The 55,618-nt window shown below is 66.3% G+C and carries 52 protein-coding genes and 1 pseudogene (2 of these 53 running past the window's edge); 29 read left to right on the top strand and 24 right to left on the bottom strand.

The window, feature by feature from the left end; all coding sequences use genetic code 11:
• From ACSYS9_RS15850 to asnS, 10 genes and pseudogenes are all read right to left on the bottom strand, one after another.
• Window positions 1-435: the 5' portion of a DUF2461 domain-containing protein gene (locus ACSYS9_RS15850; protein WP_032127674.1), read on the bottom strand. It extends 252 nt beyond the left edge of the window; 435 of the gene's 687 nt are visible here — the first part of the coding sequence; its start codon is at window positions 433-435; the stop codon falls past the left edge of the window.
• Entirely contained in the window at window positions 432-1,871 is a 1,440-nt protein-coding gene (gene sbcB, locus ACSYS9_RS15845) for an exodeoxyribonuclease I (protein WP_071227461.1), read from the bottom strand. The genes ACSYS9_RS15850 and sbcB overlap by 4 nt, the downstream gene beginning before the upstream one ends.
• Window positions 1,871-3,238, bottom strand: coding sequence for an FAD-dependent oxidoreductase (locus ACSYS9_RS15840; protein WP_071227462.1), 1,368 nt, complete (start codon window positions 3,236-3,238; stop codon window positions 1,871-1,873). Before ACSYS9_RS15840 ends, sbcB begins: the two co-directional genes overlap by 1 nt.
• A 31-nt stretch (window positions 3,239-3,269) precedes the next feature.
• Window positions 3,270-4,544 (bottom strand): kynureninase, encoded by a 1,275-nt coding sequence (gene kynU, locus ACSYS9_RS15835; RefSeq protein WP_071227463.1) that lies wholly within the window; start codon window positions 4,542-4,544, stop codon window positions 3,270-3,272.
• A 204-nt stretch (window positions 4,545-4,748) separates the two neighbouring features.
• On the bottom strand, window positions 4,749-5,270 hold the full coding sequence (locus tag ACSYS9_RS15830; RefSeq protein WP_049422134.1) for a 3-hydroxyanthranilate 3,4-dioxygenase: 522 nt from the start codon (window positions 5,268-5,270) through the stop codon (window positions 4,749-4,751).
• A gap of 19 nt (window positions 5,271-5,289) precedes the next feature.
• On the bottom strand, window positions 5,290-5,952 hold the full coding sequence (gene can / locus ACSYS9_RS15825) for a carbonate dehydratase (protein ID WP_014037740.1): 663 nt from the start codon (window positions 5,950-5,952) through the stop codon (window positions 5,290-5,292).
• A 72-nt stretch (window positions 5,953-6,024) separates the two neighbouring features.
• Window positions 6,025-6,655, bottom strand: a pseudogene (locus tag ACSYS9_RS15820) (FMN-binding negative transcriptional regulator).
• 7 nt (window positions 6,656-6,662) lie between these two features.
• Entirely contained in the window at window positions 6,663-6,977 is a 315-nt protein-coding gene (locus ACSYS9_RS15815) for a hypothetical protein (protein ID WP_006453002.1), read from the bottom strand.
• Window positions 6,978-6,984: 7 nt separating this feature from the next.
• Window positions 6,985-7,284 (bottom strand): hypothetical protein, encoded by a 300-nt coding sequence (locus ACSYS9_RS15810; protein ID WP_005417403.1) that lies wholly within the window; start codon window positions 7,282-7,284, stop codon window positions 6,985-6,987.
• Window positions 7,285-7,314: 30 nt separating this feature from the next.
• Window positions 7,315-8,709, bottom strand: coding sequence for an asparagine--tRNA ligase (gene asnS, locus ACSYS9_RS15805; protein WP_071227465.1), 1,395 nt, complete (start codon window positions 8,707-8,709; stop codon window positions 7,315-7,317).
• A 128-nt stretch (window positions 8,710-8,837) separates the two neighbouring features.
• On the opposite strand from asnS, the gene ACSYS9_RS15800 reads away from it, so the two are divergent.
• The 7 genes from ACSYS9_RS15800 (at window position 8,838) to zipA (ending at window position 15,741) form a co-directional block, all read left to right on the top strand.
• Window positions 8,838-9,176: a HesB/IscA family protein gene (locus ACSYS9_RS15800; protein WP_006376495.1), complete on the top strand. Its 339-nt coding sequence runs from the start codon at window positions 8,838-8,840 to the stop codon at window positions 9,174-9,176.
• A gap of 79 nt (window positions 9,177-9,255) precedes the next feature.
• Window positions 9,256-9,798: a CbrC family protein gene (locus ACSYS9_RS15795; protein WP_071227466.1), complete on the top strand. Its 543-nt coding sequence runs from the start codon at window positions 9,256-9,258 to the stop codon at window positions 9,796-9,798.
• 162 nt (window positions 9,799-9,960) lie between these two features.
• Complete coding sequence (rpsF, locus tag ACSYS9_RS15790) at window positions 9,961-10,398, top strand: 30S ribosomal protein S6 (protein WP_005410228.1); 438 nt, start codon at window positions 9,961-9,963, stop codon at window positions 10,396-10,398.
• An 11-nt stretch (window positions 10,399-10,409) separates the two neighbouring features.
• Window positions 10,410-10,640 (top strand): 30S ribosomal protein S18, encoded by a 231-nt coding sequence (rpsR, locus tag ACSYS9_RS15785; RefSeq protein WP_002804494.1) that lies wholly within the window; start codon window positions 10,410-10,412, stop codon window positions 10,638-10,640.
• A 104-nt stretch (window positions 10,641-10,744) separates the two neighbouring features.
• Window positions 10,745-11,194, top strand: coding sequence for a 50S ribosomal protein L9 (gene rplI, locus ACSYS9_RS15780; RefSeq protein WP_005410227.1), 450 nt, complete (start codon window positions 10,745-10,747; stop codon window positions 11,192-11,194).
• A 259-nt stretch (window positions 11,195-11,453) separates the two neighbouring features.
• Entirely contained in the window at window positions 11,454-14,957 is a 3,504-nt protein-coding gene (smc, locus tag ACSYS9_RS15775; protein ID WP_071227467.1) for a chromosome segregation protein SMC, read from the top strand.
• 46 nt (window positions 14,958-15,003) lie between these two features.
• Window positions 15,004-15,741 carry a cell division protein ZipA gene (gene zipA, locus ACSYS9_RS15770; protein WP_071227468.1) on the top strand — a complete coding sequence of 246 codons (738 nt, stop codon included), beginning with the start codon at window positions 15,004-15,006 and terminating at the stop codon, window positions 15,739-15,741.
• Window positions 15,742-15,859: 118 nt separating this feature from the next.
• Here the strand turns inward: zipA and ACSYS9_RS15765 are convergent, their stop codons facing one another.
• Complete coding sequence (locus tag ACSYS9_RS15765; protein ID WP_071227470.1) at window positions 15,860-16,984, bottom strand: pyridoxal phosphate-dependent aminotransferase; 1,125 nt, start codon at window positions 16,982-16,984, stop codon at window positions 15,860-15,862.
• Between the two features lie 290 nt (window positions 16,985-17,274).
• Here ACSYS9_RS15765 and ligA point away from each other — a divergent pair, with 290 nt between their 5' ends.
• The 7 genes from ligA to ACSYS9_RS15730 all read left to right on the top strand — a co-directional run bounded on the left by ligA (window position 17,275) and on the right by ACSYS9_RS15730 (window position 28,804).
• Window positions 17,275-19,740, top strand: a complete 2,466-nt coding sequence (ligA, locus tag ACSYS9_RS15760; protein ID WP_071227471.1) for an NAD-dependent DNA ligase LigA — start codon at window positions 17,275-17,277, stop codon at window positions 19,738-19,740.
• A gap of 49 nt (window positions 19,741-19,789) precedes the next feature.
• The gene (locus ACSYS9_RS15755; protein WP_032127684.1) at window positions 19,790-20,275 is read left to right on the top strand and encodes a GNAT family N-acetyltransferase; all 486 of its coding nucleotides are present in this window, start codon (window positions 19,790-19,792) and stop codon (window positions 20,273-20,275) included.
• Window positions 20,272-21,228, top strand: coding sequence for an EF-P lysine aminoacylase EpmA (epmA, locus tag ACSYS9_RS15750; protein ID WP_032127685.1), 957 nt, complete (start codon window positions 20,272-20,274; stop codon window positions 21,226-21,228). The genes ACSYS9_RS15755 and epmA overlap by 4 nt, the downstream gene beginning before the upstream one ends.
• 142 nt (window positions 21,229-21,370) lie before the next feature.
• Window positions 21,371-22,099 (top strand): DUF3011 domain-containing protein, encoded by a 729-nt coding sequence (locus ACSYS9_RS15745; protein ID WP_071227473.1) that lies wholly within the window; start codon window positions 21,371-21,373, stop codon window positions 22,097-22,099.
• A 47-nt stretch (window positions 22,100-22,146) separates the two neighbouring features.
• Window positions 22,147-23,211 carry an S-methyl-5-thioribose-1-phosphate isomerase gene (gene mtnA, locus ACSYS9_RS15740; protein WP_440568167.1) on the top strand — a complete coding sequence of 355 codons (1,065 nt, stop codon included), beginning with the start codon at window positions 22,147-22,149 and terminating at the stop codon, window positions 23,209-23,211.
• A gap of 218 nt (window positions 23,212-23,429) precedes the next feature.
• Window positions 23,430-26,144 carry a DNA gyrase subunit A gene (gyrA, locus tag ACSYS9_RS15735; RefSeq protein ID WP_049400193.1) on the top strand — a complete coding sequence of 905 codons (2,715 nt, stop codon included), beginning with the start codon at window positions 23,430-23,432 and terminating at the stop codon, window positions 26,142-26,144.
• 131 nt (window positions 26,145-26,275) lie between these two features.
• Window positions 26,276-28,804: a membrane-bound PQQ-dependent dehydrogenase, glucose/quinate/shikimate family gene (locus tag ACSYS9_RS15730; protein ID WP_071227475.1), complete on the top strand. Its 2,529-nt coding sequence runs from the start codon at window positions 26,276-26,278 to the stop codon at window positions 28,802-28,804.
• 43 nt (window positions 28,805-28,847) lie between these two features.
• Here ACSYS9_RS15730 and ACSYS9_RS15725 read toward each other — a convergent pair whose 3' ends face one another.
• A complete protein-coding gene (locus tag ACSYS9_RS15725; RefSeq protein WP_071227476.1) occupies window positions 28,848-29,837 on the bottom strand; it encodes a zinc-dependent alcohol dehydrogenase family protein in 990 nt (329 codons plus the stop codon).
• Between the two features lie 119 nt (window positions 29,838-29,956).
• On the opposite strand from ACSYS9_RS15725, the gene ACSYS9_RS15720 reads away from it, so the two are divergent.
• The 3 genes from ACSYS9_RS15720 to ACSYS9_RS15710 all read left to right on the top strand — a co-directional run bounded on the left by ACSYS9_RS15720 (window position 29,957) and on the right by ACSYS9_RS15710 (window position 32,799).
• A complete protein-coding gene (locus tag ACSYS9_RS15720) occupies window positions 29,957-30,862 on the top strand; it encodes a LysR family transcriptional regulator (RefSeq protein WP_071227477.1) in 906 nt (301 codons plus the stop codon).
• A gap of 219 nt (window positions 30,863-31,081) precedes the next feature.
• Window positions 31,082-32,512 (top strand): serine hydrolase domain-containing protein, encoded by a 1,431-nt coding sequence (locus ACSYS9_RS15715; RefSeq protein WP_071227478.1) that lies wholly within the window; start codon window positions 31,082-31,084, stop codon window positions 32,510-32,512.
• Between the two features lie 62 nt (window positions 32,513-32,574).
• The gene (locus ACSYS9_RS15710) at window positions 32,575-32,799 is read left to right on the top strand and encodes a hypothetical protein (protein ID WP_125892069.1); all 225 of its coding nucleotides are present in this window, start codon (window positions 32,575-32,577) and stop codon (window positions 32,797-32,799) included.
• Window positions 32,800-32,811: 12 nt separating this feature from the next.
• Here the strand turns inward: ACSYS9_RS15710 and ACSYS9_RS15705 are convergent, their stop codons facing one another.
• The 5 genes from ACSYS9_RS15705 to ACSYS9_RS15685 form a co-directional block, all read right to left on the bottom strand.
• The gene (locus tag ACSYS9_RS15705) at window positions 32,812-33,204 is read right to left on the bottom strand and encodes a DUF3037 domain-containing protein (RefSeq protein WP_049400180.1); all 393 of its coding nucleotides are present in this window, start codon (window positions 33,202-33,204) and stop codon (window positions 32,812-32,814) included.
• Window positions 33,182-33,958, bottom strand: coding sequence for a HipA family kinase (locus tag ACSYS9_RS15700; protein WP_071227479.1), 777 nt, complete (start codon window positions 33,956-33,958; stop codon window positions 33,182-33,184). The genes ACSYS9_RS15705 and ACSYS9_RS15700 overlap by 23 nt, the downstream gene beginning before the upstream one ends.
• A 70-nt stretch (window positions 33,959-34,028) precedes the next feature.
• Complete coding sequence (locus tag ACSYS9_RS15695) at window positions 34,029-35,450, bottom strand: XVIPCD domain-containing protein (RefSeq protein WP_440568163.1); 1,422 nt, start codon at window positions 35,448-35,450, stop codon at window positions 34,029-34,031.
• 12 nt (window positions 35,451-35,462) lie between these two features.
• Window positions 35,463-35,969 carry a hypothetical protein gene (locus ACSYS9_RS15690; RefSeq protein WP_256200881.1) on the bottom strand — a complete coding sequence of 169 codons (507 nt, stop codon included), beginning with the start codon at window positions 35,967-35,969 and terminating at the stop codon, window positions 35,463-35,465.
• 324 nt (window positions 35,970-36,293) lie between these two features.
• Window positions 36,294-36,509: a hypothetical protein gene (locus ACSYS9_RS15685; RefSeq protein WP_071227482.1), complete on the bottom strand. Its 216-nt coding sequence runs from the start codon at window positions 36,507-36,509 to the stop codon at window positions 36,294-36,296.
• Between the two features lie 30 nt (window positions 36,510-36,539).
• Here ACSYS9_RS15685 and ACSYS9_RS15680 point away from each other — a divergent pair, with 30 nt between their 5' ends.
• The 3 genes from ACSYS9_RS15680 to ACSYS9_RS15670 all read left to right on the top strand — a co-directional run bounded on the left by ACSYS9_RS15680 (window position 36,540) and on the right by ACSYS9_RS15670 (window position 40,018).
• Window positions 36,540-36,869: a hypothetical protein gene (locus tag ACSYS9_RS15680; RefSeq protein ID WP_006376346.1), complete on the top strand. Its 330-nt coding sequence runs from the start codon at window positions 36,540-36,542 to the stop codon at window positions 36,867-36,869.
• Between the two features lie 166 nt (window positions 36,870-37,035).
• A complete protein-coding gene (locus tag ACSYS9_RS15675) occupies window positions 37,036-39,498 on the top strand; it encodes a S9 family peptidase (RefSeq protein ID WP_071227483.1) in 2,463 nt (820 codons plus the stop codon).
• 199 nt (window positions 39,499-39,697) lie between these two features.
• Window positions 39,698-40,018: a hypothetical protein gene (locus ACSYS9_RS15670; protein ID WP_071227484.1), complete on the top strand. Its 321-nt coding sequence runs from the start codon at window positions 39,698-39,700 to the stop codon at window positions 40,016-40,018.
• Between the two features lie 10 nt (window positions 40,019-40,028).
• On the opposite strand, the gene ACSYS9_RS15665 is transcribed toward ACSYS9_RS15670, so the two are convergent.
• Window positions 40,029-41,012: a hypothetical protein gene (locus ACSYS9_RS15665; protein WP_049400168.1), complete on the bottom strand. Its 984-nt coding sequence runs from the start codon at window positions 41,010-41,012 to the stop codon at window positions 40,029-40,031.
• A 138-nt stretch (window positions 41,013-41,150) separates the two neighbouring features.
• Here ACSYS9_RS15665 and ACSYS9_RS15660 point away from each other — a divergent pair, with 138 nt between their 5' ends.
• Complete coding sequence (locus ACSYS9_RS15660) at window positions 41,151-42,116, top strand: DUF2268 domain-containing putative Zn-dependent protease (protein WP_032127700.1); 966 nt, start codon at window positions 41,151-41,153, stop codon at window positions 42,114-42,116.
• Between the two features lie 49 nt (window positions 42,117-42,165).
• On the top strand, window positions 42,166-42,954 hold the full coding sequence (locus tag ACSYS9_RS15655) for an SGNH/GDSL hydrolase family protein (protein ID WP_071227486.1): 789 nt from the start codon (window positions 42,166-42,168) through the stop codon (window positions 42,952-42,954).
• Here ACSYS9_RS15655 and ACSYS9_RS15650 read toward each other — a convergent pair.
• Window positions 42,929-43,813: a LysR family transcriptional regulator gene (locus ACSYS9_RS15650; protein ID WP_071227487.1), complete on the bottom strand. Its 885-nt coding sequence runs from the start codon at window positions 43,811-43,813 to the stop codon at window positions 42,929-42,931. The genes ACSYS9_RS15655 and ACSYS9_RS15650 overlap by 26 nt on opposite strands.
• A gap of 105 nt (window positions 43,814-43,918) precedes the next feature.
• Between ACSYS9_RS15650 and ACSYS9_RS15645 the strand changes: the two genes are divergently transcribed.
• A complete protein-coding gene (locus tag ACSYS9_RS15645; RefSeq protein ID WP_071227488.1) occupies window positions 43,919-45,052 on the top strand; it encodes an agmatine deiminase family protein in 1,134 nt (377 codons plus the stop codon).
• Window positions 45,053-45,058: 6 nt separating this feature from the next.
• Here ACSYS9_RS15645 and ACSYS9_RS15640 read toward each other — a convergent pair whose 3' ends face one another.
• A complete protein-coding gene (locus ACSYS9_RS15640) occupies window positions 45,059-45,604 on the bottom strand; it encodes a thioesterase family protein (protein WP_032127705.1) in 546 nt (181 codons plus the stop codon).
• A 69-nt stretch (window positions 45,605-45,673) separates the two neighbouring features.
• Between ACSYS9_RS15640 and ACSYS9_RS15635 the strand changes: the two genes are divergently transcribed.
• The 6 genes from ACSYS9_RS15635 to ACSYS9_RS15610 all read left to right on the top strand — a co-directional run bounded on the left by ACSYS9_RS15635 (window position 45,674) and on the right by ACSYS9_RS15610 (window position 49,920).
• On the top strand, window positions 45,674-46,249 hold the full coding sequence (locus tag ACSYS9_RS15635; RefSeq protein ID WP_049422101.1) for a TetR/AcrR family transcriptional regulator: 576 nt from the start codon (window positions 45,674-45,676) through the stop codon (window positions 46,247-46,249).
• Window positions 46,250-46,301: 52 nt separating this feature from the next.
• Window positions 46,302-46,685, top strand: a complete 384-nt coding sequence (locus ACSYS9_RS15630) for a nuclear transport factor 2 family protein (protein ID WP_032127707.1) — start codon at window positions 46,302-46,304, stop codon at window positions 46,683-46,685.
• Window positions 46,686-46,838: 153 nt separating this feature from the next.
• On the top strand, window positions 46,839-47,618 hold the full coding sequence (locus ACSYS9_RS15625; protein WP_071227489.1) for a hypothetical protein: 780 nt from the start codon (window positions 46,839-46,841) through the stop codon (window positions 47,616-47,618).
• 52 nt (window positions 47,619-47,670) lie between these two features.
• Entirely contained in the window at window positions 47,671-48,516 is an 846-nt protein-coding gene (locus tag ACSYS9_RS15620) for an energy transducer TonB (RefSeq protein WP_071227490.1), read from the top strand.
• Window positions 48,516-49,388 (top strand): hypothetical protein, encoded by an 873-nt coding sequence (locus ACSYS9_RS15615; RefSeq protein WP_071227491.1) that lies wholly within the window; start codon window positions 48,516-48,518, stop codon window positions 49,386-49,388. The genes ACSYS9_RS15620 and ACSYS9_RS15615 overlap by 1 nt, the downstream gene beginning before the upstream one ends.
• Before the next feature lie 13 nt (window positions 49,389-49,401).
• The gene (locus tag ACSYS9_RS15610; RefSeq protein WP_071227492.1) at window positions 49,402-49,920 is read left to right on the top strand and encodes a hypothetical protein; all 519 of its coding nucleotides are present in this window, start codon (window positions 49,402-49,404) and stop codon (window positions 49,918-49,920) included.
• Window positions 49,921-49,966: 46 nt separating this feature from the next.
• Here the strand turns inward: ACSYS9_RS15610 and ACSYS9_RS15605 are convergent, their stop codons facing one another.
• The 4 genes from ACSYS9_RS15605 to hutG form a co-directional block, all read right to left on the bottom strand.
• Window positions 49,967-52,078 (bottom strand): TonB-dependent receptor family protein, encoded by a 2,112-nt coding sequence (locus ACSYS9_RS15605; RefSeq protein WP_071227493.1) that lies wholly within the window; start codon window positions 52,076-52,078, stop codon window positions 49,967-49,969.
• Window positions 52,079-52,265: 187 nt separating this feature from the next.
• Window positions 52,266-53,702 (bottom strand): serine hydrolase domain-containing protein, encoded by a 1,437-nt coding sequence (locus tag ACSYS9_RS15600; protein ID WP_071227494.1) that lies wholly within the window; start codon window positions 53,700-53,702, stop codon window positions 52,266-52,268.
• Window positions 53,703-53,852: 150 nt separating this feature from the next.
• Window positions 53,853-55,520 carry a urocanate hydratase gene (hutU, locus tag ACSYS9_RS15595; RefSeq protein WP_071227495.1) on the bottom strand — a complete coding sequence of 556 codons (1,668 nt, stop codon included), beginning with the start codon at window positions 55,518-55,520 and terminating at the stop codon, window positions 53,853-53,855.
• A protein-coding gene (gene hutG, locus ACSYS9_RS15590; RefSeq protein WP_071227496.1) for an N-formylglutamate deformylase crosses the window boundary here: on the bottom strand, window positions 55,517-55,618 show its 3' portion. The gene runs 753 nt beyond the window's last position; only the last 102 of its 855 coding nucleotides appear in the window; its start codon lies off the right edge, out of view; the stop codon is at window positions 55,517-55,519. The genes hutU and hutG overlap by 4 nt, the downstream gene beginning before the upstream one ends.

Raw genomic sequence — 55,618 nt, 5'->3', positions numbered from 1 at the left:
GGCCTTCCAGCTGCCCGGGTTGTCGAGGATGAAGTGGCGCACGCGGCGCTGGGTCTCCGGTTCCGGATGCCACAGGCCGGCACCGACGAAGCTCTCGCCCGGCTGCAGGTGCACGTAGAACGAGGGCGCGGCCACCTCGCGGCGGCGCTCATGGAACAGGCGTGCACCCTGCCAGGTCTTGTACGGGGATTTGTCGTTGGAGAAGCGGGCGTCGCGATGGATGCGGAACAGCGAGCCGCCGACGCCACGGGTATCGGCGCGGAAGTGGTCGCTGACCTCGGCCAGCGCCGGCTGCAGGTCACCCAGCAGGCGCAGGAATGGCTGCCGCACGTGGTCTTCATACTGCTGGCGGTGGTCGTTGAACCATGCCTTGTCGTTATGCCGCGCCAGGCTGCGCAGGAACTTGAAGCTGGCGTCCGAGAAATAGGTACTCACAAGGTCTCCTGCAGGTGCTGGCCCCAGTCGCGCAGCGATTGCAGCAGGGCCTGGCGCCGCGTGTCGTCGGGCGCTTCGGCGGCCAGTGCATCGAGCTGCTGCTGGTACTGGGGCAGGTTGAGTTCGCCCAGCCCGCCGTCTCCGAGCAGGCGCTGGCGGCGGTAATCCTGCCAGCGCTGGCGTTCAGCCGGTGCGAGGCTGTCGGGATGATTGCGCGCGCGGTAACGGAACAGCAGCTCCGGCAGGCGCGGGTCGCGGAAGCGGCCTTCCAGCGCGGCCAGCTGCTCCGGCGCGGTGGTGCGTGCCAGCGCAAGCAGCGGCTTGTCGCCATTGCCGAGGAAGCCGTCGTAGAGCGAGGCATCGACATCGGCCACGGTGGCGGTGCGGGGCTGGTTGTAGACCTGCCGGGCCTTCTCGGCCAGCTGCGGGGCGAACGCGCGCAGGCGTTCCACCTTGGCCTCGATCGCGGCCACGTCCAGGCCGAGGCGCGCGTGGTCATCGGCGCGCAGGTGGTTCCAGGCGATCAGCGCGGGCACCTTGTTCAGGTGCACTTCCTTCAGCGGCACCCGCGCCACGCCTTCGGGCAGCTCGCTGGCGCGCATGTACAGGCGCTGTGCGATCACCTCGGCCGGCAGTTCCAGCAGATCGTCGATCTCGCCTTCCAGGTCGAACACGATCACCCGGTTGTTGATGGTCGGGTGCGCGGCCAGCGGCAGCACCGGGGCCGCGCACAGGCGACTGGCCGGGTAGCGCATGGAAATGTGCAGTACCGGCTTCATCGCGGCCACGTCCAGCAGGCTGCCGACGAAGCGTTTGTCGCGCAGCTTCAGCGCGTACTCCCACAGCCGTGGCTGCGACTGCTTGAACAGGCGTGCCATGCCGATGGTGGCGCGTACGTCGGACAGCGCTTCGTGCGCATCGCCTTCGCGCACGTTGTTGGCCTCGGCCAGGTGCTCGAGCTTGAACGAGGTGGCGCCATCCTCGCGCAGCGGCCACTGGATGCCGTCCGGGCGCATCGCGCGCATCAGCCGCAGCATGTCCAGCAGGTCCCAGCGCGAATTGCCGTTGCGCCACTCGCGTTTGTACGGGTCGTGGAAGTTGCGGAACAGGCCGTAGCGGACGAACTCATCGTCGAAGCGCAGCGTGTTGTAGCCCAGCGCACAGGTGCCGGGGCGCGACAGCTGCTCGTTGATGCGATCGAAGGCCTCGGCCTCGCTGATGCCCTCGGCCAGTGCCTGCTGCGGGGTGATGCCGGTGACCAGCGTGGCCATCGGCGAGGGCAGCAGGTCATCGGCCGGGCGCACGAAGAAACTGACCGGCGTGTCGATTTCGTTGAGATCGGCGTCGGTACGGATCGCGGCGTACTGCGAGATGCGCGTGCGCCGCGGGTCCTGGCCGAAGGTTTCCAGGTCGTAGAACAGGAAGCTGTCAGCCATCAGTGCGCCCCCTCCAGGACCGGCAGCTGCGCGTGGATCTGTGCTTCCAGTGCGGTCCAGTCGATGTTGTCCAGTGAATCGTGACCGGCGGTGGCGGCCACCAGCATGTCGCGCTGCAGTTCGGTGCGGCGCAGCGCCTCGGCGTACGGCGTGTGCAGGAAAGTGACCATCGTGTAGTGCGGTACGAAGCGGGTCGGCCAGCGCCGCTGCAGTTCCTGTTCCAGCTCGCGCTGCAGCAGGAAGGCGGGATCGGCCACGCGGTCGCGCATCTCCAGGTAGTTCTCCAGCGCCATCTGCTGGATTGCGCGCGCATTTGGCTTGCGCTCGGCTTCGAACGCGGCGAACGCGCCTTCCAGATCATCGGCCTCCATCAGGTGACGGGCCAGCGCAACGCAGTCCTCGAACGCGCAGTTCATACCCTGGCCATGGAACGGCACCATCGCATGCGCGGCGTCGCCGATCAGCACGGCGCGGCCCTGCTGGTGCCAGCGTTCCAGAGTGAGCGTGCCAAGCAGGCCCGGCGGATGCTGCTCCCAGTCCGCGCGCAGGTTCGGGATCAACGGCAGGGTGTCGACGAACTCGCGCGCGAACAGCGCCTCGGCCTGCGCGCCGGTGTTGACCGTGGCGAAGCTGGGATCGCCCTGGTTGGGCAGGAACAGGGTGACGGTGAAGGTGCCTTCGTGGTTGGGCAGGGCGATGCACATGTAGTGGCCGCGCGGCCAGATGTGCAGTGCATTGCGCTCGATGCGGAAGCTGCCATCGGCAGCCGGCGGGATCTCCAGCTCCTTGTAGGAGTGGTCGAGGAAGGCGATGTCCTCACCCAGCGGCGCGCGCCGGTTCATCGCCGCACGCAGTGCCGAACCGGCACCGTCGGCACCGATCAGGGTGTCGAAACGGATGTCGTGCGGGCTGTCGTCACGGTCATCGATGAAGCGTGCGTAACCCGCATCGAAATCGACGGTGTGCAGGCGGCGATGGAAGTGCACGGTGGCGCCGGCCTGTTCGGCCAGCTCCAGCAGCGTGGTATTCAGATCACTGCGGTGGATCGACCAGATCACTTCGCTGTCATCACGGCCATAGCGCTGCAGCTGCGGTTCGCCCTCGCGTGGGTGCACCATGCGTCCGCGCATCATCACCGCGCGCGCCATCACTTCGTCCTCCACGCCCGCCTGGCGCAGCGCATTGCGCCCGCGCTCGGCCAACGCCAGGTTGATCGAGCGGCCGCTCTCGTAATCGGCCACGCGCGGATCACCGCGGCGTTCGTACAGGGTGATGCGCCAGCCCTGGCGTGACAGCAGGATGGCCAGCAGGGACCCGGCGAGGCCGGCACCGATAATGCTCAACGAGCGGGAAGCGTGTGCGATCAACGAACTGTCCAGCAGTAGGGGAGGGGCCGGCTTAGAGGCCGGCCCAGGCTTCCACTTCCTCGACGAAGTGGTGCACGTCCAGGTAGCGGTTGTAGAGCGGGGTGGGCGAAATACGGATCACGTCGGGCTCGCGCCAGTCGCCGAGCACGCCGATGCCGCGCAGGTGTTCGAACAGCGCACGGCCGCGCTCGCGGCCACCGATCACGCGCAGCGACAGCTGGCAGCCGCGGCGCTGCGGGTCAGCCGGCGTGATGATGTCCAGCACGCTGGACAGGCGCGCGCGCACCAGCGCTTCGAGCATGCCGGTCAGCGCCAGCGACTTGCTGCGCAGCGCTTCCATGCCGGCACGCTCGAACAGGTCCAGCGATGCACGCAGCGGGGCCAGGCCGAGGATCGGTGGGTTGCTCAGCTGCCAGCCCTCGGCGCCGATGGCCGGGGTGAACTGCGGCGCCATCTGGAAACGGGTGGCTTCCTCATGGCCCCACCAGCCGGCAAAGCGCGGCAGGGTGGTGTCGCGGTGATGGCGCTCGTGGACGAAGGCGCCGGCAACCGCGCCCGGGCCGCTGTTGAGGTACTTGTAGTGGCACCACACGGCGAAATCAGGGGCCACGTCATGCAGGCGCAGCGGCAGGTTGCCGACCGAGTGTGCCAGGTCGAAGCCGACACGCGCGCTCTGCAGACGTGCGGCGCGGGTGATCGCATCGAGGTCGAAGGCCTGGCCGGTGCGGTACTGCACGCCAGGCCACAGCACCAGCGCCAGGCGTGAACCGTGCTCGGCGATGGCATGCTCGATCGCGGTCAGTGAAATCGTGCCGTTGGCCTCGTCCGGCTGCACTTCCACCAGGCACTCGGCCGGGTCGAAGCCATGGAAGCGGATCTGTGCTTCCACTGCGTGGCGGTCGGTCGGGAATGCGCCGGCTTCCATCAGGATCACCGGGCGCTCGGCCGTGGGCCGGTAGAAGCTGACCATCATCAGGTGCAGGTTCACGCTCAGCGTGTTCATTGCAACTACCTCGCTGGGCAGCGCACCGACCACGCGGGCCAGCTGCGCGCTCACCAGACGGTGGTAGGACAGCCACTGCGTCGGGCCGGTGAAGTGGCCTTCCACCGCCAGCTCGCCCCACTGCTTCATCACTTCCTGCACGGCCGCCTGCGCGCCACGCGGCTGCAGGCCCAGCGAGTTGCCGACGAAGTAGGTCTGCTCGCCGCCGCCATGGCGCGGAATCAGGAATTCATTGCGCAGCGGGCGCAGCGGATCGGCGGCGTCCAGGGCAATGGCGTGGGTGCGGCTGAGCAGGTCGGACATGGTCGGGCAACAGGCTGCAACGGGACCGCCAGTGTAGCGCTTGGGGCATGGCCCGGTAGCTGCCAACCCAACGCCAGCGCCGCTTGACCCGGTAGTCGCCCACCTTGGTTGGCGCACGTACAAGCAAGCGCCCACCAAGGTGGGCATCTACCAGAGCGGGGGCGAGCATGCGCCCACCGAGGTGGGGAACTACCGTTCGATGGCTCAGCCCGCCGCTGGCGCCGGCAGCGGGTCCACGTGCCCGCACTCGCTGCAGGTACGCAGTTCCAGGCTGGCGTGATAGCGCGCAAACACCTTGGGCAGGTCGGTTTCGATGTTCTGCAGCGGGAAATACTCTTCGTGCAGCTTGTGGTTGCAGCGCTCGCAGTGCCAGATCACGCCGTCCATCTCGTGCGGCAGGCGCTTGCGCTCGACCACCAGACCGATACCACCGGGCGGGCGCCGCGGCGAGTGCGGCACCTTTGCCGGCAGCAGGAAGATCTCGCCGGCGCGGATCGGAATGTCGCGCACCGCGCCGTCTTCCTGCACCTTCAGCACCATCTCGCCTTCGAGCTGGTAGAACCACTCCGGGCCTTCGTCGTAGTGGAAGTCGGTACGCGAGTTCGGCCCGCCCACCACCATCACGATGAAGTCGCCGTTGTCGATCATCTTGTTGCCCACCGGCGGCTTCAGCAGGTGGCGGTTTTCTTCGATCCAGGCGTGCAGGTTGATCGGCGAAGCGAGCATGGTGGTCATCCGTAAGGGATCAGTCGCGCTTGCCCTTGCGCGGGACGTAGGACAGGGCCTTTTCATAGGCGGGCTGCAGCTCTTCCTGCGAACCGACGTCGATGCCCATCTCGCGCACGCGTCCGTCCTTCAGGCTGTAGACCCAGCCGTGCACCATCAGCTTCTGGCCGCGGGCCCAGGCGTCCTGCACGATGGTCGAGCGGCACAGGTTGGCCACCTGCTCGATCACGTTCAGTTCGCACAGGCGTGCGTGCTTGAGCTCGTCGGTCTCGATCGCATCAAGGATGCCGGTGTGCTTCTGCATCACGTCGCCAACGTGGCGCAGCCAGTTGTCGGCCAGGCCGACGCGGGTGTTGTGCAGGCAGGCATGCACGCCGCCGCAGCCGTAGTGGCCGACGATCAGGATGTGCTTCACCTTCAGCTGGTCCACCGCGTACTGCACCACGCTCAGGCAGTTCAGGTCGGTGTGGGCGACCACGTTGGCGACGTTGCGGTGCACGAACACTTCGCCCGGGGCCATGCCGATGATCTGGTTGGCCGGCACGCGCGAATCGGAACAGCCGATCCACAGGTATTCGGGGTGCTGCTGCTTGGCCAGCTGGTGGAAGAACTCGGGGTCTTCCTTCTCGATGCGGTCGGCCCAGTCGCGGTTGTTCTGCAGCAGTTTGTGGATGTCTTTCATGTATGGGTCCCTGGCGTCGGGTGGGGGCTCGCCGCAGCCGTCCGGCTGCGTCGTCGCGGGAATCTGGGGCGTTCAGTCGCTGCGGGCGGCCTGTTCGCGGTGCCAGCGCATCCACTGCGCCAACTCGGTGGAAGCGGGGGTGCCCAACTGTTCCAGTTCGGCGATCACCGCGCGCTGGTTCGCATCGGGATGGTTCTGGCTCAGCTTGAGCTTCAGCTGCACCTGTTCGACCTGGAAGCGGAAGCCGACGATGGCGCGCAGCTCCGGGCCATGTTCGGCACGCGTGGCATCGAACTGCCAGGCCTGGCCGACACTCGCTTCGAAGCGGTCGCTGATCGCGCCGACCAGTTCGGCCAGCGCCTCGGTATCGTCGAGGGTCTGCAGCTGGCCACGCAGCTCGGCAGCGGCGTAGTTCCAGGTGGGTACCCGCGCAGCGGGCTCCTTGTCCGGATACCAGCTGGCCGAGACGTAGCCATGCGGACCATCGATCAGTACCTTGGCCGCGCCGCGGTGGCGCGACTGCGGGTTGGCGCGCGCCCAGTGGCCGCGCAGTTCGATCTGGTCGCCGGTACAGCACCGGCATCCGGGTCAGCTCCGGCAGGCCATCGCTGCCGGGCGTGAGCACGGTAACGAACGGGTCGCGCGCCAGCAGGCGGTCCAGCCAGAGCAGGTCGGTCTCGGCGAAGGCGCGCGGGGTGAACATGCAGGGGTCAGGCGCGCCCGCCCAGCGACTGGATCATGCGGCCGCGCAGGCCCTCATCGCTGTCGGCCTGCGGCGGCTGCACTTCGTGCAGGCTGAAGCCGCGCACCAGCGCGTCTTCCTCGTCCAGGCCGTCGTACTCGACGAATTCGGCGTCGAACAGCTGCGAACGCGCGGTGTCTTCGCTGTCATAGCTCAGCGTGTTGCCATCGCTGTCGAGCACTTCGGCGGTGCCGGCCGGGCGCACGCGCAGGCGCGCCCAGATCAGGGTGTTGCCGAGGCTGGCCAGCCACCAGCTGTCGCGCGAGGCGGTGATGTCATTCATGGATGTGTTACCAGAGCGAGGCCAGCCAGAGCAGGGCGGCCATGCCCAGTCCGGCCAGCAGGGTCAGCAGCGATACCCAGGCCGGCGTCGCCAGCCCGGACAGCGAGCGGTCCGGCTGCTGGCGATAGTCACGGCGCAGCAGCCAGGCCAGGGCATCGGGCTTGAGGAAGGCACCGCTGCCGAAGCGCTCGGCGAGCGCCGGATGGCGATCGCGTACGTGCACCAGGGTCAGCGGCCAGAAGATCACGAAGGCACTGAACCCGGCCACTGCAACGCCGACGAAACAGAGGGCGAAGAACAGGGTCATGGGAGCGGTACCTCCGTGGTCGTGTGGGGCTTAGAAGTCCGCGCTGCCCGGGGCGCGCGGGTAGGGGATCGCATCGCGGATGTTGGACAGCCCGCAGACGTACACCACCAGGCGTTCGAAGCCCAGGCCGAAGCCGGCGTGCGGCACCGAACCATAGCGGCGGAAATCGCGATACCAGCTGTAGTGCTCACGATCCAGGCCGAACTGGGCCATGCGCGCGTCCAGCACTTCCAGGCGCTCTTCGCGCTGGCTGCCGCCGATGATCTCGCCGATGCCCGGGGCCAGCACGTCCATCGCGGCAACGGTCTTGCCGTCGTCGTTCAGGCGCATGTAGAAGGCCTTGATGTGCTCCGGATAGTTGGTCACCACCACCGGGCGGCCGACGTGTTCTTCGGTCAGCCAGCGCTCGTGCTCGGTCTGCAGGTCCAGGCCCCATTCGACCGGGAAGTCGAACTTCTTGCCGGACTTCTGCAGCAGGCTGACCGCATCGGTGTAGTCGATGCGCTCGAACGGTGCGTTGATGAATTCTTCCAGCTTGGTGATCGCGTTCTTGTCCACGCGCTCGGCGATGAAGGCCAGGTCGTCGCTGCGCTCGTTCAGCACCGCACGGAACAGGTACTTCAGGAACTCTTCGGCCAGGCGTGCGTCTTCGGCCAGGTCGGCGAAGGCGATTTCCGGCTCGATCATCCAGAACTCCGCCAGGTGGCGGGTGGTGTGGCTGTTCTCGGCGCGGAAGGTCGGGCCGAAGGTGTAGACCTTGCTCAGCGCCAGGCAGTAGGCCTCGACGTTCAGCTGGCCGGACACGGTCAGGAAGGTTTCCTTGCCGAAGAAGTCGCGGCTGAAATCGATCGCGCCCTTCTCATCGCGCGGCAGGTTCACCATGTCCAGGGTGGACACGCGGAACATCTGGCCGGCGCCTTCGGCGTCGGAGGTGGTGATGATCGGGGTGCTGATCCAGTTGAAGCCGTTCTCGTGGAAGAAACGGTGCACGGCCTGGGCCAGGCAGTTGCGGATGCGGGTGACCGCGCCGAACAGGTTGGTGCGCGGGCGCAGGTGCGCCACTTCGCGCAGGAACTCCGGCGACATCGGCTTGGGCTGGATCGGGTAGGTGAGCGGGTCTTCGACCCAGCCGACCACTTCCAGCGCGCTGGCCTGGATCTCGAACGACTGGCCCTTGCCCTGCGACTTCACCAGAGTGCCGGTGGCGATGACCGAGCAGCCGCTGGTCAGGCGCTTGATCTCATCGAAGTTGGCCAGGCTGTCGCCGGCCACGACCTGGATCGGGGCGAAGCAGGAGCCGTCGCTCACATTCACGAAAGCCAGATTCGCTGAACCGCGCACCGTGCGCACCCATCCGCGTACCGTGACTTCGCCGCCTTCCGGGATCTTCCCGGCAAGCGCATGTTCAACGCTGACCACCGTCATGACTTGAATCCTCTGCTGATCGACTCGATCTGTGAACACGGGAGTTTACCGGTTGCAGCGTTCTGCTTGCGAGGCATTTTTCGTGGCAACGGCTCCTTATAATGTCCCCGTACCTCTGGAGTAGCCCCATGGCCGTCAGCCTGACCCCCATTGCCTTCGAGCGCGTGCAGCGCTTTGTCGCCCAGACCCCCGGCGCGCTGGGCCTGCGTTTCGGCGTGACCAAGACCGGTTGCTCGGGCTGGGGTCACATCACCGACCTGGCCCGCGACGAGCGCGAGGGCGATACCGTGTTCGACCAGGACGGCGTGAAGATCTATGTCGATGCCAAGAGCCTGGCGCTGGTGGACGGCACCGTGATCGACTTCGGCAAGCACGGCCTGAGCGAAACGTTCACGTTCAGCAACCCGAACGCCACCGCCGAGTGTGGCTGCGGTGAAAGCTTCACCACCGACGCCGACAAGGCCTGAGGGCTGGTTCTGGCGTCCGCCGGGCATGGCCGGGCGGTGGTAGATGCCGACCTTGGTCGGCAGGGGAAGGGATCCACGGATGGAACGACCGCTTTTCATTTATCACCCCAACGCCTACGCCCTCTCCTTCGAAGAGGTCGACGGGGTCTGCGACTGCTGTGGTCAGCCGCGCACACTGCGCTACCGGGGGCCGTTCTACTCCGTTCTGAGCCCCGATTACCTGTGCCCCTGGTGTATCGCCGATGGCAGGGCGGCGGCCAGTTACGAGGGTGAATTCACCGGCTGGAGCGATATCGAGGGGGTATCCCCGGATCCGGCCGATCCGCCGCCGACCATCGCCCGCGAGCTGCTGCTGGAGATCTGCGAGCGCACCCCGGGCTACCCGTCCTGGCAGCAGTCGGTCTGGCTCAGCCATTGTGAGCGGCCCTGCGCCTTCCTCGGTTACGCCGGTAGCGAGGACCTCCAGCCCATCCTCGACGAGGTCCGGCCCGACGTGGTTGAGGTCAACCCGCGCGACGCCGACTGGGTGCTGGAACACCTGAGCCGGGACGGGGAGATGATTGGCTGCCTGTTCCAGTGCCTGGAATGCGGCCAGCACCGCCTTCATGTGGATCTGGGGTAGCCCGGTTCAGGTTGCCCTGTGGCCCGCCGGTTGCCCGGCACCCCCATCTGCGCCATAATGCGCGGCTTCCTGCCTCCCCGGCGGGAATCCTTGCCCCACCGCGGTATCAACGGCGGGGGGCTGTCCGGCCGCAAGGCCACATCCGAAAGGTAGAAAAAAAACATGAGTCGTCATTACGAAATCGTGTTCATGGTCCACCCGGACCAGAGCGAGCAGGTCCCGGCCATGATCGAGCGCTACAAGTCGCTGGTCGAGAACGGCAACGGCACCATCCACCGTCTGGAAGACTGGGGCCGCCGCCAGCTGGCGTACCCGATCCAGAACCTGGTGAAGGCCCACTACGTGCTGATGAACATCGAAGCCGACCAGGCCGTTCTGAACGAACTGACCGAAAGCTTCCGCTTCAACGACGCCGTGCTGCGCAACCTGGTCATCAAGCGTGACGAGGCTGACACCGAGCAGTCGCTGATCATGAAGAGCAAGGACGAGAAGGGTGACAAGCCGGAGCGCGGTGAGCGCCGTCGTCGTGACGACGAAGAAGGCGAGTCCAACAACACCGCTGACAACGAAGCCGGCGACGACGCCGCTTCCGCCGCCTAAGGAGCCTTCCCATGTCCAAGTTCTTCCGTCGCCGCAAGTTCTGCAAGTTCACTGCTGAAGGTGTGAAGGAGATCGACTACAAGGATCTCAACACCCTGCGCCAGTACCTGACCGAGAACGGCAAGATCGTGCCGAGCCGCGTCACCGGTACCAAGTCGAAGTACCAGCGCCAGCTGGCGACCGCCGTCAAGCGCGCTCGCTTCCTGGCCCTGATCCCGTACACCGACAACCACGACGTCTGATGCCAGCGGGGCGGCCCGGCGCCGCCCCCGCTGTGCCAGCTATTCGGACAGCCTTTGTTGCGGGGCATCGCCTCGCTAACGAATAACTTATCTGGAGCAATACCATGCAGCTGATCCTCCTGCAGAAAGTCACCAACCTCGGCAACCTGGGCGACCTGGTCGACGTGAAGCCGGGCTACGGCCGTAACTTCCTCGTGCCGCAGGGCAAGGCCGTGCCGGCCACCGAGAGCAACAAGGCCGAGTTCGAAGCCAAGCGCGCCGAATACGAAGCCAAGGCCCAGGCCATCCACGCCGACGCTGAAGGCCGCAAGGCCAAGCTGGAAGGCGCGAGCGTGACCATCGCCGCCAACGCTTCGACCGAAGGCAAGCTGTACGGCTCGGTTGGCCCGCGCGACATCGCCGAGGCCTTCACCGCCGCCGGCCTGCCGCTGGAAAAGAGCGAAGTCATCCTGGGCGAAGGCGCCTTCCGCAACATCGGCGAATACGACGTACTGGTCCACCTGCACGCCGACGTCGAGACCACCGTCAAGGTCGTCGTCGTCGCCGAAGCCTGATCCCACGCCGCAAGGCCTGGAATCACCGCAGAACGGGCGCCCGCAAGGGTGCCCGTTTTGTTTTATGGCTCCGGTTCGGGGTGTCGAGCGACGTCCGGCCGACGAGGCAGGGCTGGACAATGTTTCACGCCCATTCGTAGAACACGTCCACATCGGTATACTCAGGGCGTCACACCCGTTCCACGGGCATCGATCCCAACAGGATCAATGGCTTGGAGGGTAAACGCAGGCCGCTTGCCGGCCCCAGTCCGGAACCCCTATGCGTCTTTCCACGATCAAGCTGTCCGGCTTCAAGTCGTTCGTCGATCCGACCACCCTGCACCTGCCGACCAACATGACCGGCGTGGTGGGGCCCAATGGCTGCGGCAAGTCGAACATCATCGACGCCGTGCGCTGGGTCATGGGCGAGAGCTCGGCCAGCCGCCTGCGCGGCGACTCGCTGACCGACGTGATCTTCTCCGGTTCCAATGCCCGCAAGCCGGTCTCGCAGGCCACCGTCGAGCTGATCTTCGATAATTCGGACCACACGATCTCCGGCGAGTACGCCTCGTTCAACGAAATCTCGGTCAAGCGCACGGTCAGCCGCGACGGCACCAGCAACTATTACCTCAACGGCACCAAGTGCCGTCGCCGCGACATCACCGACCTGTTCCTCGGCACCGGCCTGGGCCCGCGCAGCTACTCGATCATCGAGCAGGGCATGATCAGCCAGATCATCGAGGCGCGCCCGGAAGACCTGCGCGTGTACCTGGAAGAGGCGGCCGGCATCTCCAAGTACAAGGAGCGCCGCAAGGAGACCGAGACCCGCATCCGCCACACCCGCGAGAACCTGGACCGGCTGGGCGACCTGCGCGACGAGATCAGCAAGCAGCTCGAGCACCTCAAGCGCCAGGCCAAGCAGGCCGAGCAGTACCAGGCCCTGCAGGAAGAGCGCCGGGTCAAGGATGCCGAGTGGAAGGCCCTGGAGTTCCGCGGGTTGGACGGTCGCCTGTCCAAGCTGCGCGAAGGGCTGTCGCAGGAAGAGACGAAGCTGCAGCAGCTGATCGCCGACCAGCGTGACGCCGAGGCCCGCATCGAGACCTCGCGCGTTCGACGCGAAGAGGCCGCCGATGCGCTGAACACCGCGCAGGCTGCGGTCTACCAGGTCGGCAGCACGCTGGCGCGCCTGGAACAGCAGATCCAGCACCAGCGCGAGCTGTCGCAGCGCCTGCACAAGGCGCGCGACGAGACCCGCCAGGCACTGGCCGAACTGGGCCAGCACATCAGCGGCGACGAGGCCAAGCTGATGGTGCTGCGCGAAGCGGTCGAGGCCGCCAACCCGCAGCTGGAGGAGCTGCAGGAAGAAAACGAGATAAAGCAGGAAAGCCTGCGCGAGGCCGAAGACCGGCTGGCCAGCTGGCAGCAGCGCTGGGAACAGCACACTTCGCAGAGTTCGGAGGCCTCGCGCGCCGGAGATGTCGAGCGCACGCGCGTGGACTACCTGGACAAGCAGATCCTCGATGCCGACCGCCGTCGCGAGGCCCTGGCCGCTGAGCGCGCCGGGCTGGACGTGGACGCGCTGGAAGAAGCTTTCGAGCAGCTGCACCTGCAGCACGACACGCAGAAGACCGCGCTGGATGAATTGAGCGAAGACGTCGAGCTGCGCAAGCAGGGCGTGGCGGAAGTGCAGGAACAGCAGCGCAATGGCCAGAACGAACTGGCCGAACTGCGCAAGCAGGCCAACGGCCTGCGCGGTCGCCTGGCTTCGCTGGAAACCCTGCAGCAGGCTGCGCTGGGCCAGGAGCAGGGCGCTGCCGTGGCGTGGCTGAAGGCGCGCGGGCTGGATTCGGCGGCGCGTGTCGGCGAACGTCTGGACGTCGATGCCGGCTGGGAAAATGCGGTGGAAAGCGCGCTTGGCCAGTTAATCGAAGGCGTGCTGGTCGATGACCCGGGCAGCCTGGTTGATGCCCTCGGCGAACTCGGCGATGGCCACATTGCGCTGGTTGCCAGCGCGGGTGCCGACGTCAAGGCTGCACCGACTTCGCTGGCGGCCCGCGTGCGTGGCCCGGCCGCGATCCGTCGCCTGCTTGCGCACCTGCATGGTGCCAAGGACCTGTCCGAGGCGAAGGCCCTGCAGGCCAACCTTCCGGAAGGCGATTCGATCATCACCCAGAGCGGCGAACGCCTGGGCCAGGGTTGGCTGCGTGTATCGCGCTCTGGTGCGGCCCAGCAGGGCGCGCTGCTGCGCGAACGTGAGATCAACGAGCTGCGCGAGCAGATCGAGCAACTGCAGGATCGCGAAGCCGAGCTGGAAGAACAGCTGAGTGGTTTCCGTGAGCAACTGCAGGCCGCCGAGCAGCACCGCGAAGACGCACAGCGTGCGCTGTACCAGGCCCATCGTGCGGTCTCTGAACTGGCTGGCCAATTGCAGGGGCAGCAGGGCAAGGTGGAGGCGGCGCGCACGCGCATCGACCGCATCGAAGGCGAACTGAAGCAGCTGCAGGAAACGCTGGAAGCCAATAACGAGCAGGCGCGTGAAGCGCGCTCGCGGTTGGAAAACGCGGTCAGCAGCATGGGCGACCTGGAATCGACCCGGCAGCGGCTGGAGGGCGAGCGCCGCCAGCTGACCGAGGCCCGCGACCTGGCACGCGATGCTGCACGTGCGGTGCGTGAGCGCTCGCATTCGCTGGCCCTGACCCTGGAATCGCAGCGTGCGCAGCTGGCTTCACTGAGCCAGGCGTTGGAACGCATGGGCACCCAGCGCGGGCAGCTGGATTCGCGACTGGGCGAACTGCATTCGCAGCTGGACGAAGGTGATTCGCCGGTCGAGTCGCTGCAGGCCGAGCACCAGAACGCACTGGAAGAGCGTGTGCGGGCCGATCGCGTGCTGACCGAGGCGCGCACGCTGCTGGACGGCATCGACGCCGAGCTGCGCAATTACGAGCAGACCCGTCACCAGCGTGACGAACAGGCGCTGGCCCAGCGCGAGCGTATTTCGCAGCGCAAGCTGGACCAGCAGGCGCTGGTGCTCAGTGCGGATACCCTGCAGGGCGCGGTGGAGAAGGCCGGGTTCGTGCTGCAGGACGTGCTCAACGCACTGCCCGAGGACGCCCGCCTGGGTGACTGGGAGCAGGCCGTGCACCAGATCGATGGCCGCATGCGCCGGCTGGAGCCGGTCAACCTGGCCGCCATCCACGAGTACGGCGAGGCGTCGCAGCGTTCGGACTACCTGGATTCGCAGCACACCGACCTGACCACCGCGCTGGAAACCCTGGAAGATGCGATCCGCAAGATCGACCGCGAGACCCGCGGTCGTTTCAAGGACACCTTCGATCGTGTCAACGCTGGCGTGCAGGCGCTGTACCCGCGCCTGTTCGGTGGCGGCCATGCCTACCTGGAACTGACCGGTGAAGACCTGCTCGACACCGGTGTGACCATCATGGCGCGTCCGCCGGGCAAGCGCGTGTCCAGCATCTCGCTGCTGTCCGGCGGCGAGAAGGCGATGACCGCGGTGGCGCTGGTGTTCGCCATCTTCCAGCTCAACCCCGCGCCGTTCTGCCTGCTGGACGAGGTGGACGCGCCGCTGGACGAAGCCAACGTCGGCCGCCTGGCCAACATGGTCAAGGAGATGAGCGAAAAGGTGCAGTTCCTGTTCGTCAGCCACAACAAAGCGACGATGGAGGCCGCGCACCAGCTGTCGGGCGTGACCATGCGCGAGCCGGGCGTCAGCCGCCTGGTCAGCGTGGACCTGGAAGAAGCCGCGCGATTGGCGGGCGCGGCCTGACGTGCCATCCTAGTTACCTGAATGAACTAGCCGGAGAACCTATCGAATGTCCGACACGGCACTGTTGCGCATCGGCATCCTGGCCGCCGGCCTGCTGTTGATCGCCGCGATCTTCCTGTTTGGCCGTCCGAAAAAGAAGCCCCAGGGGCGCCGCGTGGAAGGCGCGGAACCGACCAGCGGCGAGCGCCGCGAACCGGTACTGGGCGAAGACGGCGTCGCCCTGGCCGATGGCCGCGTCGAACCGGGCATGGGCACGGAAGGCGAGCAGGCCGAACTTGGTCTGGGCGAAACCGACCCGGGCGCCAGTGATCTCGGCAAGCGCGCCACCCAGGATTTCGACAAGATCGTCTCCTTGTTCGTGGCTGCCCGGGCCGGCGAGCAGCTGCGTGGCGAAGACATCGTGGTGGCGGCCGAGAAGACCGGCCTGGTGTTCGGCCACATGAACGTGTTCCACCGCCTGGTGGAAGGTCACCCCGAGCGCGGCCCGATTTTCTCGATGGCCAGCATCATGAAGCCGGGCAGCTTCGACATGGCCAACATCCGCGCCATGGAGACCCCGGCCATCGCCTTCTTCCTGACCCTGCCGGCACCGCTGACCGCGCTGGATGCCTGGGAGAAGATGCTGCCCACCGTACAGCGCATGGCCGAGCTGCTCGACGGCGTGGTGCTGGACGACAGCCGCAACGCTCTCGGCCGGCAGCGCATCGCGCACATCCGTGACGAACTGCGTGCCTATGATCGCCAGCACCAGGCGCCGCCGCTGACCAAGACCCCGCGCTGGTAAGCGCCATGGTGTGCCGACCAATGGTCGGCACACACCAACCTCAACGGTCGGCACCCACAACAGTAGATCCACGCCATGCGTGGATGGGGCGAACCAAGGTTCGCCCCCACCAACAGGGTCAGGCCGGTACGCCGGCCACCTTCGCGAACGCATGGCGGAACGCGGCCATCTCGTCCTCGGTGCCGACGGTCACGCGCACGCGCTGTGGCCAGATCGGCCAGCTGCGGCCGATGATCACGCCGTTGTCTGCCATCGCCTTGGCAAAGGCGGCACCGTCGCGCTGCACATCCACCACGAAGCAGTTCGCTTCCGACGGCACGCAGCTGAAACCACGCTTGCCCAGCCACGCGACGGTGGCCTGCCGCACCTTGGCATTCTGCAGGCGCCGCTGCGCGATCAACTGAGGATCCTGCAGGCTGGCCAGTGCCGCGGCCAGTGCTGGCACGGGTAGCGGGTTGTCGCCCAGGCTGGCCAGTTCGCGCAGGCGGTCGGGATGCGCGGCCGCTACGCCCAGGCGCAGGCCGGCCATGCCATATAGCTTGGAGAACGTGCGCAACACGATCAGGTCATCGCGCTGCGCCACCTGCGCGATCAGGCTCGGCTGTTCGCTGTACTGCAGATACGCCTCGTCCAACAGCACGCGGGTGGAAGCGGGTTTGTGGGCCAGCAGCCAGGCGAGCTCATCCTGCGGGCTGATCGAACCGGTCGGGTTGTTGGGGTTGCACACGTACAGCAGCCCGGTCGGGCGTGCGTGTGCGGCGGCGACCATCGCACGCAGGTCGTGTGCACCGTCCTCGCGCAGCGGCACTTTCTGCACGTGTGCACCGTGTGCGGCGGCGACCTCGCCCAGCGTCTCGAAGGTCGGGTCGGCTACTACCAGCCCCGCCTGCGGGCCGGTCCACAGCGTGGCGGCGCGGTTCAGTGGTTCGCTGGAGCCCGGATAGAGGCGCATATGGTCGGCCGGAATGCCGGCCTGCTCGATGAACGCATCGCGCACCTGGCCCGCCAGTTCGAAGCGGTAGCGGCCGCAGCTGGCGATGCTGTCGCGCGCCGCCTGCTGGGCGGCGGGCGAGGGGCCGTACGGGCATTCGTTGAAGTTCAGTAGTACGGCGCCTTCGGCAGGGGCTGGGGCGGCGGCTGTCGCGGGTTGGGCATGGCCGAGCTGCGGCAGCCCGGTGCCGGCGACGGCGAGGCCAGCACCGGCCAGTTGCAGGAAGCGTCGACGGGAGGCAGGCAGGGTCACGGGTGGGATTCCGAAGGGAAGACCGTCGCACGCTAGCGCCGGTGGTGGTGGGCGGCAAGCTGCTCTTTGTGGAGTCGAACCATGTTCGACTGCAGATGTGCCAACCAAGGTTGGCACCTACCAGAGCGGGGGGAGTGGTTGGCGCGTACCAGAGCGGGGGAGTGGTTGGCACGTACCAGGGCGGGGGAGGGCCAGTCGAGCAAGCTCGACGCTACGAAGGCGGGGCCGTTACCGGGCCTGACAGCCGGGCGCGGTAGAATCCCCGGCCATCCCAGAACCACCGGATTCCGATGAGCCCCAGCCCCGCCGAACGCGCCGAAGACCTTCGCCGGCAGATCGCCCAGGCCAACCGCGCCTACCACGAGCTGGACGCGCCGGAGATCCCCGACGTCGACTACGACTGGATGGTGCGCGAGCTGGAAGCGCTGGAGCGCGAGCATCCGGAGCTGGCCCGTGCCGACAGCCCGACCCAGCAGGTCGGTGCGCGCCCGTCCGGTCGCTTCCCGGAAGTGCGCCACGCGGTGCCGATGCTGTCGCTGTCCAATGCCTTCAGCGATGAGGAAGTGGCCGACTTCGTGCGCCGCATCGACGAGCGCCTGGGCCGACGCAGCCTGCGGTTCTCGGCCGAGCCGAAGATGGACGGCCTGGCGATCAGCCTGCGCTACGAGGACGGTCATTTCGTACTCGGCGCGACCCGCGGCGATGGCAGTACCGGCGAGGACGTTACCGCCAACCTGCGCGAGATCGGTGATATTCCCAAGCGGCTGCACGGCAAGGACTGGCCGGATGTGCTGGAGGTGCGTGGCGAGGTCTACATGGCCCGCGCCGACTTCGAGTCCTACAACGAACGTGCGCGCCTGCAGGGCGGCAAGGTGCTGGCCAACCCGCGCAACGCCGCCGCCGGTTCGCTGCGCCAGCTCGACCCGAAGATCAGTGCGCAGCGCCGGCTGAGTTTCTTCGCCTACGGCACCGGCGAAGTGCAGGGCGGCGAGCTGCCGGACACCCATTCGGGCACGCTGGCCCAGCTCGGTGCCTGGGGCTTCCCGGTCAGTGAGCTGTGCAAGGTGGTGGAAGGCACCGACGGCCTGCTCGGCTACTACCGCGATATCGGTGAGCGCCGCGATGGCCTGCCGTTCGATATCGATGGCGTGGTCTACAAGCTGGATGACCGCGCCGGCCAGCAGGCCATGGGCTTCGTTTCGCGTGCGCCGCGCTGGGCCATCGCGCACAAGTTCCCGGCACAGGAACAGAGCACTACGGTAGAGGCGATCGAGATCCAGATCGGCCGCACCGGTGCAGCCACACCGGTCGCGCGGCTGGCACCGGTGGCGGTGGCCGGCGTGATCGTGTCCAACGCCACGTTGCACAACGCCGACCAGATCGCACGCCTGGATGTGCGCGTGGGTGACAGCGTGATCGTGCGCCGCGCCGGTGATGTGATTCCGGAAGTGGTCAGCGTCATCCTTGATCGCCGCCCGCCGGGCACCACGCCGTGGCAGATGCCGACGCGCTGCCCGGTGTGCGGCTCGGAAATCGTGCGCGAGGAAGGTGCTGCCGCATGGCGCTGCTCGGGCGAACTGTCCTGCCCGGCGCAGCGCAAGGAAGCCATCGCCCATTTCGCCTCGCGTCGCGCGATGGATATCGATGGCCTGGGTGACAAGTACATCGAAACTCTGGTCGACGCCGGCATCGTCAGAAGCGTGGCCGATCTGTACCGGCTCAACCGTGACCAGCTGCTGCATCTGAAGCTGGTGCTGGATGCCGAGGACCCTTCCGCACTGGCGGCTGCGCTGAAGCTGCACCTGCCCGCCGAAGGCAGTGGTGCGGTGCTCAATGCGGTGCTCAAGCTGGATGGCAACGATCCGGGCTGGCGAGCACAGGCGCTGGTACAGCCGGCCAGCTTCGAATGGAACACGAAGAAGATCGCCACCAAGTGGGCCGACAACCTGATCGCGGCGATCGACGCCAGCCGTGCGGCCACGCTGGAGCGCCTGCTGTTCGCGCTTGGCATCGAGCACGTGGGTGAGAGCACGGCCAAGGCGCTGGCGCAGTGGTTCGGTGACCTGGAGCTGATCCGCCACCTGCCATGGCCGCTGTTCAAGCGTGTGCCGGACATCGGCGGCGAAGTGGCGCGTTCGCTGGGTCATTTCTTCGAGCAGCAGGGCAACCAGCAGGCCATCGATGACCTGCTGCAGGTCGGTCAGGTGCGCATCAGCGATGTGCATGCGCCCAGTGCCAAGCTGCGCGAAGGGCTGGATCTGGCGCAGCTGCTGGTCGAATCGGAGATCCCTGGCATCACCCGCCTGCGCGCCGAAAAACTGGTCGCTGCGCTTTCCGGCGCGCAAGCAGTGCTCGACGCCGAGCATGGCCAGTTCGTCAACGCCGGCCTGCCCGATGACACTGCACGCGGCCTGGCTGCGTGGCTCGATGCAGATGGCCATGGCGCGATGTTGCTGGCGGCCGAGAAGGCGATGCAGCAGATCCTGGCCAAGGCACCGGCGCTGGCCGAGATCGTGGCCGGCCCGCTGGATGGGCAGACCGTGGTGCTGACCGGCACCCTGGCCCAGCTCACCCGCGATGCCGCCAAGGAACGCCTGGAAGCGCTGGGTGCCAAGGTCTCCGGCAGCGTGTCGAAGAAGACCAGCTTCGTGGTGGCCGGTACCGAGGCCGGCTCCAAGCTGGACAAGGCGCAGTCGCTGGGCGTGCCGGTATGGGACGAAGACCGCCTGCTGGCCTACCTCGCCGAACACGAATGATGACCCCGCCGGGTGCCTGGCGCCCGGCATGAAACACAAAGGAACACCGATGCAGACCGCTCCGCTGGATTTCCGCCTGGCCACCCGTGCCGACGAAGAACTGTTGATCGCGTTGATGCGCGAGTTCTATGCCGAAGACAAGATCGACTTCGACGACGCGCGCGTGCGTCGCGGCGTGGACGCGCTGCTGGCCGATCCGCGCAATGGCGAGGTGCTGCTGTGGCTGGACGAGGCCGCCGAGGTGGTGGGCTACGCAGTGATCGCGATGGGTTTCAGCCTGGAGCAGGGCGGCCACTTCATGTTGCTGGACGAGCTGTACCTGAGTCACCGCGCGCGCGGCCGCGGCCGCGGCAAGCAGGCGCTGGCCATCTGCGAACAGCGCGCTCGCGGGCGTGGCGTCAGCCGCCTGCGGCTGGAAGTGAACCACCACAACGAACTGGCCCGGCGCCTGTACCTGGCCAGTGGCTACATCGATGACACCCGCGATCTGCTGACCCTGCCGCTGGATCATCCGCGCCCGGAGGGCATCCTGTGAGCGAGGCCCTGCTGCGCGCGCTGCAGCAGCGTGCCGCGCTCAACGCGCTGGTGCGCCGCTTCTTCGCCGATCGCGATGTGCTGGAGGTGGAGACGCCGATCCTGTCGGTGGCCGGCAACACCGAGCCGAACATCGACAGCTTCCACACCGATTTCACCGGCCATGTCGATGCCGGTGGCCGCCGCCGCTGGCTGCGCACCTCGCCGGAGTATCCGCTCAAGCGCCTGCTGGCGGCGGGCGTGGGTGACTGTTACGAACTGGGCCGGGTGTTCCGCAACGGCGAGGCGGGCGGCCGCCACAATCCGGAATTCACCATGCTGGAGTGGTACCGGGTCGGTTGGGACCACCATCGTCTGGTGCAGGAAACCGCCGAGCTGGTCGGCCAGGCGCTGGCCCTGGTCGGGCGCAGTGCGACGCTGCGTGTGCTCAGTTACCGCGAGCTGTTCCAGCAGTACGTGGGTGTGGATCCGTTCGATGCCGACGAGGCCGCGCTGCGTGCCGCGCTGGGCGAGGTACATATCGACCCGGTCGGGCTGACCCGCGATGACTGGCTGGATCTGCTGATGACCCATCATATCCAGCCGCATTTCGATGACGCGGTGATGACCGTGGTCCATGATTGGCCTGCCAGCCAGGCCGCACTGGCGCGCATTCGAGCCGGCACGCCGCCGCTGGCCGAGCGTTTCGAGCTTTATCTGGGGGCCGTGGAACTGGCCAACGGCTATCACGAACTGAACGACGCGCACGAACAGCGTGCGCGATTCCAGCGTGACCTGCAGCGACGCCATGAGCGGGGCCAGGTGCAACCGTCCGTGGATGAGGCGCTACTGTCGGCGTTGCCATCGATGCCTGCCTGCGCTGGCGTGGCGGTGGGTGTCGATCGGTTGTTGATGGCGATGAACCGCACGCCGCGTATCGCCGATGTGCTGGCTTACGACTTCGCCCACGCGTGAGCGCGGTGCGCACGTTCCTGAACATCGAAGGCTGAACGGAATTCCGCGTTTCCGCGCTTGCTTCGGTAAGCAGGATGATGCTCTTATCACGGCAGATGCCGGACACTGGCACGCAGTTCATCCATTCCTGCTGGGGAAGGCTTTGGTCAAGTGGTTTGCGGTTGTCGCTGCACCGGTGTACTCCATCGCGCTCTGGGGTGCCTGGCTGCCGTCATCGGCGTCGGCCCAGCAGGCGGGCTATGACGGCGAAGTGGTGACCTGCGAATCGCGCGACATGGGCTGGGTGCATTGCGATATCGACGTCAGCAATGGCATCGACCTTGTGCGCCAGTTGTCCAGCAACAGTTGCATCCGTGGCAGCGAGTGGGGCACCGACCGCAGTGGCGTGTGGGTCACCCTTGGCTGCCGCGCAGAGTTCCGTGCGCGTCGTGCGGAAGGTGCAGCGCCTGCGGCAACGGAAGGCAAGCGCCTGGTCCGCCGCGTGGTGCGCTGCGAATCCAATGGTCGTCCGCAGAGCTGCCCGGTGCGCCTCGACGGTGCCCCCGTGCGTCTGTTGCGGCAGCTGTCGGCACTGCCATGCCGGGAAGGGCAGGGCTGGGGCTACAAGCGCAACGAAGTCTGGACCAGCCGCGGCTGCCAGGGAGATTTCGAGGTGGCCGACGATGACGGCCGCTTCGTCGATGTGCCACGCCGGCTGACCTGCGAATCGAAGTCGAAGAAGCGCCGGTTCTGCGGGGCCAGCATCTCGGTCGGTGCCGTCGTCTCCGAGCAGCTGTCCAGCACGCCGTGCGAGGAAGGCAGCACCTGGGGCTGGAACCGCAACGGGATCTGGGTGGATGGCGGTTGCCGCGCCGAATTCTCGGTGAATTGAGTCCGGGCGGGCTCCAACCACGTGGGGCGTGGCCCTACAATGGGCCCATGAACACTGCCTCTGACATCGACTACGCCCGTTACGACCACATCCGCCCGATCCTGTGGACCGGCGATGCCCTGCAACTGCTGGACCAGCGCAAGCTGCCGTTCGTGGTCGAGCGTGTGGTCTGCCATGACAGTGACGAGGTTGCCGCCGCCATCCACGCACTGACCGTGCGCGGTGCGCCGGCGATTGGCATTGCCGCGGCCTGGGGCGTGGTGCTGGCCGCACGTGACGTGCAGGCCGCCGATGGGGCGCATGCATTGCAGCAGCTGGAACCGGCGCTGCAGCGCCTCAACGCATCGCGCCCGACCGCGGTCAATCTGGCCTGGGCGCTGGCACGCATGCGCCGCTGCCTGAACGCCGCCGGCGCCGACTGGAAGACGTTGCTGGAAGCGGAAGCGCAGGCCATCGCCGAGGAAGACCTGGCCGCCAACCGCCACATGGGCGCGCTGGGCGCGGGCCTGATCGAGGCCGGCAGTGGCGTGCTGACCCACTGCAACACCGGCTCGCTGGCCACCGCCGGCTTCGGCACCGCACTGGGCGTGATCCGTGCCGGCATGGCCCAGCACCGCATCGCCCGCGTGTTCGCCGGCGAGACCCGTCCGTGGCTGCAGGGCGCACGTCTGACCGTATGGGAACTGCAGCAGGATGGCATCGACGCCACCCTGATCGCCGATTCCGCCGCCTCGCACCTGATGAAGACCGGTGCGGTGCAATGGGTGATCGTCGGTGCAGACCGCATCTGCGCCAACGGCGATACCGCCAACAAGATCGGTACCTACCAGCTGGCCATCGCCGCCCGCCACCACTGTGTCAAATTCATGGTGGTGGCGCCGTCCTCGACCGTGGACATGGAGACCGTGGATGGCAGCCAGATCGAGATCGAGCAGCGAGATCCGGGCGAACTCTACGGCGTGGGCGGTACCCGCACCGTGGCCGAGGGCATTGCCGCCTGGAACCCGGTGTTCGACGTCACCCCGGGCGAGCTGATCGACGCCATCGTGACCGAGCGCGGGGTGATCCTGAACCCGACCACCGAGAACATGCGCGCCGCCTTCGGCGGTTGAGGCACAGGGGAAGGGGCAGCGTGACCTCCGCCCCCGGTAGTGCCGGCCGCTGGCCGGCAACCCCCTAAGTTCCTGATTTGTGCCGGTAAAATCTCCGTAAAGGGAGGCGGGAAACGGCCTGTTGTGGTAGTATCCACAGGTTGAATCGAGGTTCCGGCACGACCCCCTCCCGCAGAGGGCTGCGCCGGACTGGACCGCTACCAGACAACGGAACCCGAATGGCAGAAAACGCCAAGGAAATCATCCAGGTCAACCTGGAAGACGAGATGCGCAAGAGCTACCTCGATTACGCGATGAGCGTGATCGTGGGCCGCGCGCTCCCGGATGCGCGCGATGGCCTCAAGCCGGTGCATCGCCGCGTGCTGTTCGCGATGAACGAACTCAACGCGCACAGCAACAAGCCCTACTTCAAGTCGGCGCGTATCGTCGGTGACGTCATCGGTAAGTACCACCCGCATGGCGATCAGTCGGTGTACGACACGCTGGTGCGCCTGGCACAGCCGTTCTCGCTGCGTTACATGCTGGTCGATGGCCAGGGTAACTTCGGCTCGATCGATGGCGACTCCGCCGCGGCGATGCGATACACCGAAGCGCGCATGTCGCGCCTCGCGCATGAGCTGATGGCCGACATCGACAAGGAAACCGTCGATTTCCAGCCCAACTACGACGAGAAGGAACTGGAGCCGACGGTCATGCCGACCCGGTTCCCGAACCTGCTGGTCAATGGTTCGGCTGGTATCGCGGTGGGCATGGCCACCAACATCCCGCCGCACAACCTGAGCGAATCGATCAACGCCTGCATCGCGCTGATCGATAACCCGGAAATCGATGTCGACGGCCTGATGGAGTACATCCCGGGCCCGGATTTCCCGACCGCCGGCATCATCAATGGTACCGCCGGCATCGTCGCCGGCTACCGCACCGGCCGTGGCCGCGTGCGCATCCGTGCCAAGGCCGATATCGAAGTGGCCGACAACGGTCGCGAATCGATCATCGTCACTGAAATTCCTTACCAGGTGAACAAGGCGCGTCTGATCGAAAAGATCGCCGAGCTGGTCAAGGAAAAGAAGATCGAAGGCATCAGCGAGCTGCGCGATGAGTCCGACAAGGACGGCATGCGCATCTACATCGAGATCAAGCGCGGTGAATCTGCCGAGGTTGTGCTGAACAACCTGTACCAGCAGACGCAGATGGAATCGGTGTTCGGCATCAACATGGTGGCGCTGGTCGATGGCCGCCCGCAGTTGATGAACCTCAAGCAGATGCTGGAGGCGTTCGTCCGCCACCGTCGCGAAGTGGTCACCCGTCGCACCGTGTTCGAGCTGCGCAAGGCGCGCGCCCGTGCCCACGTGCTGGAAGGCCTGACCGTTGCGCTGGCCAACATCGACGAGATGATCGAGCTGATCAAGACCTCGCCGAACCCGAATGAAGCACGCGAGCGCATGCTGGCGCGCGTGTGGGAGCCGGGCCTGGTCGGTGCGATGCTGGGTGCCGCCGGTGCCGAAGCCTCGCGTCCGGAAGACCTGCCCAAGGGCGTGGGCCTGATCGAGGGCGGCTACCAGCTGACCGAGATCCAGGCCACCCAGATCCTGGAAATGCGCCTGCACCGCCTGACCGGGCTGGAGCAGGACCGCCTGACCGACGAGTACAAGCAGCTGCTGGAAGTGATCGCCGGGCTGATCCACATCCTGGAAGATCCCGACCGCCTGCTGCAGGTGATCCGCGAGGAGCTGGTCAACGTCAAGGCCGAGTTCGGCGACGAGCGTCGTACCGAAATCCGCCACAGCGAAGAAGACCTGGACATCCTCGACCTGATCGCGCCGGAAGACGTGGTGGTCACCGTGTCGCATGCCGGTTACGTGAAGCGGCAGCCGGTGAGCGTGTACCGCGCACAGCGCCGTGGTGGCCGTGGCCGCAGTGCGGCAGCGACCAAGGAAGAGGATTTCATCGAACAGCTGTGGCTGGTCAACACGCACGATACGCTGCTGACCTTCACCAGCTCGGGCAAGGTGTTCTGGCTGCCGGTGTACCAGCTGCCCGAAGCCGGTTCGAATGCCCGCGGCCGTCCGATCATCAACTGGATCCCGCTGGAGCCGGGCGAACGCGTTCAGGCCGTGCTGCCGGTACGTGAATACGCCGATGGCCAGTTCGTGTTCTTCGCCACCAAGAACGGTACGGTCAAGAAGACCCCGCTGGGCGAGTTCGCCTTCCGTCTGGCCCGCGGCAAGATCGCGATCAACCTGGACGAGGGCGATGCCCTGGTCGGCGTCGGCCTGACCGATGGCGAGCGTGACATCCTGCTGTTCGCCTCCAACGGCAAGACCGTGCGCTTCGGTGAAGACAAGGTCCGCTCGATGGGCCGTACCGCCACCGGCGTGCGCGGCATCAAGATGCCGGCCGGCGAGGAAGTGGTCAGCCTGATCGTGGCCGAGAGTGCCGGTGGCAGCGAGGACGAGAACGAGGACGACAACGGTGTCGAGGAAACCGCAGCCAATGGCGATGCGGTGATCGACGGCGCCGATGACGCCAGCGTGCAGTACATCCTCACCGCCACCGAGAACGGCTACGGCAAGCGCACCCCGCTGCCCGACTACCCGCGCAAGGGCCGTGGCACGCAGGGCGTGATCGGCATCCAGACCACCGAGCGCAACGGCAAGCTGGTCGCCGCAGTGCTGATGGGCTCCAGCGACGAAGTGCTGCTGATCTCCGATGGCGGCACCCTGGTGCGTACGCGTGGCTCGGAAATCAGCCGCGTTGGCCGCAACACCCAGGGCGTGACCCTGATCCGCCTGTCCAAGGACGAGAAGCTGCAGGCGGTGGAGCGCATGGATGCCTCGATCGACGAGGACGAGGACGAGGTGGCCGTCGCTGCCCCGGCCGCGACCGACGGCGCACCGGCTGCTGCCAGCAGCGAGGACGCCGCGCAGGAGTGATCCTGCCACGAGCCTGAGGTACCCGACGACGCCGGCCCTGTGCCGGCGTCGTCGTATCCGGATGCCGCACATACGCGCGCGCTTCACGCAGGCGGTGGGATAACGGCGCATGCTGCCCCCGGAGATCGACGATGTCCGCCACGCCGCAGTCTGCTCCTGCCCCTGTTCGCGCCTCCCGGCATCCCCTTGTCACCGTGCTGTCGCTGCTGCTGGTCGTGCTCGGCCTGGTCATCGGCGGGCTCGGTGCGTGGCTGCTCAGCCTTGGCGGCTCGGCGTACTACGCCATCGCCGGGCTCGGCCTGCTGGCCAGCGGCATCCTGTTGTTCGGCAACCGCCGCAGCGGTGCATTGCTGTACGCGCTGGTGTTCATCGGCACGCTGCTGTGGACCTGGTGGGAGTCAGGCAGCGACTACTGGCGCTGGGTGCCACGGCTGGGCCTGGTGACCGCACTCGGCATCGTGCTGGCCTTGCTGGCGCCCACCTTGCACGAGCCGGTCTCCAAACGCCTGTCGCGCAGCGTGGCGGGTGTGCTGATGCTGGTGTTCGTAGCCGCCTTCGGCCTGGCTTTTGCGCCGCATGGTGAAGTGGATGGGCATCAGCCGTTCCCGGAAGGCGCGGTCAGCGCCGGACTGGAACCTACGCGTGATACCACGGGCCTGCAGCCGGCTGACCAGCCCGCCGAGGGCGACTGGCCGGCGTGGGGCCGCAGCAATGCAGCCACCCGCTATTCGCCGCTGCAGCAGATCACCCCGGCCAATGTGGCCACGTTGCAGCCCGCCTGGCAGTTCCGTACCGGCGATATGCCCAAGAAGCGCTGGGGCGCGGAAACCACGCCGCTGAAGATCGGCGATCGCCTTTACCTGTGCACCGCGCGCAACCGCCTGATCGCACTCGATGCCGCCAGCGGCAAGGAACTGTGGCGGTTCGACCCCAAGGTGAAGGACGCCTCGATTCCGTACACCGCCGCCTGCCGTGGGGTGAGCTACTACGAGCAGCCCCGCACGCCGACCATTGCCGATGCGGCATTGGCCGATGTCGCCGCCGATCTGGCGCTGCCGGAGCCGCCGCCCAGCGTCACCCGCAGTGCTGCACCGGGCAGTCGACCGGCGTGCTGGGCACGCATCATCGAAGGCACGCTGGACGGCCGCATCATCGCGGTGGACGCGGACAGCGGCCGTCCCTGCGCCAACTTCGGCAACAACGGCCAGGTCGACATCACCCTGGGCATGGGGGAGGTGCCACCGGGTTACGTGTCGATCACCTCGCCACCGACCATCGTGCGTGGCGTGATCGTGACCGGTCACCAGGTGCTGGACGGGCAGCGCCGCGATGCGCCGTCGGGTGTGATCCAGGCCTACGATGCCATCACGGGCAAGCTGCGCTGGGCGTGGGACATGGACCAGCCCGAGCGCAGCGGTCTGCCGCCGCGCGAGCAGACCTATACGCGCGGCACGCCCAACATGTGGACCACCGCCACCGGTGATGAGGCGCTGGGCCTGGTCTACCTGCCGCTGGGCAATTCCGCGGGTGACTACTGGAGCGGCTCACGCACGGAAAACCAGAACCGCTATGCGACGTCACTGGTGGCGATCGACGTGGCCACCGGCAAGCCGGTCTGGCATTTCCAGGCGGTGCGCAAGGATGTGTGGGACTACGACCTGGGTTCGCAGGCCAGCCTGATCGATTACCCGACCGCTGCCGGCAAAGTGCCGGCGATCCTGTTGCCGACCAAGCAGGGCGACATCTACATCCTCGACCGCCGCAACGGCCAGCTTCTGACCGCGGCCGAAGAGCGCAAGGTGCCCATCGGTGGTGTTGAACCCGAGCAGCGCTCGCCCACGCAACTGTTCTCGCTGTACCACACGCTGCGTCGCGAGCATGAGCTGACCGAACGTGACATGTGGGGCATCACCCCGATCGACCAGCTGGTCTGCCGCATCCAGTTCCGCAAGGCCTACTACGAAGGGTTCTACACGCCGCCGAGCAGCGAGCGCCATTCCATCGAGTACCCCGGCTACAACGGCGGCTCGGACTGGGGCAGTGTGTCCATCGATACGCGCCGCGGCGTGATCGTGGCCAACTACAACGACATGCCGAACTACAACCGGCTGGTGCCACGCGCGGAGGCCGACCGGTTGGGCTGGCTGCCGCGCGAAAAGATCCGGTTCGACAAGGGCGGAGCAGAAGGCGCGGGTGACCCGCAGGTGGGCACGCCCTACGCCATCCAGGTCAATGCCGGTTGGCGCCTGCCGTTCACCGGTCTGCTGTGCAAGCAGCCGCCCTATGGCGGCATCCGTGCCATCGACCTGCGCACCGGCAAGCTGCTGTGGGACCGTCCATTCGGCAGTGCGCGCGGCAACGGACCCTTCGGCATCCGCTCCGGCCTGCCGATCGAGATCGGCACACCGAACAATGGCGGTTCGGTGGTGACCGCCAGCGGCCTGATCTTCATCGCCGCCGCCACCGATGACCTGCTGCGCGCCATCGACCTGAAGACCGGCAAGGAGTTGTGGCATGCCACGCTGCCCGCGGGAGGTCAGGCCAACCCGATGGTGTACGAGCAGGGCGGGCGCCAGTACGTGGTGATCATGGCCGGCGGCCATCATTTCATGGAAACCCCGAACGGCGATTACGTGATGGCGTTTGCGTTGCCCAGGTAACCGCAACGGGGGCGGTGGGCCGCCCCCGTTGCATGACGCTGGATCACACCGTCACCACCACCTTGCCGATCTGCTCGTTCGATTCCAGGTAACGGTGTGCGTCCTGGATCTGCGCGAACGGGAACACCCTGGCGATCTTCGGTGCCAGCGTGCCCTTGTCCAGGCCATCCACGATGAATGCCTTCGCGCGGGCCAGCGCGGTATCGTCGGAAACGATCTCCGAGTACAGGTAGCCTTTCAACGTCAGCGACTTGCCCAGCACGTTGAACAACGGGAACGGCGTGGGTTCGCTGCTCAGCGCGCCGTATTCCAGCAGGATGCCGCCACGCGCCATCGCTTCGGTCAGCGGCACGAACTGCGGGCCACCGATCGGATCGAACACCACGCGGGCACCTGCGCCGCCGGTGATGCGCGCCACTTCGGCCACCAGATCCTGCTCCTGGGTGGCGATGACGTGGGCGGCGCCTGCATCGAGCAGGGCCTGGCGCTTGCCCGGCCCACGGGTCACAGCGATCGGCGTGGCGCCGACTGCATTGGCGATCTGGATGGCGGCCAGGCCGACGCTGCTGCTGGCGGCGGTGATGATGACGAAATCCCCGGCGGACAAGTGCGCCTGCTCCAACAGCGCCCCCCAGGCGGTGACGTACTGCATCCACACCGCGGCGGCCGTTTCAAAGTCCAGTGCCTGCGGATGCTTGACCACCAGTCGTGCCGGCACGTTGGCCAGTTCGCCGTAGGTGCCCCAGCGCGCGATATCCAGCGGCGGCACCACGCTGACCGCATCGCCCGCGGTGAATCCGCTCACTGCACTGCCGACGGCTTCAACCACGCCGGCCGCTTCGTAGCCCAGGCGGCTGGGGAACTGCGCTTCCTGCAGGTAGGCGCCGTTACGGAACATCACCTCGGCGCGGTTCAGGCCGATCGCCTTCACCCGGATCTGGACTTCGTCAGGGGCGGGGGCGGGAACGTCGATATCGTCGATGCGCAGTACATCGGCAGTGCCATATTCGTGGATGCGGACAACCTGGCTCATGGGGGGCTCCGAGGAAGGGCCGGCGAGGGCGCCGGCGAAAGGGTGAGCGCTACTGTGCGCGTAGTCTGCATCCAGAATAAGGGGTAATCTGGCGTTTCATTGAAAAACAATTGTTTGCAATGGACCTGATCGTTCCCCTGCGGACCTTCGCCAAGGTGGCCGAGGTCGGCTCCTTCGCCGCCGCTGCCGAGGCACTGGACCTGTCGCCGCAGCTGGTCGGCAAGCACATCCAGGCGCTGGAGCAGCATCTGGGTGTGCGCCTGCTCAACCGCACCACGCGCAAGCAGAGCCTGACCGACTTCGGCCAGGCCTACCTCGCGCGGGCGCGGGTGATCCTGGAGGAAGTGGAGGGGGCCGAGCAGCTGGCCGAAGTGGCGCGCGGGCGGCCGATGGGGCGCCTGCGCATCAGTGCGCCGGTCACCTTCGGCGTGCACGCGCTGGGCCCCGCGGTGGTGGCCTACTTGCAGCAGTACCCGGACGTGCAGGTCGATCTGAACCTGTCCAACAATCTGGTGGACATCGTTGAAGACGGCTACGACCTGGTGTTCCGCACTGGCGATCTGGCCGACAGTGGGCTGGTGGCGCGGCGGTTGGGGCCGTATCCGCTGGTCCTGTGTGCCTCGCCGGACTATCTGGCTTCGCGCCCGGCCATTGCCCATCCCAATGACCTGAGCCGCCACGAGTGCCTGGGCTTCGCGCATTCGATCATCCGCACCCGCTGGAGCTTTCGCGATACCGATGGCGGCGTGCTGACCGTGCCGGTGTCCAGCCGCTTCATGGTCAACCAGGCCGAGCCGCTGCTGACCGCCGCCATCGGAGGGCTGGGGCTGATCCTGCAACCGCACGAAATGCTGGCCGGAGCATTGGCGCGTGGTGAGCTGGTGGAAGTGCTGCCGGACTACGTACCGGTGTCGACCTGGATCAACCTGGTGTATCCGCGCGATCGCCAGCTGACGCCCAAGCTGCGCAGCTTCCTGGACTTCTGCGTGGCGAGATTCAGCGAACAGACGATGGCAAGGCGATAGCGGGGCCATCGGGTAGCAGGGTTTCCATCAACTGCGAAGGATCTCGCACTCACGTTGCATCCGGGGCTGTGCGCATTCCACCACGCACGCGGAGTGGATGGCAGCGCATCGAAGCATTCAGCGTCACTGTTGAGGTGTTGCGGCAGAGTCCCTGGTGTCGATGCGGCGGCCGCATCCTTGGTCTAGGATGCGTCCAGGAATCCCCGCAAAGGAACTGCCATGAGGGTTGTTGGACGCCTGTTTCTCTGCAATGCACTGGCCTGTTCGGTTCTACTGGTTACCCCGGTTTTTCCAACAATCGGCGCTACATCTTCCGAGCGTGCACATCCACGTGCGCAGGACGCCATCGATGACTGGCTGGCGGCCTTCAACGCTGGCAGCCTCGAGCAACTGCAGGCGTTCGCCGATACCTACGCGAAGAAGGAAGGCAGCAGCCCCAAGGACTATCTCGAGTTCCGCGAGAGCACCGGCCCGCTGAGTGTGCTGGAAACACGCCAGAGCGCGCCCGGTCACGCGAAGGTGCTGGTGATGGGCCAGCTGAACGAGCGCGCGATGTGGGTGACGGCCAGCATGGACCCGGACAATCCGGCGCACCTGAAGCAGTTCCAGATCGAAGGCACTGAAACGCCGGACAAGTTCAAGCCGGAGAGGGTTGCTTTGCCTGCCCTGATGGCCGATGCCACAGCAAGGCTGGAGGCGCTGCGGGCCCAGGACGCGCTGTCGGGTGCGTTGCAGGTGGCACGGAACGGCAAGGTGCTGCTGGACTGGCGCGGTGGCAATGCCGATCGCACCGCTGGCATTCCAGTGGGCGTGGATACGCAGTTCCGCCTTGCGTCCTCCAACAAGATGTTCACCGCAGTGGCCATACTGCAGCGGGTGCAGGAGGGCAAACTCAGTCTCGATGACACGATCGGCAAGCACCTGCCGGACTATCCGAACAAGGCCGTTGCCAACAGCGTGACGGTTCGTCAGCTGCTGACCCATACCAGTGGCCTGGGTGATTTCTTCGGCGAAGATTTCGAGCAGTATTCCGCGTCGCTGAAGACGCTGGATGACTATGTGCAGCGCTTTGCCAAGGATGCACCGCAGTTCACGCCCGGCAGCCAGGACAGCTACTCGAACTATGGCTTCATCGTGCTTGGGCGGATCATCGAGGCCGTCTCCGGGCAGTCGTACTACGCCTATGTGGAGCAACACATCCTGCGCCCGGCAGGCATGACCGGCACCGGCTTCGAACCGGAAACAGTGACGGTGCCACAGCGTGCGGTCGCCTATACGAAGCAGGATGGGCAATGGGTGCGTGAAACGAAGTCGCTGCCCTGGCGCGGCATGTCAGCCGGTGGTGGCTACAGCACGGTGAGCGACATGGTGAAGTTCGCCGAGGCGCTGCGCAGCGGAAAGCTGGTCTCACCTGCATTGCTGCAGCAGGCCACCACGGCGCAGAACCACAAGGGCTGGTACGGGTTCGGCTTCGTGGTGCAGGGCGAGGGCAGGGAGCATCAGTACGGCCACGAAGGCGGTGCGCCCGGATCGAACAGTGCCATCGTGGTGCTACCCGTGCAGGGCTATGTGATCGTTGGCCTGGCCAATGTCGATCCGGATGCGATCGGCAATGTGGTCAACTACATCGCGCGAAGAGTGCCGCTGTAGTCCCGAGCGACTATACCGCAGCGATGTTGACGCTGGGGCAGGTGGCGGACCAGAATCGGGCCATGAGCCGACTCCTTCCCGTGGTGTGTCTGGTCGCCAGCATGGTGCTGCTGCTGCGTGGGGTGCACGTGATACTCAAGGGTGTTCCGGCCATGGCCAGCGAAGGTGCCAGTGCTGCGTATGCACAAGGCTACCTGCATGGACAAGCGGCAGCCGGGTGGGTGTTGATTGCCGCTGCAGCAGCCTGTGCGCTCATTGCCTGGCACAGGGCGCGCGCCAGAAAGTGAGAGACGGGCGCGTCAGCGCGGCACCCGCACCATCTTCGTCATCAAGTGTTCCACCACACCCGCCGGGTCTGCCGTGCGGCCCACATGCGTGCTCGACATCTGCACGACCGAGCTGCGCTTGGCGGTGAGGAAATGGAAGCGCGCGCGCGCCGGCAGCTGCGCGATCGGCCCGGCGCTGGCATCGCCGCGGCAGATCGCCACGATCGCATCCAGCCATGGCTGCAGCGCCTCCTGGTCCAGCGCTGGCGCGAAGGCGTGCAGGCGTGCCGGATCGATCTCGATGGCCGCTTCCAGATGACGCGCACCGGGACAGGAGACGATCACCCCGACGTTGATGAATTCCTCGCGCTCCACCCGCGGTACCACGCGGATGACCGCATAGTCATACGTGTGCAGCGTGGGCACGGATGGCCTCCTGCACGAACACTGCACGCACTTTCAGGCGGTGCTTGAGATAGTTGATATAGCCTTGGCGATAGGCCTGTGGGCTGTCGAACGCGGGCTCATTCACCAGCCAGCTGTCCGGCACCAGGCCGACGATGCGCTCGATCTCGGCATCGGTCAGGTGCGCGGCCAGCTCGGCATCCACTTCGGCGATGCGGCTGGCGAACGACAGCAGCACATGGTCGCGGATCAGCACGAACGGCTTCTCGCAGGCATCGCCGGCGTTGGCCCAGTCGTGATGGAAGTACATGGCCGCACCGTGGTCGATCAGGTATAGCTTGCGGTGCCACACCATCAGGTTGGGGTTGCGCGTGGTGCGATCGACATTGCTGGTGAACGCATCGAACCAGACGATGCGCGATGCCAGGTCGGCATCCACCGGCATCGCCGCCGGGTCGTAGTTGATCGCACCGGGCAGGTAGTCCAGGCCCAGGTTCAAACCTTCACTGGCGCGTATCAGTTCCTGGATCTCCGGGTCGGGCTCGGTGCGGGCGAACTCGCGGTCCAGCTCCACGAACAGGATCTCCGGAATCGGCAGGCCCAGCGTGCGCGCCATTTCGCCGGCGATCAGCTCCGCGATCAAGGCCTTCGGGCCCTGGCCGGCGCCTCGGAACTTCAGTACGGCCATGCCGTCGTCGTCGGTCTCAACCACGGCCGGCAGGGAGCCACCTTCCCGCAAGGGGGTGATGTAGCGGAGGGCATGTACGGTGCGCATGCGCGCATTCTAGCGTGGGTGCCGCCAAGGGAGCGCCGGGCGCGTCCCGGCGGCTCCATGTCGTTCCCCGTCAGTGCGTCAGCGCACCGCGCTGCTGTTCCTGCACGCGGACCTGTTCCTGCGTGGCCTGATCGGCCTGCCGCTGGTTGACCACGGCAAGCGTATCCAGGCTGTCCTGCACCGGGCGCTGGGCGGCCTCGGCAGTGGGTGATGAGGCGCGCAGCGAGGCCGGATCATCCAGCGGCCCCTTCACCACAAAGATGTTCTGCGCCGCGCCCGCACCCTCGGTCTGGCGGCTGAGCACCACATGGTCGACCCGGTCCAGCCCGTTTTCGCGGGCCAGCACCAGCAGGCTGGCACTCAGGCGCTCGCTGGACGCATCGAAACTGCGTCCGTTGGCAGCATCCAGCTCAGCTACCTTGCCGCGGATCTGCTCATGCAGCGAACGGTCACGGCCTTCCGCAAGCAGCGTCGGTAAGCCATCGCCCTCCACCGCATGCTGTGTGGTGATCGGCACATGCGTATGCGTGCCCTCAGTGTGGTCGAAGTAATGCAGCGTCGACGGCGAGGTACTGGTATCGAAGTAGGGCTGGCGCGGGGGCGAGCCCTCGCCGAGGTTGAGCCCGTTCTGCTCCAGTAGGCGCTCATCCAGGCCCAGCTTCTTCATGTTCACTTCCATCCGGCTGACGCCATCGGGCGCTGGATTCGCGGCCTCGTATTCGCTGGCCAGTCCGATCGCCAGGGCGCCGTAGAAATTCTGGTAGTCCGAATTCCCATGATGGCCCAGGCCGGTGCTGACGCCCTGATCGTAATAGTGCCTGGCCATTCCCTCGATGTTGGCTGCGGTGGGGGAGATGGTCAGGTCCGCATTGAGGGTCAGCTCCGGGTGCGGGGCATAGGTGATCGGCGGGCCGGGTCGCGACTGGATGACATCTGTCGAGCGGGCGCTGGCTTCATACAGGTCGCGCAGGGTAGCGTCCGGGTTGTTGGCACGTACCTGGCTGACCAGCGCATTCCAGCCTGCGATGTTCGAAGAAGCCTCATCGCGGCGGTTGGCCGCGAGCAGGGTGCCGATGGCCTCGGTGTAATCATGGCTCGTTGTACGGCCCGCGACCTGCTCCACGTCGGCTTCGAACTGCACGTAGGCGCGCTCGACATCAGCATCGTTGAAGCCGTGCTGGATCTCGTGACCGAGCACAAAGGTGACCTCGGCCGCGTCGAACCGGTCCGGCGCCGCCGGGGTCGACAAGCTGCTGGCGGGCAGGTTGATGGATTTCGTGCCGGTCTCGTAGGTGCCACCCGCGTTGCTTGTGGCGGGCAACAGTTCGAAGCGTTCCAGATAGCCTGCCGCGATGGCGGCGTCCACCTGCTTTGCCAGCACGGGCGAGCCCGCGATGACGCTGCGCAGATTGTCGACCTGGTCGCTGGTGACGTCGGTCTTGCCAGCGAATTCGCCCAGCAGGCGTTCCGTTTCTGCGGAAAGGATCGTCATTGATGGCTCCCCTTACTGCACGGTGACAAGACGCACGCAGGCATGCGTGGCGTCGCCGAGGGCGTGGGGGTTCTCGGGCATCGTGTCGACCTTGATGCTCAGCTGCGGTCGATCGAAGCGGTCGTAGATCACCCGGCCGTGTTCGCCGCGCACCGTCTCGCGCTTGAAGCCGGCGGCACCCAGTGCGGAAGCGAAGTGGTTGAAGTCGACCTGGCAGATCGCCGCAGCCGAGGCCTTGCGATCGCTGCTGGTGTCCATGAAGTTCAGGTCCAGCCGCGCGTCGGCAGTGCCGGCCCGCTGCACTTCCAGTCCATAGCCCCATTCCGGTGTCAGCGTGCCGCCATAGCCGAAGTGGCCGGGGCCGAAGACCTGCGCCGGCGCCTGCATTGCCGCGGACAGGCGCTCGGCGGTGAGCTCGCGGGTGGAGGTCGTGACCTTGATCAGGTCCAGCAGGCGCAGCAGCAACTGCTCGGCATTGAGCGGTGAGGGCGAAGTGGTCTCGGATACGGCGGGGGCCATGGTGTCGGTTCCTTGAGAAGTCGGCGTGCGGTCGGCGGCATGTGCGCAGGCGCAGAGCGTGGTCGCTGAAAGTGCGAGCGTCCACGGTCGTATGAATGCGTACCGGGGCATGTGCGTTCCTTGCAGATTGAAGGCTGACCCTAGGGCCAGCCGGATGAAGCAGAGGTTAAGCGTAATCGAGGCACCCGAATGCGTTACAAAAGGTGAACGGGTGCGCATTCTTCACTTGACCATTCCGCGCGCGATGTCAGCATCGGGTCCATGGATCATCAACTTCGCGTGTGACCTTCAACAGGAGGCCGTCATGCAACAACTGCGCAGCTGTCACGCTTTACCCTGCATGCAATGCAACGCGTGGTGTTGACCCTGGTCTGATACGGCCACTTTGCCGGCACGGATGGCCGCCACCCACAGCATCTGCCACTGTTCACCCGATGCGGTCCCGGCATGCTCTTGCCGGCCCTGCAATAGACATACGCCCGCCAGATTGTCCTCTGCGTTGCCCGATGGCCTTCGCAGCGCGGAGGCTGGCTTGTCCATGATGATCCTGCAGGCTTTGGAGGTGCACCGATGAGCGACCAATACGAACGAATGCTGCCGGCCCTGGACGATGCCAAGGTCGAGGAAATGATCGGAAAACTGGTGCTGGTCGGGGTGACCCGCTACGGCGGCGACGGTCAGGTGCAGGGACTGGAGCAGTATGCGGGAACGGTGCTGCGCATCAGTGCCGATGAAGGCGTAGTGCTGGCCGACGAGAATGATGGCCACGAGCGTTACCTGCCGCCGATGCTTGACCAGTACCTGCCGGCCCAGCCGGGAGAGTACCGGATGAGCAACAGCGGCATGATCGTGGTCGACCCGGACTATCTCACCGCCTGGGACCTGCACGCCCAGCAGTAGTGGCAGGCCATGCCAAGCAGGTGCCGGCAGCTCCCCGGCACTCCCGGAGATGCACTTTGCCCCATCCGGCCACTAGCCCTTCCGGCCCATTCACGACAACTCCTGCGGTGCTAGATTCGGGGCCATGCCCGATTCCGGGTACCCATTCACACCCCAGGGGATAAGGATGCTGATCCGTCGAACCTCTCTGGCAGCGGCCGTTGCCGTTGCCACCGTCGGCCTGCTGGCCGCTGGCCCGGCGCTTGCCGATTACGCGAAGCCGCCGGAACACCTGCTCAAGGTGCTGAAGGCACCGCCGCCGCCAGCACCGAACGTGGCCCCGGGCGGCCAGCGCCTGCTGCTGACTACCGCGCAGACCTATCCGTCGATCAGCCGCGTCGCCCAGCCGTACCTGAAGCTGGCCGGCGTTCGGCTGGAGCCGAAGAACCGCAGTCGGCATGACACCCCCGGCGGCTACGGTATTCCGGCCTGCGTGGCCGACTTCACCCTGGTCGATATCGGCAGCAGCAAGGAGACCAAGGTCAACCTGCCGCAGGGCTGCGCCACCGGCGCGCTGTGGTCGGCCGATGGCAGCCACTTCGCCTTCCAGAATGCGGTCGATACCAGCGTGCAGCTGTGGGTGGGCGATGCGGCCACCGGCCAGGTGAAGCAGGTGCCGAACGTGCAGCTGAATCCGATCTTCGGCTACACCGTGCAGTGGCTGGGCGGCAGCCAGAACCTGCTGGTGAAACTGGTGCCGGCCAATCAGGGTCCGGCGCCGTCCAACGGTGGCGTGCCGACCGGTCCGGATGCGCAGGAATCGCTGGGCAGCAGTGGCGAGAGCAGCACCTACGAAGCCCGCGACACGCTGACCAGCGTGCATGATGAAAAGCTGTTCGCCTACTACGGCGCTTCGCAGCTGGCCGTGGTCGATACCGCCGCGGGCAGCGTGCGCCCGGTGGGGCAGCCTGCGCTGTTCAACGAGGTCAGCGCCGCGCCCGACGGCGTGCACGTGCTGACCGAATCGATCAAGGCGCCGTACTCACATGCGGTGACCTACCAGCGCTTCGCCAACGACGTGGCCGTACTGGACGTGAGCAATGGCCGCAGCACGCCGATCGCCAGCCTGCCGCTGGCGGATCGCGTGCCGGTGCACGGCGTACCGGAAGGCCCGCGCGGTTTCGACTGGCGAGCCACCGATCCGGCGACCCTGGTCTATGCCGAAGCGCTGGACAAAGGCGACTGGAAGGTCAGCGTGCCGCACCGTGACCGCGTGCTGATGCTGAAGGCCCCGTTCAACGGCAAGCCGACCGAAATCACCCGTACCGCGCAACGTTTTGAAGGGTTTGCGTGGACCGCCGATCCGGCCGTAGCCTTCCAGTACGAGAACGACGAGAACCGCCACTGGATGCAGACCCGCATCGTGGATGTGGACCAGCCGAAGAAGGACGGTCGCCTGCTGTGGGACATGTCCAGCGATGAGCTGTACGGCAACCCCGGCAACCTGGTGTTTACCCGCCTGCCGAATGGCGCGCAGGTCGTGCGCCGTGAGGGCAACCACGTGTTCCTCAGCGGCCGTGGTGCCTCGCCGCAGGGCGACCGCCCGTTCCTGGATCGCCTGGACCTGGGCACGCTGAAGAGCGAGCGTCTGTTCCGCAGCAGTGCCGATGCCTACGAACAGTTCCTCGGTTTCAGCAACACGCCGGGCCGCTACCTGACCTGGCACCAGTCAGTGATCGATCCGCCGAACGCCTTCATCCGTCAGCAGGGTGAGTCAGTGGCCGATGCGAAGGCCGGCGAGGCGCAGTTCACGTCGACCACGACCGCGCTGACCAAACTGGTCGACCCGACCCCGGAAGTGCGCCAGATCAAGAAGCAGCTGGTGACCTACAAGCGTGCCGACGGCGTGGACCTGTCGTTCACCCTGTACACGCCGCCGGGCTACAAGGAGGGCCAGCGCGTGCCGGCGATCCTGTACGCCTACCCGGCCGACTTCGCCAATGCCGCGCAGGCCGGCCAGGTGTCCGGTTCGCAGCAGACCTTCACCCGCCTGCAGCCGTACCGCCTGATGCTGCTGGCCGGTTACGCGATCATCGACAACGCCTCGTTCCCGATCGTGGGTGACCCGAAGAACGCCTACGACACCTACCTGGAGCAGCTGGAAGCCGACGCCAAGGCGGCCGTGGACAAGGCCGTGGACATGGGCGTGGTCGACCGCAACCGCATCGGCGTGACCGGTCACAGCCACGGCGGCCTGATGACCGCCAACCTGATCGCGCACACCAACCTGTTCAAGGCCGGCGTGGCGACCAGCGGTTCGTACAACAAGACCTTCACCCCGTTCGGCTTCCAGAACGAGCGTCGCTCGGTGTGGCAGGCGCAGGACGTGTACCTGAAGGCCTCGCCGTTCTTCTACGCCGACAAGATCAAGCTGCCGCTGCTGCTGGTCCATGGTGAGGACGACGCCAACCCGGGCACCGAGCCGTTCCAGTCACGCAAGCTGTACCAGGCCATTCGTGGCAACGGCGGCACCACCCGCCTGGTGATGCTGCCGAACGAACCGCACTGGTACACCGCGCTGGAGTCCAACGAGCAGCTGGTGTCGGAGATGCTTAACTGGTTCGACACCTACGTGAAGAACGCAAAGTAAGGGCACAGGAAGGCCGCCTCAGGGCGGCCTTCCTGCATCCTGTAGAGCCGAGCCCGTGCTCGGTTGCTTGTTCGCCTGTAAACAGATTGAAGTGCTCTGCAATCAACTGTGGAGACTCGGTAACGACGTGTTACCGGCACATTCGCAGGCCATGAAAATGGTCTAGTCTGATCGTGTAAGTCCGCCCCGGGTCGATGCAATGAAAGCCATCCTTCTTGCTGCAGCGTTGTCGTTGGTCCTGGTCTCAACTGCAAGTGCTCAGCCACTGCCTGCCGAGCTGGCGCAGCTGGGGATCATCGCCGGCATGCCTTACGCCAAGGCCAAGCGCCTGCTGGACGCCGCCGGCTGGCAGGCGAAGCCGGCGCAGGGCGCACCGGAGTCACTGGAAGGCTTTCCCGAAGTCGGATGCCAGAAAGGCGGAAAGCAGTGCGCAACGACGTTTGAAAAGGGCGAACAGCAGGTCGCGGTGCGGCTGGGCACTACCCTGGCAGGGCAGCCGTTCGTGCAGAGCGCTGACTGAGCACCCGCCCTCACGCCAGCGGTAGGCGGTCCTGCGCGTGGGAAAACCCGTCATGCAGGTCGCGCACGTGCTCGGCCTTGGCATGCACCCGGGTGGTATCACCGAAACTGCGTAGATAAGCGCAGGCTGCGAAGCCGGCGCTCTTCTTTTCGTACTCGGCAATCCAGGCCAATCGATCCGGATTGTTGGCCTGTTCGGATGACCACGCGGCCACTGGCGGCCGGATGCGGTACTTCAGGCCGACGCGCCACGGCTTCGGTGTCAGTCGCGCACGGAAGCAATGCTGCAGCCGGCACATGCGCGCGTACAGGGTATCGGTGCCCAGTGCCTTGAAGAATGCCTGCAGCTGCTCGTCCTCCGGGGAGAACGTGGCATGCATCGCCAGTACGCGCAGTCCCGCAGGCGTCCGGTAGGCGCGCAGATGCCAGTGGGGGTGTTGTTCGCTGAAGGCTTCCACGCGTCGCAGCGCCAACCCCTCGGCGCCCCCGGCGGCGGCCAGCCGCTGCCTGCGGCGCATCAGCAATGCCGCATTGACCAGAACCACCGCCGCCACGCCCAGCACCAGTCCCACCAGCCAATGCCACAGCAGTGTGCCGGTGACGGCGCCGGCAAGCAGCACGACCGCCGCAACGATGGCCGGCATCACGCAGCCGGCTGGCGGCTGCGCATGGTCGATGTCGGCGAACAGTACGTCCGGGCTGTTGAGGCACAGTGCGCCATAGCTGTTGCGGGTGATGACGACGTCGCCGTCGCGCTGCACGATCTGCTCGCGGATCGGCACGCCTTCCACGCCGTAGTTGCTGCGCACTTCGCGACGCGGCAGCACCTGTCCGGCGAGGATGGCATTGAGGGCTTCATTGGCGCGGCGGTCCGCGTGCACCTGCGCCTCGGCAGGGCCTTCGTCGGACCAGCCGAAGCGGCGCACCACCACCGGCCGGCCACGGAAACGGGCCTGCAGGCGGGCTTCGGCCCAGTAGGCGGGAACGATCATCATCGCGGGGTGCTCTATCTTCCGTGGCAGGTGCCAACGCGAGTCTGGCACAGCGCCGGGGTGCCCGCATCTGCTTGCTGCGGCGGCCGGGCCGGAGTGATAGATTGCGCGCTTCGCATGCACCCCACCAAGGACGGAGCGATGTCCATGATCCTGCGCGGCCTGTTGGCCCTGGCCTGTGCCGGGGTGGTTGGCATGGCCACGGCGGCGGCACCGGCCGGGCCGCAGATTGTCACTGACGATGTCAGCCGCTTCTACGCGCTGTACGACAACGCAGGTGGCAAACCCAGCGTTGCGCAGTTGCGTGGCTACATGGCCGAGGGTTCGGCGGGCCTGGCCGAGCTGGCCAAGGCGCGCCGGGTCACCCCCGAGCGCATTGCCGAGTCCATCGCCAGCCAGCCGGAGCTGTATGTGCAGGGGCGAAGCTGCCTGGCCGAACTGCCGGCGGTGAAACAACGTCTGACGCAGGTGTTTTCCAACCTGCAGGCCATCTATCCGCAGGCTGCGTTTCCGCCGGTGACCATCGCCGTCGGCCGTGGTCGTCCGGTAGGGTTGACCTCGAAAAGCGGCGTGATCATCGGCCTGGAAGCGCTGTGCGCAGCCGATTTCATGAATCCCAATGTGCAGGACCGCTTCGTGCATGTGATCGCGCACGAGTACGTGCACATCCAGCAGACCGGCCTGACCGACTTCGAGCCGGGCGACCCGCATGCGACGGTGCTGCGTGTTTCGTTGGGCGAGGGCATTGCTGAGTTCATCGCCGAACTGATTTCCGGCAACGTCGGCAACGGGCGCCATGCGGCCTGGACCCGTGGTCGGGAAGTGCATATCGAAAGCGCATTCGCGCTGGATCTGGACAGCACCGATCTGTCGCCGTGGCTGTACAACTACAAGCCCGGTTCGCAGGAGCCCTATGACCTCGGGTACTGGGTGGGATACCGCATCGCCAAGGCCTATTACCTGCAGGCCAAGAACAAGCGTGACGCGGTGCGTGCGCTGATCCAGCAGGACAACCCGAAGGCGATCCTGGCCGCCAGCGGCTGGACGCCGGGTATGTGGATGCCGGCGAAAGTCACGGGTGTGGCGGCGCGTACGGCTGCACGCTGAGCACAGGGTGGGGCGTTAGACTGCTGAAGATGATTTCAGGAGTACCCGCATGCGTGGACCTGTTGAGCTTGCCACTGCCACTGTCGTGACGTTGGGCCTCGCGTTGGCTTCTCCGCTGGGCGCCGCTGAGGCCGTCGCAGTCAACCCGCTGCTGCAGACGCCCATCGACCAGCTACGCCCCGACGAAGTGCGCTTCATGCAGCAGCGCCTGGCCGATTGGCCGGAGCTGCAACGCTATCGTGATGCCAATGCGCGCCTACCTGATGCGGTGCCCGGCCAGCCGCGCGTGGTGTTCTTCGGTGACTCCATCACCGAGGGCTGGGGCAGGGAGGGCAGTGCCGGTTTCTTCCCCGGCAAGGGCTGGCTCAACCGCGGCATCAGCGGCCAGACCACGGCGCAGATGCTGGTGCGTTTCCCGCAGGACGTGCTGGCACTGAAGCCACAGGTGGTGGTGATCCTGGCCGGCACCAATGACATCGCCGGCAACACCGGCCCGTCCACGCAGGCGATGATCGAAGACAACCTGCACGCGATGGTGGAGCTCGCCCGTGCACATGGCATTCGTGTGGTGCTGGCATCGGTGCTGCCGGTCAGCGATTACCCGTGGCTGCCGGGCACAGCACCTGCGCCCAAGGTGCGTGCATTGAACACGGCATTGAAGCGCTATGCCGATGCACAGCAGCTGGTCTATCTGGACTACTACACGCCGATGGCCAATGCGATCGGCGGACTGGACCCGCAGTTGGCGGAGGACGGCGTGCATCCTACGGCGAAGGGCTATGCGGTGATGGCGCCGTTGGCCGAGGCGGCGGTCAAGCGCGCGCTGCAGCAGAAGTAGCTTCTGCGGGCAGACTCGCCAGCAACCACTCACAGAAACTGATCACCAGCGGATCGGCCGCGCTGTCCTCATGCACCAGCCAGCTCCAGCGCGGGCCGCGCACGCGTGCATCATCCAGGGCTTGCAGCAGGCCTTGTTCGCAGGCACGCGCGCTCAGCAGCTCGCTGACCAGTGCGATACCCAGCCCTTGGCACGCGGCATCCAGCAACTGCCCGGGCTCGGAGAAATTCATTCCCTCGCGGCGCTGGCCGACATCGGCGCCACCCTGCACCTGCCATTGGCTCCAGTCCATCTCGCGCTCGCCATGCAGGGTGAGGCGTTCGTGCGCCGGTGTGGCGAGCAGGGCCGGATGGCAGGCCGGATAGAGGCGGTCCTGCAGCAGCACGCGATGCTGGCACTGCGCCTGTGAGTCGAGGTCATCACGCACCGCCACGTCCAGCGTCTGCGTGGTCATGTCCGGCGCTTCCTCGCTGGTCAGCAGCCACAGATCGGCGTCGGGATGCAGCCGGTGAAAGCTGGCCAGGCGTGGCACCAGCCAATGCCGAGCAAAGGCCGGGCTGGCGTTGACGATCAGTTGATTGGGCTTGCGGTACTGATCGAGCCGGCGGATGCCGCTGGCCAGCTGCCGCAGCAGCGCCTGCGTTGTTTCCAGCAGGTCGATGCCGGCATCGGTGAGGGTGACGCTGCGGCCCTGCCGGAAGAACAACGGCTGCTGCAGCGACGCTTCCAGGCCCCGGATCTGCTGGCTGATGGCCGACTGGGTCAGGTGCAGTTCCTCCGCCGCACGGTGGAAACTGCCCAGCCGGGCCGCAGCCTCGAAACCCCGTAGCGCGTTCAGTGGTGGCCAGTGCTTGAGCATTTCAGATAAGTAAAACTGTTCAATTGATGGCTGAATCTATCGTTTGTTCTTATGTGTCGGCAAGCGCAGCATAGCGCCCATCCCACACCGGCCATGGAGCCTGTCATGAGCAACCGTCGTCACTTCCTCACCCAGCTGGCGGGCGCCGCCGGCCTTGGCGGCCTGGCTGCTCTGGGCCTGGCCGGGCTGCCGGGTCGCGTGGCTGCAGCAGGGCCAGGTGCGGGGACTTGGCGCATGCCGGACGAGCACGGCCCACAGGAACGCGTGTTCCTTGCCTTCGCCGCGCAGCCGCGGGTGTGGGGCGCGCAAGCCGATGCGGTGAACACCGCCGTGGCGCGGTTGGCCCGTACCATCGCGCGCCACCAGCCGGTCAGCGTGCTGTGCCGCCCGGCGCAGTTGAAGCAGGCGCAGGATCGCTGTGGCCGCGACAACATCGAGTTCCTCGAGGTGCCGCTGGATGACATCTGGGTGCGCGACTATGGTGGGTGCTTCGTCACCGATGGCCAGGGCGGGCTGGGCCTGGTCGACTTCAACTTCAATGGCTGGGGCGGCAAGCAGAGCGCGCGCAACGATGGCGCGGTGGCGCCGTGGCTGGCGCAGGTGACTGGCGCGACGCTGCTGGAAAGCGATCTGGTGGGCGAGGGCGGTGGCATCGAAGTCGATGGCCATGGCACGGCCATCCTCACCGAAAGCTGCTGGGTCAACCGCAACCGCAATCCGGACTGGTCGCGCGCGGATATCGAGGCCGAGCTGAAGCATCACCTGGGCCTGCGCAAGGTGATCTGGCTGCCCGGCATCGCCGGCAAGGACATCACCGATGCGCACGTGGACTTCTATGCGCGCTTCGTACGCCCGGGCGTGGTGATCGCCAATCTGGACAACGATCCGGAGTCCTACGATTACGACCTGACCCGCGAGCATCTGCGGATCCTGCGCGGGGCCACCGATGCCGATGGCCGTCGCCTGCAGGTGCATACGCTGCCGCCGCCGCTGGACGGACGCGACAACGTGCATACGCGCGACAACGACGATCTGGCGATGGGCTACATCAACTACCTGCCGATCAACGGCGCGGTGGTCGCGCCGCAGTTCGGTGACGACGCAGCCGATGGCTACTGCCGTGAACTACTGGAAGACATGTATCCCGGTCGTGTGATCGAACAGGTGGACATCGATGCGATCGCCGGTGGCGGTGGCGGCATCCATTGCGTGACCAAGAACATGCCGAAGGTAGGCTGAGGTGCCTCAGGCGTCGTCCTGCTTCAACGCCGCATCGGCCGCCAGCAGCGCCTCGGCGGCTGCACTGAGCGGCGGCGACGGCGGGGCGACCACGCCGATCGCTTCCATCATCTTCGGCATGCCCAGGAACTGCCGCGCGCGGCGGTCGTAGATGCCGGTGACCAGCAGCGCACGGGTGGCGATCTTCTGCTCGGTACCGATCAGCACGCGCTGCTCCATGATGCCGCGCGAACCGACCCAGCCGACCAGCCGCGTTTCCAGGGTGAAGCGCTGGAATGGCTTGAGTTCGCGGCGGAACTGGATGGTGCCGGCGCCGACGATCGGTGCCCACTTCTCGCGCAGCGCCACCCGGCCCAGGCCCATGCGCAGGATCAGGTCCAGCCGGCCCAGGTCGAAGATGTTCCAGTAGCGGCCGTTGGTCATGTGCAGGTTGCTGTCCAGGTCATTGGGCAGTACCCGGAACTGCAGCCGCGAGACCCCGAACGGGGCCTCCAGCTTGGGCCGGAACAGGCTGCACAGCAGCAGATGGAGCAGGCGGAACCAGAGATTCATGGTTATGACGACTGTTATAGAATCGCCGGTACGCTAATCTATGACGACTGTCCTGGCAAGGAGCCTGCCGTGAGCCCACGTCCCTCTGATGCGCCACAACGCGTGATTGATGCTGCGGCACAGATGCTGGCGCGCGTGGGTCTCAATGCCACCAGCATCCGTGAGGTGACCAAGCTGGCCGAGGCACCGCTGGGCTCCACCTATCACCACTTTCCGGGCGGCAAGCAGGAGCTGTTGGCGCGTGCCACCCACATGGCCGGCGACAAGGTCGAAGCGTTGCTGGTGGAGCTGCTGAAGGGTGGGGCGGTGCAGGGCCTGCAGCAGTTCCTGACGATGTGGCGCGAGCGCCTGCTGCGCACCGATTTCCGCGCCGGCTGCCCGGTGTTGGCCGCTGCGGTGGAGGAGCCGGTTGACGCGGTGCACAGCCAGCCGCGCGCGGCAGCTGCAGAGGTATTCGCGCGCTGGCAGGGCCATCTGGCCGCAGCGTTCGTCGCCGACGGACACGATCCGGCCGCCGCAGGTGGGCTGGCCAGTCTGGTGATTGCCAGCGTGGAAGGTGCGGTGGCGATGTGCCGCGCACTGCAGGACATCGCCCCGTTCGACCAGGTGGCCGCGCAGTTGTTGAAAGCCGCCGCGCGACCTTGATCCGGCGGCACGGTCGCGGGAGACTCGGCGCAGGCCCTGACTGGACGCCGCCATGGACGAATCGCACTGCCGCCACCTGATCGAGCACTACCTGCAGGCCTACAACCGCTTCGACATCGACGCCATGCTGGCGGTGCTGGCGCATAACGTGCGATTCGAGAACCACAGCGGCAGCCAGCTGACGATGGTCACCGAAGGCATCGATGCCTTCGGCGAACTGGCACGGCAATCGGCGCCGTTGTTCCGCGAGCGCGAGCAGCGGTTGCTCGAGTTGACCTTCGAGGATGGCATGGCGCTGGCCAGCATCGGCTGGCGTGGCGTGTTCGCGCAGGACATTCCCGATGGTCCCAGTGCGGGCACGGAACTGGCCCTGCAGGGACGCAGCGAGTTCGCTTTTGAGGACGGTCGCATCGTGCGGATCATCGACCGCAGCTGAGGATCGATGGCACAGGTCCGCCGTCTGGACAGCGGACCTGCCCGCGGTAAAATCCGCCCACCACCGCTTACGCGTGCCCGGCAAGGATGTCCGCATGCAGTATCAGGTTTTCGAGCTTCCACGCTGCACGATCTGCGGCATCCAGCGGCGCCGATGAAACGCACCCGTTTCTTTACACGCAGCCCATTGAAGCTGCCGGCTAATCGCGGCAGTGAAGTCGTGCGCGCGCGGCAGCATCTGCAGCAGCTCGGCTGGCCGCGCCTGCAGATGGCGCTGATCGTGGCCCTGACCGGTGCGGCCGGTTTCCTCGCCTCGCACCTGCTGCGTCTGGCCGGTATCGACGCGATGCTGCTGCGCTACCCGATGGCCGTGCTGCTGGCCTATGGCGTATTCCTGCTGCTGATGTGGATCTGGATCCGCTGGCGCTGGGACAACGTGCTGGATGGCCTGTCGCCGGATGTGGGCAGTGGCAGCCCATCGCCTCGCGGAAGTGCCGTGGAACCACCGTGGAGCGGCGTCGGTGGCCGTTCTGGAGGTGGCGGCGCGTCAGCTTCGTGGAATGAGTCGGCGCGGGTCAACGGCGACGATGCCGGTGAGCTGCCATTGACCGGCCTGGCCGAAGACGAAGCGGGCCTGCCGTTGCTCGCGATCCTCGGCCTCGTCGCGCTGCTGGCGACCGTTCTGCTGGCCAGCGTGTGGGTGGTGTGGTCGGCGCCAGTGCTGATGGCCGAGCTGCTGGTGGACGCGGCCATTGCCGGAGGCCTGTACCGGCGCATGCAGGGCATGCGGGAGCAGGGATGGTGGCGCGTATGCGTGACGCACACGATCTGGCCGCTGCTCGGCCTGCTGCTGTTCTTTGCTGTGCTGGGTTGGCTTGCGCAGGCGCTGGCTCCAGGAGCGACCCACCTGCTGCAGGTCATTCAAGCAGTGTAGCGCCACGTTCCCGGCCGATATCCCAACCTGCTTCATTTCTTCGAGGAGCTTCATGCGACAGCGCATTGCACGGAAGCGCATCCTGACGACAGCGGTCGTCCTGTTCGTGGCTGCTGGCGCAGCGCTGATGGCCAGCGTGCGCCCGCAGTGGCGGCAGGATGTCAGCCCGCCTCCGATCAATCTGGGAACGGCACGGATGCAGGCCGAGGTGATGGCAGAGCTCATCGACCTGCGACCGACACCGCCAGGAAAGCCGCCAGTACCACCGATTCCAATGAAGGCAGTCTCCTCCCCGATGCTGACTGGCAACAGTGCGTTCGCGACCGCGGAGGTGCCACTGGCAGATGTCGCGCCAGCACACTTCGAGCCGCGCGGCTGGGAACCCGACATGCCATTTGCAGTGATGGAATGGACTGCGCCTTCCTGCGGTGAAGGAGACCCCGTCCCGGTCTGCCAGGTTCGTCACAGCGTCGTCGAGTGGCGCGATGATGACAGTGCGGCGTCCTTTCAACTTCAGCAGCATCTGGAGGCGATGCTGCAGGTTGCGAACCGCCGGGCTGTACGCGTACCCGACCTCGCGTTTGAGCTTGCGCATGTGCGAGCGCAACGGATGACGTGGGACGAGCTTCAGCAACGGCGCGCACGCGGCGTCGAGGGATGCACGGGTGGCCCGGGCAATCCGGATCTGGGCGTTGTCTATCTGCAGCGCCCTGTGTTCAGCCTGGACGGGAACTGGGCAATGGCATCGATCGCCTCGGATCTGTGCAGTGGAGGAACGGCGATGCGCGCCCTCTACCTTCTGCACCGCAGCAAGGGCGGATGGGAGCGTGTTCGAGTGGATCCTGTCCGCTATATGAGCTTTGGCCACGGCCTGTGGCCCGCGTTGCCGGAGTCGTGATGACAGATACCTCGTTCAAGCCGGACCGTGACTGCCAACAACGGATCGTCTGGCGACGCATTGCGTCGTTGGCGGCGGCGCTGTCGGCTTTGGCTCTCATGGCCGGAGTCTGCAGCCTGCGCCCGAGGTGGCGGCAGGCGATCGGTCCGCCATTGGTCAACCTGGGAACGGCGCAGATGCAGGCGGAGGCGATGGCGCTGGCGATCCGGCAGAGGCCGCCTTTCTCCCCTCCACCTCCGCCAGAGCCGCAGCCAACACCAGTTCTGCCATCGCCGCTGAGCGAGGTGCCCACAGCACCGCAGACGCCGTCCACGCGTGTCGATCGATGGCGCCCGCAGGAGCAGCCACAGTTGACCGACCCGGTGGGGGAGGACATCTACGTGATGGAGCAGACCTTGCCCTATTGCTGGCCGGGCAGCAGTACCTCCACCTGCCAGGAGGTGGACGATCTGGTCCTGCCGCTGGACGATTGGTGGCCGCAGGACATCCATGCGCTGCGGTTGCAGCTGCAGGCGGACCTGGTTCCCGCCAATCGCCGTTCCACGCCAGTGCCTGCGGCCGCATTGGCCGGTGCGCAGCGGATGGACAGCGCGGGGCTTCGAGCGCTGCGGGAGCAGGGGTGCGGGGCAACGGTGCATGGGCCGACTCGGACATACGACCACGTCGTCTATCTGACCCGGCCCGTTTTCAGCGTCGATGGGCAGTGGGCTATGATCGCGGTCGCCTGGGATTCGTGTTCCGACGATTTCGTCTACCGGGAGCTTGTCGTACTGCATCGGGAACAAGGACGCTGGATGGCCGAACCCCCGGAACGGGGTCTGGGCGGCGTATGGGACGGCCGCGTACTGCGGCCCTGGACGTACAACCACTGACGAGGAAGAGCGCATGGATGTCGCTGCACGCAGGAACAGGATGTTGTTTCGTTGGATCATGGTGACGCTGCTGGCTGTGTTGTTGCCGTTTGCAGCACTGGCACAGCCTGCAGCCGGGCAGGCCGATGGCGCCGAAGCCGCTACTGCCGCGGAAGAGGCGCAATGCCGCGCCTGCACTTATGAGCGCATTGGGCCCAAGGTCGATATCGGCCTGGTGGCCCTGATTTCGCTGCTGGTGGTGGGCCTGTTGGTGGCGGTATCCCGCGAATGGGGTACCACCTCGCAGCGCTGGACCTGCCGAACGCTGGCCCTGTTGCTGGTGGGTTTCGGTGTGGCGTTGCTGTGGTGGGCTGGCAGCATCGTCTACCTGGGCTACAACCCGTGGCAGGAAATGGCTGCCCCCGTCGATGGCTCGCTCACATCGACACTGCTCACTACCTCACCGAAGTGGTTGGCGGCGATGGTGCTGATCGGCTTCGCGCCGTCCATCTGGAAACGCAGCGAGCGCCTGCCGGCGTGGCGCATCAGCTGACATTGAAACGGCGGCGCTGGATCACACCCGGCGCCGCCTGCGGTCATCAGTCAAAGCGCAAACGCACACCAGCGTAGATGCCACGGCCTTCGCCCGGCGTCGAGCGGGCAATATCCTTGCCGGCATCGTTGTAGCCTGGCGTGACCGTGGCGGCGTAGTGGCGGTTGCCGATGTTGCGCATCTCCGCCCAGGCCTGCCAGCGACCGCCGGGTGCGTCGTAGCCGATGCGGCTGCCGAAGATCACATGGCTGTCAGCCCAGTAGCTGTTGGCGTAGTCCACCGCGATGCGCGAGGCGTATTCGGTATTGAGCGCAGCGTACAGGCCGGACGCGTGATCGAAGCGCAGCTCGGCCTGGTAAGCGTGGCGCGGCAGGCCGGGCAGGCGGTTGCTGCCGAAACGCGCATCGTGGCGATAGCGGAAGTCACTGAAGGTGTACGCCTGGCGCAGCGACAGGCGGCCCGGCGCAGCCTGCCACAGGGTGCTGTCCAACCCGGCTTCGATGCCGCGGTGAACGGTGGGGCTGGCGTTGTTCTCGGCGATGAACAGGTTCGGCACCGGTTGCAGTTCGACGCTCAGCAGTTCGTGGTTTACGTGCGCGTAGTAGCCGGTCAGTTCCCAGCGACCCAGCGCCGCGTCACCGCGCGCGCCCAGTTCCAGCGTTGTGGCGGTCTGGTTCTGCATCGGCACCGGCGTGCGCTGGCGTCCGGTGGACGGGCCATTGCCCGGCCTGAAGTACTGGTTCGAGCCCCAGATCATCGACCACGGGTGCGGTGCTTCCACCGAGCGGCTTAGGTTGCCGAACCACTGGGTCTGGGCGCTGTGCTGCCAGGTGAAGCCCAGTCGTGGCGCATAGTCCCAGTCGTGGTCGCGCAGGCGGCCGCCGCTGCTCGGCCAGGTCACCTGTACATTCCGACGGGTGTTGATCAGTGCCAGCCCGGTCTGCATGCGCAGGCGGTCATTGAAGGTGAGGGTATTGCCAACGTGCAGCGTGCTGTCGGTGCCGTGGTGGCGGAAGTCACGCGTGCGCGTGCCGGTGGCATAGCCGTTGCTGGCAAAACGCAGCGACTCGCGCACATCGGCGTCCAGATCGTGGGTGACGCGCAGGCCGACCGTGGTTTCGCTGTCCAGGCCGAACAGCCGGTGGCGGTGGCGGTAGTCCAGTGTGGCGTTGAGGTTGGCGTAGTCCAGCTGCTGGCGGTACAGGCTCTCGTTCAAGTCCATCGGGTACTTGTGATAGACCAGTCCCGCCTGCAGCGAGGAATCCTCATCGATCTGCAGCGTGGTGACGTTGCCCACCCACGTGCTGCCGGGCTGCGGGCGACGTGCATCGATGGCCAGGTTGGCTGGGTTCGCCGCGTGCGGGTCATTGCGGATCTGGTCGCGGGTCAGGCGACCGGGTGCTTCGTGATTGGTTTCGCGGTAGCGCACGAAGAAGCGCGTCTGCAGGTCGGGCGTGATCTGCCAGCCGATGTTGGCCATCGCGCCTTTGCCATCGCCGCGCGCATGGCGCTGATAGCCATCGAACTCGGTATCGGTGTAGGCCAGGAAGTAATCGACATCGCCACTGACGCCGCCCCAGCTGATGCCGCGCTTCTGGTAGCCACGGCTGCCGGCTTCGTAGTGCAGTTGCACGCCCGCCGAATCACGCCCGCTGCGGCTGACGTAATCGATGGCACCGCCCAGCGCCAACGCGCCGCGTTCGAAGCCGTTGGCGCCGCGCAGGACTTCCACGCGCGACAGCCACAACGGCTCCAGCAGCTCATAGGGCGTACCACCCGGGCCGGTCAGCGGCAGACCGTCGATCGACACAGCGATGCCCGAGGCGTGCGCACCCGGGCCCCGGTTGATGCCCGACCCACGGATCGAGATCTTGGTGCCTTCGTTGCCCGGCGACTGTGCGCTGATGCCCGGCTGGTAGGCCAGCACATCGGCACTGCTGGACAGGCGGCTGTCGGCCTTGGCCACGTCGATGACATTGCTGGCGCCGGGCACGCGCGTCAGCGCCGCGCGCGCCTGCGCGCTGGCATCGGCAGCGGCGGTGACCTGCACGGCATCCAGCGTGGTGGCCTGCGGGGCCGCAGCGGCGGTGGAGGAGAGGCCAAGAGAAACGGCCAGGAACAACAGCGACGGGGCGGGGCGGTACGACGAGAGCGACATGCGGGAATGCTGTAAACCACGAAAGTGGCGCGCAAGTTAACAGGTCGGCGGCGTCACGTCACCCATCGGCGGCGTATGGCCGCCCGCGCTCCTTGTAGAGTCGAGCTTGCTCGACTGTCTTTCGCTTTCTGTAGAGTCGAGCCTTGCTCGACTGCCTCTGTGTCCCGGAGTCGAGCACGGCTCGACTCTACAGAGCCGGCTTCGCCAGCGCCTTGGCCTTTGCATACAGCCGATCGGCCGCTTCCTTCTCACCCAGCGCCGCATGGCATTCCGCCAGGCTGTCCCACGCATTTGCCGAATCCGGATACAGCTCGGTGTTGAGAGCAAATACCTTTACTGCCTTGCGTGCCCCGAGGCTCTCGCGGATCGCGTAACCATCGGCATTGATCGCGCGTTCCAGTTCACTGGCAGCAACCTTGTTGCTGTCGCGCAGCCAGCGATGCACAGCTTCGGCCGCGCCAGCGCTGTCATCCAGCGCATACGCGATCAGTCGCTCGGACAACACCGTATGTGGGAATTCCTCCGGCGCGGCCACCGCCATCGTGCTCTCCACCAGCGTGCTCGACCAGACATTGCGGGCGCTGCCGTTGGTCAGGTACACGAATACCCAGTAACCGCTGGCCAGCGTGCCCTTGTAGGCCAGCCGTGCCCGCACGCGGGTGCCACCATCGTGGCCGACCTGGGTGTAGCCGTCGCTGCGAGTGGTGTCCCAACCGGTGGAGAAGAAGTTGCTGCCGCCGCCGCTCAGCTTCTGCGGCTGCCAGAGCGTTTCCAGCGTTGACGTGCGCAGCAGCTTGCCGGTCGCCAGCGCCTGCAGGAACCGGTTCATGTCGCCCACGGTGGTCTGCAGGTCGGCGTGGCCCCAACCGTAGCCCGGCCAGGGGTCTTCGTTCGCTGGCTGCAGCTGGCCGTCCTTGCCGATGTAAGGCACTGCCGCGCGCGTGGCTGGGACGCTGGTGACGCCCCATGAGGTGCTGGTCATCTTCAGCGGTTGCAGGATGCGTTCGCGCGCGATGGCCGGGTAGGGCTTGCCGCAATGCGCTTCCAGCAAGGCGGTCAGCACCAGGTAGTTGGCCTGGGTGTACTGCACTCGGCTGCCGGTGACGAACTGCATCGGTGTCGCGCCGGCCACCTTCAGTGCAGCGCCAAGGTTAGGCGCCACTCCGGTGTAGCCCTTGCTCACCCAGCGGTTGTCCACCCGGTCGTAATACTCGCCGATACCCGAGCTGTGGTTGAGGAAATCGCGTACGTGAATGGTCTGCCATGCCGTCGGTAGGTCCGGAACATAACGGCTGGCCGGTGCGTCCAGATCCACCTTGCCCTGGTCGACCAGCTGCATCACCAGTGTGCTGGTCAGCAGCTTGGCCATGGATTGCGCGGCGAAGATGGTGTCGACAGTGGCAGGCACATGGGCAGCGGGATCGCGTTCGCCGCTGGCGCCCTGGTAGAGCACCTGGCCGTTGTGGGCGACCAGTACCGCCTGGCCGGCAATGCCGTAGCGCTCGCGGTTGCTCTGCAGTTGGGCGTGGAGCTGTGAAGAGAGGCCGACGCGGAGGTCACGCGCGGAAGCGGGCGGAGCAGCGAACAGGGCGCAGAGCAATGCAGCAGCAAGGGTGCGGTACATCGCGGTGATCCGTCAGCGGTGATGGCGCATGTTGGTCAGCGGCGGGGGAGCGGGTCAAGGGCACCGATTCCCGCATCAGGGAGAGCCGGCCAGCGGCCGGCACTACCCTACGCTTCCGGTAGTGCCGGCCGCTGGCCGGCACCCCTGCGATCAGCCCAGGATTCCTGGCAGATCCAGCCCCTTTTCCTTCGCGCAGTCGATCGCGATTTCATAGCCTGCATCGGCATGGCGCATCACGCCTGTGGCCGGGTCGTTCCACAGCACGCGGCCAATCCGCTTGGCCGCGGCCTCGGTGCCGTCGCAGACGATCACCATGCCGGCGTGCTGCGAGAAGCCCATGCCGACGCCACCGCCGTGGTGCAGCGACACCCAGGTCGCGCCGCTGGCGGTGTTGAGCAGGGCGTTCAGCAGCGGCCAGTCGGACACCGCATCGGAGCCGTCGGCCATCGCTTCGGTTTCGCGGTTTGGCGAGGCAACGCTGCCGCTGTCGAGGTGGTCGCGGCCGATCACCACCGGCGCCTTCAGTTCGCCGTTGGCGACCATCTCATTGAACGCCAGGCCGAGACGATCGCGGTCGCCCAGACCCACCCAGCAGATGCGCGCGGGCAGGCCCTGGAACTTGATCTTTTCGGCGGCCATGTCCAGCCAGCGGTGCAGGTGCGGGTTGTCAGGAATCAGTTCCTTCACCTTGGCGTCGGTCTTGGCGATGTCTTCCGGGTCACCACTCAGTGCGGCCCAACGGAACGGGCCGATGCCACGGCAGAACAGCGGGCGGATGTAGGCGGGTACGAAGCCCGGGAAATCGAAGGCATTGGCCACGCCTTCTTCCAGTGCCATCTGCCGCAGATTGTTGCCGTAGTCCACGGTCGGTACGCCCAGCGCGTGGAAGCCGAGCATGGCGCGGATGTGGTTGGCCATCGATGCGCGTGCAGCCTTCTCCACGTCCTTCGGCGCACTCACGCGCTTTTCGTCCCACTGCTCGACGGTCCAGCCCTGCGGCAGGTAGCCGTTCACCGGGTCGTGCGCGGAGGTCTGGTCGGTCAGCAGGTCCGGCTTCACGCCGCGCGCCAGCAGTTCGGCCAGCACGTCGGCGACATTGCCGAGCAGGCCCACCGACTTCGGCGTGCCAGCCTTGCATGACTCGTCGATCAGGCGCAGCGCTTCGTCCAGATTGTCAGTCCAGGTATCCAGGTAGCCGGTGCGCAGGCGCATGTCGATGCTGCTCTTGCGGCATTCGACGGCCAGGCACGAGGCGCCAGCCATCACGGCAGCCAGCGGCTGTGCGCCGCCCATGCCGCCGAGGCCGCCGGTGAACAGCCACTTGCCGGTCAGGTCGCCACCGAAGTGCTGGCGACCCATTTCCACGAAGGTCTCGTAGGTGCCCTGCACGATGCCCTGCGCACCGATGTAGATCCAGCTGCCGGCGGTCATCTGGCCATACATGGCCAGGCCCTTCTTATCCAGCTCGTTGAAGTGGTCCCAGTTGGCCCAGCGCGGCACCAGGTTGGAATTGGCGATCAGCACGCGCGGCGCATCGGCATGGGTGCGGAACACGCCCACCGGCTTGCCCGACTGCACCAGCAGGGTCTGGTCATCGTCCAGGCGCTTGAGGGTTTCGACGATGGCGTCGAAGCTCTCCCAGTCGCGCGCGGCGCGGCCGATGCCGCCGTACACCACCAGTTCCTGCGGGCGCTCGGCCACGTCCGGGTGCAGGTTGTTCATCAGCATGCGCAGCGGCGCTTCGGTCAGCCAGCTCTTGGCGTTGAGCGTGGTGCCGGTCGGCGCGGCGATGGTGCGGGACGGGTCGTTGCGGGTCATGCGGCGCTCCGGTTCGTAGCGAATTCAAGGCAGGCGTTGAGCACCTGCGCCAGGGTGTGGCGCAGCGGTGCGGCGTGGTCGGGGTCGAGCGGGGTGGG

Source organism: Stenotrophomonas sp. STK17_22 (assembly GCF_051983905.1).
GTDB classification, from domain to species: domain Bacteria; phylum Pseudomonadota; class Gammaproteobacteria; order Xanthomonadales; family Xanthomonadaceae; genus Stenotrophomonas; species Stenotrophomonas maltophilia_A.
Note: the sequence above shows the minus strand (reverse complement) of the source record. Positions and strands in the feature narration are given on the sequence as shown.

What these genes read in the sequence shown, in the direction of transcription:
- sbcB (WP_071227461.1), bottom strand. Translation starts at nt 1,871, where the DNA reads ATGGCTGACAGCTTCCTGTTCTACGACCTGGAAACCTTCGGCCAGGAC.
- kynU (WP_071227463.1), bottom strand. Translation starts at nt 4,544, where the DNA reads ATGTCCGACCTGCTCAGCCGCACCCACGCCATTGCCCTGGACGCCGCC.
- ACSYS9_RS15830 (WP_049422134.1), bottom strand. Translation starts at nt 5,270, where the DNA reads ATGCTCGCTTCGCCGATCAACCTGCACGCCTGGATCGAAGAAAACCGC.
- can (WP_014037740.1), bottom strand. Translation starts at nt 5,952, where the DNA reads ATGAAAGACATCCACAAACTGCTGCAGAACAACCGCGACTGGGCCGAC.
- ACSYS9_RS15815 (WP_006453002.1), bottom strand. Translation starts at nt 6,977, where the DNA reads ATGAATGACATCACCGCCTCGCGCGACAGCTGGTGGCTGGCCAGCCTC.
- ACSYS9_RS15810 (WP_005417403.1), bottom strand. Translation starts at nt 7,284, where the DNA reads ATGACCCTGTTCTTCGCCCTCTGTTTCGTCGGCGTTGCAGTGGCCGGG.
- asnS (WP_071227465.1), bottom strand. Translation starts at nt 8,709, where the DNA reads ATGACGGTGGTCAGCGTTGAACATGCGCTTGCCGGGAAGATCCCGGAA.
- ACSYS9_RS15800 (WP_006376495.1), top strand. Translation starts at nt 8,838, where the DNA reads ATGGCCGTCAGCCTGACCCCCATTGCCTTCGAGCGCGTGCAGCGCTTT.
- ACSYS9_RS15795 (WP_071227466.1), top strand. Translation starts at nt 9,256, where the DNA reads ATGGAACGACCGCTTTTCATTTATCACCCCAACGCCTACGCCCTCTCC.
- rpsF (WP_005410228.1), top strand. Translation starts at nt 9,961, where the DNA reads ATGAGTCGTCATTACGAAATCGTGTTCATGGTCCACCCGGACCAGAGC.
- rpsR (WP_002804494.1), top strand. Translation starts at nt 10,410, where the DNA reads ATGTCCAAGTTCTTCCGTCGCCGCAAGTTCTGCAAGTTCACTGCTGAA.
- rplI (WP_005410227.1), top strand. Translation starts at nt 10,745, where the DNA reads ATGCAGCTGATCCTCCTGCAGAAAGTCACCAACCTCGGCAACCTGGGC.
- smc (WP_071227467.1), top strand. Translation starts at nt 11,454, where the DNA reads ATGCGTCTTTCCACGATCAAGCTGTCCGGCTTCAAGTCGTTCGTCGAT.
- zipA (WP_071227468.1), top strand. Translation starts at nt 15,004, where the DNA reads ATGTCCGACACGGCACTGTTGCGCATCGGCATCCTGGCCGCCGGCCTG.
- ligA (WP_071227471.1), top strand. Translation starts at nt 17,275, where the DNA reads ATGAGCCCCAGCCCCGCCGAACGCGCCGAAGACCTTCGCCGGCAGATC.
- ACSYS9_RS15755 (WP_032127684.1), top strand. Translation starts at nt 19,790, where the DNA reads ATGCAGACCGCTCCGCTGGATTTCCGCCTGGCCACCCGTGCCGACGAA.
- mtnA (WP_440568167.1), top strand. Translation starts at nt 22,147, where the DNA reads ATGAACACTGCCTCTGACATCGACTACGCCCGTTACGACCACATCCGC.
- gyrA (WP_049400193.1), top strand. Translation starts at nt 23,430, where the DNA reads ATGGCAGAAAACGCCAAGGAAATCATCCAGGTCAACCTGGAAGACGAG.
- ACSYS9_RS15730 (WP_071227475.1), top strand. Translation starts at nt 26,276, where the DNA reads ATGTCCGCCACGCCGCAGTCTGCTCCTGCCCCTGTTCGCGCCTCCCGG.
- ACSYS9_RS15725 (WP_071227476.1), bottom strand. Translation starts at nt 29,837, where the DNA reads ATGAGCCAGGTTGTCCGCATCCACGAATATGGCACTGCCGATGTACTG.
- ACSYS9_RS15720 (WP_071227477.1), top strand. Translation starts at nt 29,957, where the DNA reads ATGGACCTGATCGTTCCCCTGCGGACCTTCGCCAAGGTGGCCGAGGTC.
- ACSYS9_RS15715 (WP_071227478.1), top strand. Translation starts at nt 31,082, where the DNA reads ATGAGGGTTGTTGGACGCCTGTTTCTCTGCAATGCACTGGCCTGTTCG.
- ACSYS9_RS15710 (WP_125892069.1), top strand. Translation starts at nt 32,575, where the DNA reads ATGAGCCGACTCCTTCCCGTGGTGTGTCTGGTCGCCAGCATGGTGCTG.
- ACSYS9_RS15700 (WP_071227479.1), bottom strand. Translation starts at nt 33,958, where the DNA reads ATGCGCACCGTACATGCCCTCCGCTACATCACCCCCTTGCGGGAAGGT.
- ACSYS9_RS15695 (WP_440568163.1), bottom strand. Translation starts at nt 35,450, where the DNA reads ATGACGATCCTTTCCGCAGAAACGGAACGCCTGCTGGGCGAATTCGCT.
- ACSYS9_RS15690 (WP_256200881.1), bottom strand. Translation starts at nt 35,969, where the DNA reads ATGGCCCCCGCCGTATCCGAGACCACTTCGCCCTCACCGCTCAATGCC.
- ACSYS9_RS15685 (WP_071227482.1), bottom strand. Translation starts at nt 36,509, where the DNA reads ATGGACAAGCCAGCCTCCGCGCTGCGAAGGCCATCGGGCAACGCAGAG.
- ACSYS9_RS15680 (WP_006376346.1), top strand. Translation starts at nt 36,540, where the DNA reads ATGAGCGACCAATACGAACGAATGCTGCCGGCCCTGGACGATGCCAAG.
- ACSYS9_RS15675 (WP_071227483.1), top strand. Translation starts at nt 37,036, where the DNA reads ATGCTGATCCGTCGAACCTCTCTGGCAGCGGCCGTTGCCGTTGCCACC.
- ACSYS9_RS15670 (WP_071227484.1), top strand. Translation starts at nt 39,698, where the DNA reads ATGAAAGCCATCCTTCTTGCTGCAGCGTTGTCGTTGGTCCTGGTCTCA.
- ACSYS9_RS15665 (WP_049400168.1), bottom strand. Translation starts at nt 41,012, where the DNA reads ATGATGATCGTTCCCGCCTACTGGGCCGAAGCCCGCCTGCAGGCCCGT.
- ACSYS9_RS15660 (WP_032127700.1), top strand. Translation starts at nt 41,151, where the DNA reads ATGTCCATGATCCTGCGCGGCCTGTTGGCCCTGGCCTGTGCCGGGGTG.
- ACSYS9_RS15655 (WP_071227486.1), top strand. Translation starts at nt 42,166, where the DNA reads ATGCGTGGACCTGTTGAGCTTGCCACTGCCACTGTCGTGACGTTGGGC.
- ACSYS9_RS15650 (WP_071227487.1), bottom strand. Translation starts at nt 43,813, where the DNA reads ATGCTCAAGCACTGGCCACCACTGAACGCGCTACGGGGTTTCGAGGCT.
- ACSYS9_RS15645 (WP_071227488.1), top strand. Translation starts at nt 43,919, where the DNA reads ATGAGCAACCGTCGTCACTTCCTCACCCAGCTGGCGGGCGCCGCCGGC.
- ACSYS9_RS15640 (WP_032127705.1), bottom strand. Translation starts at nt 45,604, where the DNA reads ATGAATCTCTGGTTCCGCCTGCTCCATCTGCTGCTGTGCAGCCTGTTC.
- ACSYS9_RS15630 (WP_032127707.1), top strand. Translation starts at nt 46,302, where the DNA reads ATGGACGAATCGCACTGCCGCCACCTGATCGAGCACTACCTGCAGGCC.
- ACSYS9_RS15625 (WP_071227489.1), top strand. Translation starts at nt 46,839, where the DNA reads ATGAAACGCACCCGTTTCTTTACACGCAGCCCATTGAAGCTGCCGGCT.
- ACSYS9_RS15620 (WP_071227490.1), top strand. Translation starts at nt 47,671, where the DNA reads ATGCGACAGCGCATTGCACGGAAGCGCATCCTGACGACAGCGGTCGTC.
- ACSYS9_RS15615 (WP_071227491.1), top strand. Translation starts at nt 48,516, where the DNA reads ATGACAGATACCTCGTTCAAGCCGGACCGTGACTGCCAACAACGGATC.
- ACSYS9_RS15610 (WP_071227492.1), top strand. Translation starts at nt 49,402, where the DNA reads ATGGATGTCGCTGCACGCAGGAACAGGATGTTGTTTCGTTGGATCATG.
- ACSYS9_RS15605 (WP_071227493.1), bottom strand. Translation starts at nt 52,078, where the DNA reads ATGTCGCTCTCGTCGTACCGCCCCGCCCCGTCGCTGTTGTTCCTGGCC.
- ACSYS9_RS15600 (WP_071227494.1), bottom strand. Translation starts at nt 53,702, where the DNA reads ATGTACCGCACCCTTGCTGCTGCATTGCTCTGCGCCCTGTTCGCTGCT.
- hutU (WP_071227495.1), bottom strand. Translation starts at nt 55,520, where the DNA reads ATGACCCGCAACGACCCGTCCCGCACCATCGCCGCGCCGACCGGCACC.